45 protein-coding genes, 2 pseudogenes and 1 riboswitch (1 of these 48 cut by a window edge) are annotated in these 41,076 nt (G+C 38.7%); of the genes and pseudogenes, 35 read left to right on the top strand and 12 right to left on the bottom strand.

Annotated elements, in window-relative coordinates; translation table 11 throughout:
• The 7 genes and pseudogenes from D1B33_RS18520 to D1B33_RS15020 form a co-directional block, all read left to right on the top strand.
• Positions 1–1,036, top strand: a pseudogene (locus D1B33_RS18520) (hypothetical protein); the annotation flags it as partial.
• Between the two features lie 381 nt (positions 1,037–1,417).
• Entirely contained in the window at positions 1,418–2,632 is a 1,215-nt protein-coding gene (locus tag D1B33_RS15045) for a carboxylate--amine ligase (RefSeq protein WP_118877220.1), read from the top strand.
• Positions 2,633–3,075: 443 nt separating this feature from the next.
• Positions 3,076–3,498, top strand: a complete 423-nt coding sequence (locus D1B33_RS15040; RefSeq protein ID WP_118877219.1) for a VOC family protein — start codon at positions 3,076–3,078, stop codon at positions 3,496–3,498.
• 170 nt (positions 3,499–3,668) lie between these two features.
• Positions 3,669–4,070, top strand: coding sequence for a hypothetical protein (locus D1B33_RS15035; RefSeq protein WP_118877218.1), 402 nt, complete (start codon positions 3,669–3,671; stop codon positions 4,068–4,070).
• 94 nt (positions 4,071–4,164) lie between these two features.
• Entirely contained in the window at positions 4,165–4,635 is a 471-nt protein-coding gene (locus D1B33_RS15030; RefSeq protein WP_118877217.1) for a peptide-methionine (S)-S-oxide reductase, read from the top strand.
• 245 nt (positions 4,636–4,880) lie between these two features.
• Positions 4,881–6,158, top strand: a complete 1,278-nt coding sequence (locus D1B33_RS15025) for a M20 family metallopeptidase (RefSeq protein WP_158583001.1) — start codon at positions 4,881–4,883, stop codon at positions 6,156–6,158.
• Positions 6,159–6,361: 203 nt separating this feature from the next.
• Positions 6,362–7,978: a thiamine pyrophosphate-binding protein gene (locus D1B33_RS15020; RefSeq protein ID WP_118877215.1), complete on the top strand. Its 1,617-nt coding sequence runs from the start codon at positions 6,362–6,364 to the stop codon at positions 7,976–7,978.
• A 766-nt stretch (positions 7,979–8,744) separates the two neighbouring features.
• On the opposite strand, the gene D1B33_RS15015 is transcribed toward D1B33_RS15020, so the two are convergent.
• Positions 8,745–9,158, bottom strand: a complete 414-nt coding sequence (locus D1B33_RS15015; protein ID WP_118877214.1) for a DUF3888 domain-containing protein — start codon at positions 9,156–9,158, stop codon at positions 8,745–8,747.
• Positions 9,159–9,413: 255 nt separating this feature from the next.
• Here D1B33_RS15015 and D1B33_RS15010 point away from each other — a divergent pair, with 255 nt between their 5' ends.
• From D1B33_RS15010 to D1B33_RS14995, 4 genes are all read left to right on the top strand, one after another.
• Positions 9,414–9,731 carry a hypothetical protein gene (locus D1B33_RS15010; protein WP_118877213.1) on the top strand — a complete coding sequence of 106 codons (318 nt, stop codon included), beginning with the start codon at positions 9,414–9,416 and terminating at the stop codon, positions 9,729–9,731.
• A gap of 129 nt (positions 9,732–9,860) precedes the next feature.
• Positions 9,861–10,238 carry a hotdog family protein gene (locus tag D1B33_RS15005; RefSeq protein ID WP_118877212.1) on the top strand — a complete coding sequence of 126 codons (378 nt, stop codon included), beginning with the start codon at positions 9,861–9,863 and terminating at the stop codon, positions 10,236–10,238.
• Between the two features lie 108 nt (positions 10,239–10,346).
• Positions 10,347–11,195: a hypothetical protein gene (locus tag D1B33_RS15000; RefSeq protein ID WP_118877211.1), complete on the top strand. Its 849-nt coding sequence runs from the start codon at positions 10,347–10,349 to the stop codon at positions 11,193–11,195.
• Positions 11,196–11,354: 159 nt separating this feature from the next.
• Positions 11,355–11,537: a hypothetical protein gene (locus D1B33_RS14995; protein ID WP_118877210.1), complete on the top strand. Its 183-nt coding sequence runs from the start codon at positions 11,355–11,357 to the stop codon at positions 11,535–11,537.
• 246 nt (positions 11,538–11,783) lie between these two features.
• Here D1B33_RS14995 and D1B33_RS14990 read toward each other — a convergent pair whose 3' ends face one another.
• Positions 11,784–12,038: a GlsB/YeaQ/YmgE family stress response membrane protein gene (locus D1B33_RS14990; protein ID WP_118877209.1), complete on the bottom strand. Its 255-nt coding sequence runs from the start codon at positions 12,036–12,038 to the stop codon at positions 11,784–11,786.
• A gap of 388 nt (positions 12,039–12,426) precedes the next feature.
• On the opposite strand from D1B33_RS14990, the gene D1B33_RS14985 reads away from it, so the two are divergent.
• Positions 12,427–12,672, top strand: coding sequence for a hypothetical protein (locus D1B33_RS14985; protein WP_118877208.1), 246 nt, complete (start codon positions 12,427–12,429; stop codon positions 12,670–12,672).
• Between the two features lie 59 nt (positions 12,673–12,731).
• Entirely contained in the window at positions 12,732–13,307 is a 576-nt protein-coding gene (locus tag D1B33_RS14980) for a DEAD/DEAH box helicase family protein (protein WP_118877207.1), read from the top strand.
• A gap of 337 nt (positions 13,308–13,644) precedes the next feature.
• Here the strand turns inward: D1B33_RS14980 and D1B33_RS14975 are convergent, their stop codons facing one another.
• Positions 13,645–14,046 (bottom strand): YidH family protein, encoded by a 402-nt coding sequence (locus D1B33_RS14975; protein WP_118877206.1) that lies wholly within the window; start codon positions 14,044–14,046, stop codon positions 13,645–13,647.
• A gap of 822 nt (positions 14,047–14,868) precedes the next feature.
• Between D1B33_RS14975 and D1B33_RS14970 the strand changes: the two genes are divergently transcribed.
• The 4 genes from D1B33_RS14970 to D1B33_RS14950 all read left to right on the top strand — a co-directional run bounded on the left by D1B33_RS14970 (position 14,869) and on the right by D1B33_RS14950 (position 20,096).
• Positions 14,869–15,315 (top strand): YkvA family protein, encoded by a 447-nt coding sequence (locus D1B33_RS14970; RefSeq protein ID WP_118877205.1) that lies wholly within the window; start codon positions 14,869–14,871, stop codon positions 15,313–15,315.
• A gap of 1,381 nt (positions 15,316–16,696) precedes the next feature.
• Positions 16,697–16,948 (top strand): hypothetical protein, encoded by a 252-nt coding sequence (locus tag D1B33_RS14960; protein ID WP_118877203.1) that lies wholly within the window; start codon positions 16,697–16,699, stop codon positions 16,946–16,948.
• 555 nt (positions 16,949–17,503) lie between these two features.
• Positions 17,504–17,605, top strand: a riboswitch (purine riboswitch).
• A 248-nt stretch (positions 17,606–17,853) separates the two neighbouring features.
• Positions 17,854–18,789 (top strand): nucleoside hydrolase, encoded by a 936-nt coding sequence (locus tag D1B33_RS14955; protein ID WP_118877228.1) that lies wholly within the window; start codon positions 17,854–17,856, stop codon positions 18,787–18,789.
• Between the two features lie 50 nt (positions 18,790–18,839).
• Positions 18,840–20,096: a nucleoside permease gene (locus tag D1B33_RS14950; protein ID WP_118877202.1), complete on the top strand. Its 1,257-nt coding sequence runs from the start codon at positions 18,840–18,842 to the stop codon at positions 20,094–20,096.
• A 489-nt stretch (positions 20,097–20,585) separates the two neighbouring features.
• On the opposite strand, the gene D1B33_RS14945 is transcribed toward D1B33_RS14950, so the two are convergent.
• A complete protein-coding gene (locus tag D1B33_RS14945) occupies positions 20,586–21,059 on the bottom strand; it encodes a DUF2975 domain-containing protein (protein WP_118877201.1) in 474 nt (157 codons plus the stop codon).
• A gap of 335 nt (positions 21,060–21,394) precedes the next feature.
• Here D1B33_RS14945 and D1B33_RS14940 point away from each other — a divergent pair, with 335 nt between their 5' ends.
• Entirely contained in the window at positions 21,395–22,384 is a 990-nt protein-coding gene (locus D1B33_RS14940; protein WP_325049480.1) for an alpha/beta fold hydrolase, read from the top strand.
• Positions 22,377–22,571, top strand: a pseudogene (locus tag D1B33_RS14935) (lipid II flippase family protein); the annotation flags it as partial. The gene D1B33_RS14940 and the pseudogene D1B33_RS14935, both read left to right, overlap by 8 nt.
• 126 nt (positions 22,572–22,697) lie before the next feature.
• Here the strand turns inward: D1B33_RS14935 and D1B33_RS14930 are convergent.
• Entirely contained in the window at positions 22,698–23,018 is a 321-nt protein-coding gene (locus D1B33_RS14930) for a YflT domain-containing protein (RefSeq protein WP_118877199.1), read from the bottom strand.
• Positions 23,019–23,422: 404 nt separating this feature from the next.
• Here D1B33_RS14930 and D1B33_RS14925 point away from each other — a divergent pair, with 404 nt between their 5' ends.
• The 3 genes from D1B33_RS14925 to D1B33_RS14915 all read left to right on the top strand — a co-directional run bounded on the left by D1B33_RS14925 (position 23,423) and on the right by D1B33_RS14915 (position 24,521).
• Complete coding sequence (locus D1B33_RS14925; RefSeq protein WP_147370420.1) at positions 23,423–23,659, top strand: hypothetical protein; 237 nt, start codon at positions 23,423–23,425, stop codon at positions 23,657–23,659.
• A gap of 169 nt (positions 23,660–23,828) precedes the next feature.
• Positions 23,829–24,062 (top strand): DUF3243 family protein, encoded by a 234-nt coding sequence (locus D1B33_RS14920; RefSeq protein ID WP_233549499.1) that lies wholly within the window; start codon positions 23,829–23,831, stop codon positions 24,060–24,062.
• A gap of 75 nt (positions 24,063–24,137) precedes the next feature.
• On the top strand, positions 24,138–24,521 hold the full coding sequence (locus D1B33_RS14915) for a YidH family protein (protein WP_233549498.1): 384 nt from the start codon (positions 24,138–24,140) through the stop codon (positions 24,519–24,521).
• 81 nt (positions 24,522–24,602) lie between these two features.
• Here the strand turns inward: D1B33_RS14915 and D1B33_RS18900 are convergent, their stop codons facing one another.
• Genes D1B33_RS18900 through D1B33_RS14900 form a run of 5 tightly spaced genes read right to left on the bottom strand, consistent with a single transcriptional unit; the run spans position 24,603 to position 27,479 of the window.
• Entirely contained in the window at positions 24,603–25,271 is a 669-nt protein-coding gene (locus D1B33_RS18900) for an oxidoreductase (RefSeq protein ID WP_407656747.1), read from the bottom strand.
• 23 nt (positions 25,272–25,294) lie between these two features.
• Positions 25,295–25,732 carry an oxidoreductase gene (locus tag D1B33_RS18895; protein WP_407656744.1) on the bottom strand — a complete coding sequence of 146 codons (438 nt, stop codon included), beginning with the start codon at positions 25,730–25,732 and terminating at the stop codon, positions 25,295–25,297.
• Positions 25,733–25,745: 13 nt separating this feature from the next.
• Positions 25,746–26,108: a ketopantoate reductase family protein gene (locus tag D1B33_RS18680; RefSeq protein ID WP_233549497.1), complete on the bottom strand. Its 363-nt coding sequence runs from the start codon at positions 26,106–26,108 to the stop codon at positions 25,746–25,748.
• A complete protein-coding gene (locus D1B33_RS18675) occupies positions 26,102–26,665 on the bottom strand; it encodes a ketopantoate reductase family protein (protein ID WP_233549496.1) in 564 nt (187 codons plus the stop codon). The genes D1B33_RS18680 and D1B33_RS18675 overlap by 7 nt, the downstream gene beginning before the upstream one ends.
• A 58-nt stretch (positions 26,666–26,723) precedes the next feature.
• Positions 26,724–27,479: an IclR family transcriptional regulator gene (locus D1B33_RS14900; RefSeq protein ID WP_158583000.1), complete on the bottom strand. Its 756-nt coding sequence runs from the start codon at positions 27,477–27,479 to the stop codon at positions 26,724–26,726.
• A gap of 213 nt (positions 27,480–27,692) precedes the next feature.
• Between D1B33_RS14900 and D1B33_RS14895 the strand changes: the two genes are divergently transcribed.
• Positions 27,693–28,634 (top strand): aldo/keto reductase, encoded by a 942-nt coding sequence (locus D1B33_RS14895; RefSeq protein WP_118877195.1) that lies wholly within the window; start codon positions 27,693–27,695, stop codon positions 28,632–28,634.
• Positions 28,635–28,875: 241 nt separating this feature from the next.
• On the opposite strand, the gene D1B33_RS14890 is transcribed toward D1B33_RS14895, so the two are convergent.
• Entirely contained in the window at positions 28,876–30,126 is a 1,251-nt protein-coding gene (locus D1B33_RS14890) for an MFS transporter (protein WP_118877194.1), read from the bottom strand.
• 222 nt (positions 30,127–30,348) lie between these two features.
• Here D1B33_RS14890 and D1B33_RS14885 point away from each other — a divergent pair, with 222 nt between their 5' ends.
• The 5 genes from D1B33_RS14885 (at position 30,349) to D1B33_RS14870 (ending at position 33,797) form a co-directional block, all read left to right on the top strand.
• The gene (locus tag D1B33_RS14885; protein ID WP_118877193.1) at positions 30,349–31,041 is read left to right on the top strand and encodes a Crp/Fnr family transcriptional regulator; all 693 of its coding nucleotides are present in this window, start codon (positions 30,349–30,351) and stop codon (positions 31,039–31,041) included.
• Positions 31,042–31,052: 11 nt separating this feature from the next.
• On the top strand, positions 31,053–31,718 hold the full coding sequence (locus tag D1B33_RS14880; RefSeq protein ID WP_118877192.1) for an HAD family hydrolase: 666 nt from the start codon (positions 31,053–31,055) through the stop codon (positions 31,716–31,718).
• Between the two features lie 139 nt (positions 31,719–31,857).
• A complete protein-coding gene (locus D1B33_RS18600; protein ID WP_199677429.1) occupies positions 31,858–32,019 on the top strand; it encodes a hypothetical protein in 162 nt (53 codons plus the stop codon).
• Between the two features lie 80 nt (positions 32,020–32,099).
• Positions 32,100–32,291: a hypothetical protein gene (locus tag D1B33_RS14875; RefSeq protein ID WP_118877191.1), complete on the top strand. Its 192-nt coding sequence runs from the start codon at positions 32,100–32,102 to the stop codon at positions 32,289–32,291.
• 207 nt (positions 32,292–32,498) lie between these two features.
• Positions 32,499–33,797, top strand: a complete 1,299-nt coding sequence (locus D1B33_RS14870; RefSeq protein ID WP_118877190.1) for an MFS transporter — start codon at positions 32,499–32,501, stop codon at positions 33,795–33,797.
• Between the two features lie 36 nt (positions 33,798–33,833).
• Here the strand turns inward: D1B33_RS14870 and D1B33_RS14865 are convergent, their stop codons facing one another.
• The gene (locus tag D1B33_RS14865; RefSeq protein WP_118877189.1) at positions 33,834–34,703 is read right to left on the bottom strand and encodes a LysR family transcriptional regulator; all 870 of its coding nucleotides are present in this window, start codon (positions 34,701–34,703) and stop codon (positions 33,834–33,836) included.
• 193 nt (positions 34,704–34,896) lie between these two features.
• Between D1B33_RS14865 and D1B33_RS14860 the strand changes: the two genes are divergently transcribed.
• The 7 genes from D1B33_RS14860 to D1B33_RS14830 all read left to right on the top strand — a co-directional run.
• Positions 34,897–35,796, top strand: a complete 900-nt coding sequence (locus tag D1B33_RS14860) for a DMT family transporter (protein ID WP_118877188.1) — start codon at positions 34,897–34,899, stop codon at positions 35,794–35,796.
• Between the two features lie 226 nt (positions 35,797–36,022).
• On the top strand, positions 36,023–36,391 hold the full coding sequence (locus D1B33_RS14855) for an ArsR/SmtB family transcription factor (protein ID WP_118877187.1): 369 nt from the start codon (positions 36,023–36,025) through the stop codon (positions 36,389–36,391).
• Entirely contained in the window at positions 36,384–38,513 is a 2,130-nt protein-coding gene (locus tag D1B33_RS14850) for a heavy metal translocating P-type ATPase (protein ID WP_118877186.1), read from the top strand. The genes D1B33_RS14855 and D1B33_RS14850 overlap by 8 nt, the downstream gene beginning before the upstream one ends.
• Before the next feature lie 86 nt (positions 38,514–38,599).
• Complete coding sequence (locus D1B33_RS14845; protein WP_118877185.1) at positions 38,600–38,884, top strand: DUF3219 family protein; 285 nt, start codon at positions 38,600–38,602, stop codon at positions 38,882–38,884.
• Between the two features lie 6 nt (positions 38,885–38,890).
• Entirely contained in the window at positions 38,891–39,907 is a 1,017-nt protein-coding gene (locus D1B33_RS14840; RefSeq protein WP_118877184.1) for an LLM class flavin-dependent oxidoreductase, read from the top strand.
• 84 nt (positions 39,908–39,991) lie between these two features.
• Positions 39,992–40,255: a hypothetical protein gene (locus D1B33_RS14835; RefSeq protein ID WP_118877183.1), complete on the top strand. Its 264-nt coding sequence runs from the start codon at positions 39,992–39,994 to the stop codon at positions 40,253–40,255.
• Positions 40,256–40,439: 184 nt separating this feature from the next.
• Positions 40,440–41,076, top strand: partial view of an MFS transporter gene (locus tag D1B33_RS14830; RefSeq protein ID WP_118877182.1) — the 5' portion only. The gene runs 545 nt beyond the window's last position; only the first 637 of its 1,182 coding nucleotides appear in the window; it begins with the start codon at positions 40,440–40,442; the stop codon falls past the right edge of the window.

Raw genomic sequence — 41,076 nt, 5'->3', positions numbered from 1 at the left:
AACACCAGTAGCTGAAGAAGAAGCAGAAGCACCAACAGTTGAAGAAGATGCAACAGAAGGTACGGAAGCACCAGAAGGCACAGCAGTAATGCCATCTGAAGATGCTTTTAACTTATGGGTAGCTGATAGTTATCAATTTATTGGTGATACGTATCAAAGTGTAACTGCATACTATCAATCTATCATTGAAAAGTATTTAAGTTTAGATACTGCTGAAACAAGTGAAGAATCTGAAAGCCTTCCAGTACTTGATGCAGTAACTGAGGTATCAGCTGAAGCTGGTGAAGCAGATACACCAAATTTAGAAGCGGATACATCTCTAGATACTTCTGTTGATAATGGAAGTGCAGATCTAACAAATGATACTAACGTAAATGTTGAAAATCCGGTTGATGCAGAAACACCAGTACAAGAAACAGTTGATACAGTGGAAAATACAGTATCTGATCTTGAAGATGCAGCAGAAGACACAGTGACACCGATTGCTGAAGAAGGTACAGAAACGGTTGAAGGTGTAACAGAAGAAGCACCACTAACAGAAGAAGGCCTAGTTGAAGAAGGAACAGAAGCAGTTGAAGGTGTAACGGACGAAGTAGTAGCACCAATCGCTGAAGAAGGAACAGAAGCAGTTGAAGGTGTAACGGACGAAGTAGTAGCACCAATCGTTGAAGAAGGTACAGAAGCAGTAGAAGGTGTAACGGACGAAGTAGCACCAATCGCTGAAGAAGGAACAGAAGCAGTAGAAGGTGTAACGGACGAAGTAGCACCAATCGCTGAAGAAGGAACAGAAGCAGCTGAAGATGCAACAGACGAAGTAGCAGCACCAATTGTTGAAGAAGGTACAGAAGCAGTAGAAGGTGCAACAGACGAAGTAGCAGCACCAATCGCTGAAGAAGGTACAGAAGCAGTTGAAGAAGCAACAGAAGAAACAGCAGCACCAGTTGCTCAAGATAATATTGCTGTAAGAGATAAAGTGATTGGATACTATCAAAGTCTGGTAGCTTCACTTTCTAACATTCTTAACTTCTTAAAATAAGAAGGACTCTCCAGCATACTCAATGGTGGTTTGGGAGTTTGAATGGCTTTTAACTGAATAAAATGAGCAAGGGGAATGAATAACTGAGATTATTCATTCCCCTTTTTGAATGTAGATTTGCAAAAGAATCTTAGGTTGCAATAAGGCAGCTTAAGTTTAGTTGCAGAAGGAACTTCCATCTACAAACAAATAGTGAACAAAGCTAATAAGTAGTTGAGATGAATAATTGTGAAGATAGAAGAAATACATAGTAGGAAACGATTCTATTATTAAATCAGATTGTCAATAGAGGATCATTGAATTTGTTTGAAAATTAGCATAAGGGGAACAACATTGGAATGATTAAAATCTATTTCTATTAAAAAGGAGAGGCTGGAAATTATGAATAGAGAACAGTTTATACCAATCATTGTTGGAACAGATATCAATGCCTACAATATGGCAAGATCTTTTCATGAGGAATATAATATAAAGCCGATTTTGGTAGGTAAAGAACGCATGCCTTTTACTAATTTAAGTACAATCATAGAACATATCGAAATTAATCCAGGTCTGTGGGAGCAAAATATTTTTATGGAGGTACTAAAAGCTGTCGCAGTTAAGTATAAGCAAACGGGAAAAAAGTTAATGCTTGTTGGAACCAATGATTTTTATGTTCGGCTAATTATTGAAAATGCAGAAGAATTAAAGCCATTCTATACTTTTAACTATCCGACAGAAGAGTTAATGAACAACTTGCTGGTTAAATCAAATTTCTATAAATTATGCCAAGCGCACGGAATCGATACACCTAAAACATATTTCTATTCTTGTTACAAAAAAGAACCCTTCACAGAAGAGTTGAATTTTCCTGTCATTATAAAACCAAGCAACGGTGTTGAGTATTATAAGAATGCGTTCCCTGGCCAGCAAAAGGTGTATAAAGTTAATAATAGGGAAGGGCTGATGGATGTAATCAATCAAATTAATGCAAGTGGATATGAAGATGATTTAATCATTCAAGACTATATTCCTGGCGATGACACAAAACTATGGGATTCTGTATTTTATGTAAGCAGTAAAGGGAAGTCTCAGTTGATCACATTGGCACAGGTAGTATTGCAAGAGCATACCGGAACTGCAATCGGCAATTACACAGCCCTTATTACCGGGTATAACGAAGAGATAATGAAGAAACTGCAAAACTTTTTAGAAGCAATAGGCTATGTAGGGTTTGCCAACTTCGATTTAAAGTTCGATGAGAGAGACGGGAAATTTAAAGTGTTTGAAGTAAATATCAGGCAAGGCCGTTCTAGTTATTACACTACGGCCAGTGGCCATAATATGGCGCGTTATTTAGTGGATGATTTGATTTATGCCAAAGAGAAACCGCTTACTCTTCTTGATGATCATTTTCTTTTTACACTTGTTCCTAAAATTGTTCTCAAAAATTTTGTATCGAATAAACCGATACGAGAAGAGATGCGGCAACTAATAAAAAGTGGAAAATTCGGGAATCCACTATTCAATAGTAAAGATCTACATGTCAAACGGGCATTCTATTTGTTCTTGAGACAAATTAATTATTATAAAAAATACAAGACCAATGAATGGTAATTAGATCAAATAGTACGACAAAGGAAACAATAATAAGATGATGGATTTGGAAAGTGCTAGTCAAATAAAAAGAGCATGTTTTTGTAAAAATAAAATCAAAACATGCTCTTTTTTTATATCCAATTTAGATCTCGTTTATAAAAGGTTAGTCTCTCTAAAGGGACATTACCAAGAATAACGACTTAATAAGAAAAATTGGTTATTTATGTTAATGTATTATTGTGAATAAATGTACTTATAATCGGATCAGATGCTTCTGAAAAACCACTTTTGCCGGAAGTAGAGATTAAAGACATTCTTTAACAATCGGAATTGTGCCTTATTTGACAATTGAATCAAATCGTTCAAGAAGGATATTTTCTGTTTATAGAATTAGAATAACAAACAAACTAATTAAGAATATAGGATATATTGCAGAATAACAGGAACAAGGAGGTATGGATATGAAGATTCATAGAATCGATCATGTAGGTATAATCGTGAATGACCTCTCTGCTGCTAAAGAGTTTTTTCTCGATTTTGGGCTAGAAATGCTAGGGGAAGGAGAAGGAGATGGGAAGTGGGCAGAACGGATGATTGGGTTTAATGACGTTAAAGCGACTGTCGTTTGGCTAGGGACGCTAGATGGCCAAGCAACTTTGGAGTTGGTTAAATTCCATACGTCGTCAGATATAAAGGGAATCCAGCAAACTTTTGCAAATCATATTGCATTTGCAGTTGACGATATAGAATCCGTTGTTGCCAAATTGAAAAAGAAAGGCACGGAAATTTTTAGTGAAATACAAAACTACGAAAACGCTTATAAGTTATGCTTCGTTCGTGGGCCAGAAGGGATTGTATTAGAGTTGGCTGAGAAAATTGGATAAATTTTGATTGGGACTTGAATTGACTTTAATCTCCAACTTGGTATTGATTGTAAAGATTGCCTCTTAAATTAACGGATGCTTTAGCAATAACTAAGGTGTCATTTTTAAAGAGGCTGTTTGTTCAAACTTTTTTTAAAAGCAAGCTCATGTGTGAAAGGGGCTTCAGATAAATGAGTTTAGCTAGTTATATTGGTTGTAATATACAAATTCCCCTTAGTGATGATGATGATTTAATGTATATTAGCGATTGTTTTTCTAACGATTACAACAAACGGGACGTAAAAAAACATCAATTTACTACACCTTTTGTTTATGAAGTATCTAGTCACTGGGGAATTGAGATTTCAAAAAATATGAATCAAAGAAGATGTGCTGAATCGAAAAAGAAACTAATTGCATTATGTGAGATTATGAATCGTTATCTTGAAAAAGGTGATTATTTTGAGCTTTTTAGCTGTTGGGTTGGTGAGGAAAAAGACAAGCGAGTCGGTGAAATAACTTTAAAAATGGATGACCTTGATGTTGATTTGATTGAGATGCCTGAAAAAACATTAGTGCGGATTGAGAAATAAATCCTGTTCAACAATCGGGCGTGTACTCCAATAAGAACTGGACTCCATTGCTAGGATTGTTGGGGTAATTTGCTGCATAAGGGGGGAGATCAATATGGAAATAGTATATTTCGCAGGTGGATGTTTATGGGGAGTACAAGCTTTTGTAAAAACGTTGCCTGGAGTTAAGTTTACAGAAGCAGGAAGAGCTAATGGAACAAGCCGCACACTTGGGGGTGATTATGATGGCTACGTCGAATGTGTAAAAACAGGATTTGATCCAACGGTGGTAACCATCAGGGAATTAATGGGATACTTTTTTGAAATAATTGATCCATACAGTTTGAATAAACAAGGGCAGGATGTTGGTGAGAAATACAGAACCGGAGTATATAGCGAAAAGCAAGAACACTTAAAAGAAGCGAAGGCATTTCTTCGTGAGAGAGATGATAATGAACTTATAGTTGTTGAAGTATTGCCTCTTACGAACTATGTGAGAAGTGCAGAAGAACATCAAGATAGGTTAGCTAGATGTCCAAACGATTATTGTCATATTCCAGAAGAAATTTTAAATAGATATAAGTGATGAAAGATATTTGTGAATAGTGCTCAATGTCAAAATTGAGGATAATTGTACAAAGTTCGGAAAGAATATACCCTAAAAGGGATCGAGAAATCTTCAACAATCTGGCGCTTTTCAAATAAAGAAAAGCGTCTTTCTTTATGTCGAAAAATTAAAGAGACATCGGTTAGCTTCTATTCCCAGAATATATTAAATTCTCGGTACATAAGATGACAAAGGAAATATTTGTAGCATCGGGGAGGGGTTATTTGAGTAACAGAATGATTCGGGAGTTGATCAGGTCAAGGCAACGGGAGTTGGTCGAACTTGCAGCTTCATTTATTCGAATTCCATCTGAAAATCCATCGCCCCAGTTTAAGAAACGGTCAGCAGAAATGGGACACCATATTAGCCGATACTTAGCAGCAAAAGGCTTCTCGATTACGGAGCACCGCCGCAGCGAAAATGCGTTGGTTACCGTGGTTTGTGATGCTCCCTTAACCAAGGTATCTGGTCCAAGACTCCTATTTTGCGGACATACAGATGTCGTACCTGCAGGCAATCGGTCACGCTGGACCTTTGATCCTTTCTCAGGAGAAGTCAGAGCAGGTATGCTTTTGGGTCGGGGAGCCTCCGATATGAAGGGGGGGTTGGCATCCCTTGTTTTTGTGGCCGGACTGCTTCAGGAGTTCGCTCCTTCACTTAATTTGAAAGGCAGCCTTGGCGTTATCGCCTCTCCGGATGAAGAGAATGGTGGCATGGAGGTAGCCTCACTTCTAGCACAAGGATTAATTAAGGGTGATGCTTGCCTGATTGGGGAACCAACGCATCCTCGCCATCCGAATGTTGGTGAAAAGACCATGGCGTTTATGCGTGTGACCATACCAGGTTTACCGGGGCATGGCAGTACACATCCCATTACCGGAACCTCTGCTATTCGAAAGGGAGCCATCGCAGTTGATGCATTAGCTAAGCTATTGGAGTTCAAGGCGACGCCCCCAGCAGACCTTGGTCAACTTTTGTACAACACCGAGTGGTTCCTATACGAGCAAGGAGATCCTTCACTGTCGCAGTTGCTGTATCGCCCCTCTTACAATCCAGGGATCATTCAGGGCGGAAAAAAGGTGAACGTGATTGCAGACGAATGTATTATTGAAGTGGATTCCCGGGTTCCATTTGGTATGAAGCCGGAGTTTGTTCTCGATGTTGCCAGGAGTCTTGTTGGAACCGTAGCTCCAGGTGCGGTCGTAGAGCCAATGGTCCCCTTTGTTAACCCCAACTGGACCTTACAGAATCGTCCGATTGTACAGGCAACCGAACTAGGAATCAAGCGTGTCCTGGGAATGGAGAAACCCATCTTCAGCATACTGTTGCTTGGTTCAAGTGATGCCAGCCACTTCCGGAGCCACGGAATTGATACCGTCCTTTACGGTCCTGGGATGCAACACACTGTCCATGGGTATGATGAGCGGGTTTCAGTGAAGAGCTTAGTAGAATCTGCCGAGATTTATGCCGAGACGGCAATCAATTATCTTGGATCATCTTAAATCTTGCGAAATACGTATTTTGAGGGCGTTGATCCAACAAGGATTTACGCTTTTTTTTATTATCTAGTATGGCTCACTTAATCCTCCTTTTGGGAAAATGAGGGTTAACCGCCGCTATTTCGGGAAAATATAATATGAACGAAAATTAGAAGATGCGTTATGTGTGGCAGGTCAGAAAAATCTATTAAGGAGGTACGTATGTAATGGAAAAAACAGAGCGAACGGTTGGTGAATTGATGCTGGATCAATTATCATTGTTCGGCGTCAAAAGGATATATGGGGTAGTAGGCGATGCAACCTTTGGGCTCATCGATGCACTGGCTAAGCAGGATAAAATTAAATACATTGCGGTAAAGCATGAGTCGACGGCTGCTTTTATGGCCTCTGCGGAAGCTAAACTGACAGGTGGGCTTGGAGTGTGTACGGCGACGATGGGGCCTGGTGCAACTAATCTGTTAAATGGGCTCGGTGATGCATATTCAGACAAAGCGCCTGTACTCGCAATCACTGGACAGGCACCCAGTGATAAAATTGGCACGGAATTTCCGCAATATATTGACCAGCAGGAGCTTATGAAGCCTTTTGCTGCCTACTCTGCTAATCTAGCCAGCCCGGATGCAACGATTGAAGTTCTTCAAAAAGCAGTGCGAACATCACTCGGGCAGCGGGTTGTAACACATTTGTCCGTTCCGAAGGATATTTTTATGATGCCGGCTACAGGAGAACCGCGTCCTTTGCCGGATGTGATAGAGGGCGCTTCCAACTTCACTAAAGAAAGCTTGGAACAGGCTGCAGGAATTATGAAAACAGCCAAGCGGCCAATGATTCTTGCAGGAGCCGGAGCCGCTTCCGCTTCAGAGGAGATAGAGAAACTTGCTGATTTGTGGGGGGCCGGCATCCTTGCAAGTTTGGGTGGGAAAGGATTGTTCGATGATTCTTCCCCGCATAATTTGCAAGGCATTGGTGAAGGCGGCAATCCGTATGCCTCTGATTTATTCAAGGAGGCAGATGTGGTACTTCTTGCCGGTACGACTTGGTGGCCGGAAGGGTATGTGCCAACGGATGCGCGGATTATCCAGATTGACCGCCATTTCGATAAATTTGTCAAAGAAATTCCAACAGACCTTGGAATTATCGGCAAAACAGAAGAAGTTCTTCCATTCTTAGTGGAGAGCCTACAAGGATTCTCCCGCTCTGAAGATTGGGTGGCTCGCTGCCAGGAAATAAAAGAAAAATGGGCTGTGCAAAATGAGAAGGAAGGCAGTACCGAGGGTTATCCTGCTCATCCGGCACGGATTATGCGCGCCCTGGACCGAACAGTGGCACCGGATGCTATTCTTGCATTGGATACAGGGGATAATACAGTATGGACGAATCGCAACTTCCGGCAAAAAGATCAATCAGTTTTAGTCTCCGGCTACTGGCGGACAATGGGCTTTGGTCTTCCGGCTGCGATGGCGGCCAAGCTTATAGAACCTGAAAAACAAGTAGTGGCAATAGTGGGGGATGGAGGACTTCAAATGGTGCTTGCTGATTTATTGACAGCTACCCGCTATGAACTCAATATTACCGTTGTTGTCTTAAATAATGAGAGCCTGCAAATGGAGAGAGACAAACTCAAAGTTGCAAAGAAGAAAGAGGTAGGGGTAGATTTAACGAACCCTGATTTTGTAAAATTGGCAGAAGCCTGCGGATGGAAAGGATTGCGCGCCGACTCAGATATCGAGCTGGAATCGGTGTTGGAGGAAGCACTTAACACGAATGCTCCCACGCTGGTGGACATCAGCACGGCCCAGGTATTCTTCCCGGAAACAGAATAAAAATACGATGATTGTTTACGCAAGAATTTTGAATCCCATTGAAAATATTAAGATATTACAGAAAATCGCTTGGATTACCAGGCGATTTTTTTGTGCCGTTCTAACATTAGAGCAGAGGTTTTTTTGCTATCTTGCTATTGGGATATTATTGATAAAATACAAAATTGGTATAAAATTACGCTAAAGTGGTTGATTGAAAACGAATTGAAAAGGTGAGGAAGAGAGCAAAATGAGGCGAGCCCAATATCGGTGATTGTAAGCAAAATTTGGTTCGTACGAATAAGACTTTGCATACTATTTGATCAGCACAAAGATATTCCAGGGCTTTATTTTACAGTACCTACTTGGTTGGGAGACGTACCATTAACACGTACTATTTATTCATCGCTAATAGCCATGCGGATAATAATTCATAGTTGTTGTATTTAAAAGACGCTTTTTCCTTAGTCATCCTTAAAAGTCGCATTAAGGCGAGGTGTATTCGCCCGTTTTTCAAAGGGGGATCCTTAAAACGANNATCCTTAAAACGGTAGTTAAGGGGGGCTCTATTCGCCCGTTTTTCAAGGGGCACCCTTAAAACGGTAGTTAAGGCGGATTCTATTCGCCCGTTTTTCAGGGGTCATCCTTAAAACGGTAGTTAAGGCGGATTCTATTCACCCGTTCTTCACGGGTTACCTTTAAAACGGTCATTAAAACAAGTTATATTTACCGTTTTGCCTTGCCCATACAAGGAATTGTGCCTTTTTTGGTTATCTTTTCAAAGATGCTATCTTGCAAATTCGGATAATTTAACAAATTCCTCAGGCGTGATGTCTGTTGCCTTATATGAAATCACATCCAACTCATTTTTATAATCCTTGCCAGGTACACGGAAAGTAATTCGAATTAGTTTATAAGGTGGATTGATCGCGCCTTCGTAACCGGCAACTCTCACTGATATATCGTAGTAGTCGTTCTCAATATTCCGTTCAATTTTTTCTATTCGTTCAGAGGTGAATAATTGGAGCTGCCCATGCGTACTCATTGCCTTCAGAATAGATGGACCCAATTCACGTAAAAATGCTAATTCCATTACACTCGGCGGTCGATTTTGAGGTGGAATTTCAATCGTTGCTTTTCCCAATACAGAGTTTATCGTAAGTAGATTGATTAATAAGAAGAGTATTAGTATTTTTTTCATCACGTTTGTCTCCGTTTTTTATTTTTATAGCTTTTTGCAGAAACAGGAATTTTATGTACCAATGAAGTAGTTATTTTTTAAAACAAATTTATGTATTTATCTAGTAGAATACTTCTTTGCAATTTAAATTTATTCTTTTACAGACGTCAGGTTCACATACTGCATTTATGTAAAATTGGAAACTTCTGATAAAATTCACCGTCTCCTATTATTAGACAAGAATGAAGAAGTAAAAAATACAAAGGAGATTACACAATGATTGGTTTACTAAACCTTGGCAGTCTCGTACTTGGGCTGATGGCTTGGATACTTCCTGTAATTAATCTTATGAGTTATAAAAAGCACGAATATAAGAATTGGACAATTCTTTTAGTTTTGAGTCTCAGTGCCTGTGCTATTTCACTTATGTTTCAGATTTTCTATCATTATCATTTAGTCAAGAGTGAGGATTGGTCTGCATTAATGGACATAACAGGTGTTGTAGTGTTAGCTGCAGCAGTTCTTCTCGGTTTTACAATCATATTAAATGCACTAACTTTGATTGTATATCGTAACAAAACGGCAAATTACTAAAAATACCGAGAATATGTTTTAGTGATTGCCATAATTGGCCGGCTTCTAAAGTGGAAAGTACGCAGTATATAGAATGGATTAGAACGGTAATGAATATTGTAATTACAATACCTTAAGAGGGAGAGTTAAATGTCATTAAAAGTAGGAGATATCATATCGTTTCATCGCACTTTTTCAACAAGGGATGTTGAATTATTTACGGAAATTTCAGGTGACGAAGGGATTCATCATCGAACACCGGACGAGCAAGGGAGACTTGTGATTCAAGGACTGTTAACGGCAACTTTGCCAACAAAAATAGGGGGAGAGCATAACGTGCTGGCTCGTACGATGAATTTTGTGTTTGTCAGACCTGTGTTTACAGGGGATACCATCACTTGTTCGGTGAAAATTGAAAAGTATGAAAAAGATGAAAAAAATAGATTCGCTATAATTGCATCCTTTTTATGTGTAAACCAGCATGAAAAAGAAGTATTAAAAGGAGAATTTTCGGGAGTAATTCTTTGATTTGTACTGCAGCCTAACGTCACAGATTAAATAATTCTTAATATCTTTAGATAGAACATGAAACGAAAAGTCGCTGAGCCCGACTCATTCAGTATGGAGGCGATTTCGTTGAAAAAGATAGTATTGTTTACTTTAGTTGCATTGATTTTATCTGCCTGTGGACAAGGAGAAAAAAACATAATATCCAAGGACGAGCAAGGTAGGGAACAGTCGGCACACGTAGAAGTGGAAATGACGATTGCAGCAGCAACGGATGAGGAAGCTGTTGAACTGATACGTGGTTATGTTGCTGAGAAGCTCGATAAAAATGCCTATTCAGGGCTCTATATGGAACATGAACCATTTAAACATTTTGTGATCTTAATTCAAGAGTTATACCCGCTTCAAGAAGTGGCAGAAGGCCTTAAAGATTATTCGAAGCAAATGGGCAAAAACGAAGGGGAATATCGTGTCAAACTAAAGACTGCAACGTACTCTTACCAAACGTTAGAAAAGATAGCGGAACAATTAAGTGCAGCTCATGAAGAGTTAATCGTTACAGACCGCCGAGTATCTTCATTTGGAACGAACGAAAAGGAAAACCGAATTGATCTTTATGTGTCGGCACGCGAAGATCTCAATGAGGAGTTGCTTGCTGAGATTACCGCTGGACATGAGGAGATTGTTAGAATCGAAGAGGGCGTCATGGCTACAGTCGATGAGCACGGGCTTCCAACAGCAGAACCTTATATTGTTGGGACAATCATGGAGAAAAGGGAAGGCGAGAGCCTGGTATTCTTGATTGAGAATCAAATCTATGCCTCGGTAAACAGTGCCACCGTGATTCGAGATCGAAATGGCAACAAGATTGGAGCAGAACAACTAAATATAGGCGATAACGTGGCGGTTTGGACAGATGGAATGATTGAGGAATCACTGCCGGCCTCAGGTTATGCTGTTGCCATACAGCTTCAGTAAAATTGTATTATAAAGCTTGCCGTTGAACGAAAGGACGTGATTCTTGTAAGGGAATCACGTCTTTTTTAACTTGAGATCCCCATTATGTTGAACAACGGTCCTCGAACTTGGTTGGCTTCGTAGTCGCTGCTAGGATAATTTTAATTAGGAGGGAATGAAATGGATTTCTTGTTTTACATTACAATCATTGTGGGGCTTTATCTTATCTGTTATGGATATGTTAAGAAACAGGAAAATGAGGTTAAAAAGAAGGAGATAGAGCTGGAAGAAAAAAAGATAGAGTTAGAAATGAAAAAATTGGAAGTGAGCAAAAACTATTATAAAGAAAGTGAAAGGCAATAAAAAATCAGACGAGTGAATTTATATTGGGCGCAACTCCAAATATGGATATGTGCCTAAAATACGTGGTCCTGTACTATTTCCGACAAGCCAACTATTAGCCAAGGAATGCTAAATATAAGAACAAAGAAAAAGCGGTCCTCCACAGATTAGATTGTGGAAGGCCGCTTTTTAATTAAAGTCACCATTTATTGCTGCTTACATATGATTCACTTAACCGTTAGTAATAAACTAAAAGTTTATCTAGCGTTACGAAGCTTTACGCAATGATTTCATAATTAAGCTCACAATGAATACAAGTATAATTGCTCCAATGATAGCAGGGAAGATGTAGAAATCAGAAACTTTAGGTCCCCAATCTCCTAGAAGCATACCACCAATCCATGCACCGATAATACCTGCGATTATATTACCAATAATTCCACCTGGGACATCTTTTCCCAAAATCATACCTGCAAGCCAACCGAGAATCCCGCCAATTATTAAAAACCAAATGAAACTCATACTATTCATCTCCTATTTTATAGTTTAATTATTTAGCTATAGTGTTTTATAACCTTTATTTAATACTTTCAAACACTAAGGGAAAAATTATCGGGAATTTCAAGTAGTTACGGATATTGTTATACCTAACGTGTTTTTAGACAAAGTGCAAATTCATGAGCTGTTGAGAAATAATGATCGAAAACCTTAGACAGCACTTATGGATGTTTTTTATGAATTCTAGATTGGTTAAGTTTAAAGAAGAACTTGTGTTCAAAATCGGAATGGAATAAAACTCTGCCAGCAAATTGGATATTAATGTTAAAATAAAGATAAGATTGAGTTAAATATACCTGAGTTAACGAGGCGGATTTATAAGCCTAAGAGTAAATTGAGGGGATAATAATAGATGGATTATATAGCAATTGGTATTGTAGCACTTTTAATAGGGATCGTTTTAATTCCAATAGGTTACTTTGAATTTAAAGAAGAAACACAGTGCATTAGAGGGCAACCTTTCTATAAAAAAATCTTCATTTATCCGATCGCGTTTATTAGCTTTATAAATTTTGAAAGTATCATAGGATGGGCGTTTAGTTTAGGAATATTGTTAGTACTTAGTGGTACAGCTATTATTTTTTTATCAGTGTTTTAAATGTATAGAGGGTCTAATTAAAAATTGTTGTAGATGTTGTCTTTAGGAGGCAGTTAGAATTGAAAGTATTCTTTATAAGTGGACCGCAGGCCGTAGGAAAAATGACAATCGGTGAAGAAATATCAAAAAAACTAGATTTACCATTGTTGCATAATCACATGACATTGGAGCTGATTCAACCATTTTTAGGTTGGGTGCCAGCTACTTTTCAACTTTCCACTCAATTTAGAACAGCTATATTCAATGAAATGGTTAAGCAGTCGGAAGTGAAAGGACTAATTTTTACATTCGTAATGGCTTTTGATATACCGCAAGATGTTGAAGAAATTAATGGATATAAAGAAATATTTTTATCTAAGGGGATCGATATTTTTTTCGTTGAACTATCGGCAGATTTGGAAGAAAGGCTACGTAGAAATAAAACTGAAAATCGATTAGCGAAAAAACCCTCGAAACGGAATCTGGAACATTCCGAAAATGAATTACTTGAATCTTTTAGAACACATCGATTAAATTCATTGCCTGGAGAAATAAAAGATAAACATTATTTTCAACTAGATGTAACAAATCTAACAGCTGAACAAGCAGCTGATAAAATAATTGAATACTTTAATACGAAACCGGATGAGGAATAGGTTTGAACAAGGGATATAAAATCAGTGTTCTTTCTCTTCTCCATAGCTGATCTTCCTCTCAATGGCGCTTGCGTTTTAAACTACAGTATCCGTTTTTAGTGATACACTATTAAAGCCAAAAAGGGAGCGAAGATGCCAATAAAGTACTTCTTCGCTCCTTCAAAATCGGTCGAATAGAGATCAATTTATTAAATTTTAGAATTTAGGAGCCCTTTGTTTGTTTGCTTTTCGAATTTAGGGAAATCAAGAAGAAGGTACCGGTAATAATGTAAGATCTTCCAAGTACAGCGTTTCCATACAGGCCTTATCAATAAGGCTTCTCCTTCATTAAGATCCATTAAATGCTCTCCTCAACATGCATAAATTGGATTAAAATATAGACAGTAGCGACGAGAACCACGGTAAGCAAAACCAGTGACGCCACTATGATAGACACATGGGAAGAATGAAAGCGTTGTGCCTGAATTTGTTTTCGCTTTCTGAAATATTGGACAGCTGAATTTATAATGAGACAAAAACCAGCCACGCTGGATAGGATAGTAAGCAGCACAGCCAGAAAGTCTACTACTCGATGGCTTTGCCCAATGGATAAATGGAAAGAAACAATTACAAAACCAATTCCTGTGACGTTTATTGCGGTCCGTAGCCAAGCTAAATACGTGCGTTCATTGGCCAAATGCTGCTGAGCAAATTCCAGTTGATTTTCTTCTTGTTCTTTATTCTGATTTTCAAATTTCATACATATCAAACCACCTAACTTAGCAATTGTTTCATATTTTGCTGCCTATAACCTTTAATTCTCTTCAGTTATTTATCAGCAGTCGACTGTACGCACCATGGTCTCTCTATGATTTACTGCCTCCCATTCTTTACCCATCAATTTTTCTGATTAACGAAAACAATGATATCTTTTAAGTTAGTATCCAATGAGCTTTTTGTTGAATTGCTTATAGTACTAGAGAGGCAGTAAAGTTGAAAAACAGTGGAAGCTTTTGGTCACTCTGAATCTGGATAGGATAACGTACAGCTGGAAGTCAGTGGGGGATATTGAACAAATTAAACAAATGGAGCGCATTTCTATAATAGAATTGCGCTCTCAGAATGGGAGTACTTATGACATAGATCTAGTTAACCCCCAAATTGGTCTAATAGTGAATTAGATGGAGATTGGATAGCCTTTTAAATGTTAGCGATTTAAGTGGTCATCCATCATCTCATGTACTAGATCTTCTATGGATTCAACATGATTTTCCTCAAAAGTACGCTCAGGGTGTGGGTGAAACCACTGAATCTCTCTTTTGTGGAAAATGCCTTTAAAATCAATACAATTCCTCTACCCTTAATATTTAAAAGAAACGAGACAGTTTTATGTTGATAGGAACTTACTTCCATTGATAGCATTAAATTTATTGATTCTCAACTATGGTTTGTTCGATAGAGTTGTGCTTCGTAAAAATAAACTCGGTAAAATCGGGATAATATCTGTAGCCTAGGAACAAGATTAGAATAAAAACGTTTATACAAGGGTAAGGAAATTCAGGAATATTAGGGAGAAGATAACGTGTCTGAAGAAAAAGATTATGACAAAGAATTGGAAAAATTTGATTCTACTGAAGCAATTAAAGGGAAGGAAAAACATTTTTCCGAAAATAAATATGTTAAAAAACTTCTCAAATATGCTAAGAAAATGGGAGTTAAAATTTCCTATTATAGCCTACTTTTATTCTATGCATTTAAAAGCCCCAATACCCCTAATTCAACTAAGTTGACTATAGCAGGTGCGCTGGGTTACCTAATTCTACCTCTAGATGTTATACCAGACTTCATTCCGTTGGCTGGATATGCAGATGATACAATGGTAATCATTTATGCATTAAATAAAATTAAAGCCCACATTGATGATTCAATAAAACAAGAAGCGCATGAACGAATGAAGAAGATTTTTGGTGAAAATTATGATGGGAATAATGAAATAGAGGATAATTTCAGACCCAAAAAAGAAATCTAGCTCAGAATATGGTTTTTAATTTATGGTGTACGAGGAAAATGGATGAGAGTGAGCATCCGTTTATTTACTATTGAAAAAGAATATAATCGAGTCAGGGACTTAACGTTCTGGCTCGATTATTGCTGTTATCAGTTAAGGGCGCGTTTCTGAAATTGGAAATGCGTCTTTCTTCATGGAAAGGGAGGAGTGATTTATAATCCATTATACTGACAGAGTTTATCACTTATCGATTAATGAAAATGGATCACTAATGGTTGAAGGTGAATCTTATAAAGTGCAAGATGAAGGATTCATTTCAAGAACTTCTTAAATTATTAAATAAGAAAAATGATTTTTCATAATCCGGCGCTTTTTTCTGGGCGTTTTTTTTTTTATTTTTCCGAATGTATGAAATTAGATAAAAGCTTACATAAATCCAAAAAATCCACCGGTCATACGACTGGTGGATTTAAAATTTTTGAGGGGTTTTTATAGGGGGATTCGACATGGGTCAATCCCAATTTATGTTCAACAATCGGGCCAGTTTGTTAAGGAAAGTAAAAGCATATTTTTATAATGCAATTGAGGTTGTGAAGGATTAAACTTATGTTCTTTTGGCATTGAGTCTAATTTCAATATAAAAAACGCTAACCGAAATGATTAACGTTTTATAGATGATGGAGGGAACACGCAGTTGGCGGATATCTGGTGTTTACTGTGTATTAGGTTTTAAAAAAGAACTTTAATTATGAAAGCACGGACGTTTCTAAAGTTTAACTGAATGATAAGAATAAAAAGTCAGGAGCTGTTTTCTAATATGGAGTTGGAGTCGGAGGGGAACAATGGTAGGCGTCAATGTTTCTTAAAGCAATTGAATATTGATTCCATCTTCCACCGAAAAACCTGTAGCCATAAGCTCTTTCGTGGCCAACAGCAGTCAGAAAGAACCAAAAGTTATCACCGTTTCTAAGCCACATATACGTGAAACGAAATATACAATTGTCTAGACCTCTTAGATTTTGGCCATAGAAAGGCATTTCTTCCATATATCGCATAAGTCAAGATTCACTCCTTTTTGAAATTAGACATATAACCAGTTTATGCTTAATATCAAAGCTTGGGTTGGATGTATGCCCTAAATAGTTTATGTAAGAGGGTAGCAGGCACCGCTAAATGGACAAGCTGCAATTCCTTGTTAAGTGACGGGTGTGAAAGATGAGGATAGGATTGTTTAGGCTAGCTTATTTTCTTATTCAAGTAATGGGAGACGAAAATCATGATGCTTGATTAAATCGTATAATTCTTGTTCCATTCCTAGATACTCTCAAATCACAGTTTTTGGGAGAAGAAATAATATCAATTAAAGTACAATTAAGTAATTAAAACAATTAGAGGGGTTATTATGAAAATTCAAAATACATATTCTACTGAAGAATTTGCCGATCAAGTGGGCGAAAAAGTAGCCATTATTCGTACGTTTCAAATAATTGCCTGGGAACTTAACTTAATTCAAAGCGATCAACTACTGACTGAAAGCTTTTTACCAGCTTGGGATACGGCTCAACAATTACATTCTTTAGAAGGTGTAGAGTGGGAAGATGCGATTAGATTTGCTCTTGGTAAAGTGTTCGGAATATCTGTAAATCCAAGTTAATTTGAAAAAAAATCAGTTATTAAGCTCTAACGAGGGGCTATATGAATAACGATAATTCACAATCGGGCGCAATTCTGCAGTATGAATTGGGCTCTTTCTTCATGAAAAGGGCCAGATTGTTGAGGAGCCAGGAGGAATAAGATACTCATAAAAGATTGTTTGTTTAGCATTTATTGAGGCAACGGTTGCAAGAGTTGAAGAATTGTGGGTTGTTTTGACAAACTCATTTTTTATTGAAGAATTGAGCAGGGGTTTCTTTTTTTATAAATCAATAGAGTAGAACTTCACTTTCTGAAATATTAATGGATGTCCACCTTGGTTCGAATCATGGGTTAAATCAAAATCTTCGCGACGGATCTGATCTGACAATTTCAATTTTAATTGTGCTGAATATAGCATTTGAGGGATTTGGTCAGTACCTCAATTGCAAAAGTGTGAAACGGTAAAGGGAGAATAATATTGTGAATATTATGAAACACGAATGACACTCTGGGAATTAACGAAAATGTTCGTTATTTAGTTGACGGAACCCTAAACTATTGCTATTATGAGTGCGAATTGAATGTCGAATTATGTCGTATAATATTGGGGATATGGCCCAAAAGTTTCTACCAAGCCGCCGTAAAGGGTTTGACTACGAGGTAAGTGTTAAATGGAAGAAGGATTAATTCTTCCTTTTGTATTTACAATGCCCTAGTCAACGCTCCGGTAGTTATCGGAGCGTTTTTTATATTTTAAGATGCTTTTTTAAAGCCATCATGTGAAGCGGCACATCAGGCAAATTTCGATGGCTCGATGGCTCTTAGTGCGGAACAAAGTGCAACGTTATACGAGTATTCCAACAAGAAAACAGTTGGATGAACCCCAAGCAATTTATAAAAATTCACCATGAAGGGATCGAGAAAATGAAAAAGAAAATTTACTTTAATCATGATGGCGGAGTTGATGATCTTGTTTCGCTATTTTTATTACTAAAAATGGACACGGTTGAACTCACAGGTGTTTCAGTCATACCAGCAGATTGTTATTTAGAACCAGCAATGTTTGCGAGTCGAAAAATTATTGATCGCTTTGGTTATGGTGGTCTAGACGTAGCAGCGTCAAATTCTCGTGGAAAAAATCCTTTTCCAAAAGACTGGCGTATGCATGCATTTTATGTTGATGCCCTACCGATTTTAAATGAATCTGGAAAAGTTGTAACACCAGTGGCAGATAAACCAGCACATCTCCATTTAATAGATACGGTTTTAGCAACTGAAGAAAAAACAACTTTATTATTTACAGGCCCACTAACTGATCTTGCTCGCGCATTAGATGAAGCTCCTGAAATTGAAGCGAAAATTGAAAGACTTGTTTGGATGGGTGGTACATTCCGTGAAGAAGGAAACGTACATGAACCTGAACATGATGGAACAGCGGAATGGAACGTTTTTTGGGATCCTGAAGCAGCAGCTCGTGTATGGGAAACTGGCATAGCAATTGATTTAGTAGCGCTTGAAAGTACAAACCAAGTACCGTTAACTTTAGATGTACGTGAGCGTTGGGCAAAAGAACGACAAAATATTGGTGTGGATTTTATTGGCCAATGTTATGCGATGGTACCACCACTTGTTCACTTTTCAACGAACTCAACATACTATTTGTGGGATGTGTTAACAACTGCATTTGTCGGCAATCCTGATTTTGTGAAAGTACAAACTATTAACAGCATTGTACACACAGACGGTCCAAGCCAAGGCCGTACAGTTGAAACAGCTGATGGACGTCCAGTGAATGTAGTCTACGATGTAAATCGCGATGCATTCTTCGATTATATGACTGAATTAGCTAAAAAAGCTTGATGACTACAAAAGTACAGCTTAGACAATAACAACTTAGAAAGAGGAAAACAATGACAATTAAATCTCGACTTAAAATTATGATTTTTCTCCAGTTTTTCATTTGGGGATGTTGGCTAATTACTCTTGGCTCGTATATGATTAATACATTACATTTTTCTGGCTCACAAGTTGGAGCGGTTTATGGCGCATCTGGACTTGCTTCTCTTATAATGCCAAGCCTTATAGGGATTATCGCTGACCGATGGATGAAAGCGAATAGATTGTATGGAATTCTTCATTTTGTTGGTGCGATTTGCTTATTTATAGCAGCACAAGCTTCAGACCCAACCGTTATGTTTTGGGTAATGTTTTTTAACGCTATGGTTTTCATACCGACAATTTCATTATCTTATACCATTTCCTATGTTGGTTTAGAAAAGGAAGGACTCGATACGACGAAAGAATTCCCGTCCGTTCGTGTATATGGAACCGTTAGTTTTATTCTTGCTATGTGGCTCATTAGTATTGGTGGATTTGAGTTAAGCAATATTCAGTTATACATTGCATCAGGGGCTGCCATCTTACTGGCACTCTTTTCAGTTGTGCTGCCTGATTGTCCAACAGCAACTGTTAAGAAGGAGAAGTCGTGGGTAAGCCACTTAGGACTCGACGCTTTTGTCCTATTTAAACAAAAGAAAATGGCCATCTTTTTCATATTTGCAATGCTGATCGGTGCTGCACTGCAAATTAATTTGGCATTTGCAGACCCATTCCTTCATGATTTTGCGCTAAATCCTGATTATAAAGAAAGTCTTGCTGTGAAATACCCAGCGATTTTATTATCAATTGGACAATTTTCAGAAGTAGTCTTTATTCTTGCCATACCATTTTTCTTACGTAAATTTGGGATCAAAACGGTCATGCTATTGAGTATGGCGGCTTGGACGTTGCGATTCGGTTTATTAGCTTTTGGAGATCCAACCGGATTAGGGTTCATCTTATTACTATTATCCATGGTAGCGTACGGTGCAGCGTTTGATTTCTTTAATATTTCTGGATCAATGTTTGTAGATAAAGAAGTGGATCACCGAATTCGTGGGAGTGCACAGGGCTTATTTATGACAATGGTGAACGGACTGGGAGCTTATTTAGGAGCTATGATTAGTGGAAGAATAGTGGATTATTTAACGGTTGACGGCATAAAAGACTGGCAAAATATCTGGTTGGTTTTTGCTGCCTATACCATCGTTCTTGGGATCGTTTTTGCGATAACTTTTAAATACAAACACAGCCAGGATACAACGAACGATGTAAATAAAGCTGCTTAATCTGTATGATTTAAAGTCAAGTTAGAATGAAAGCTAAAATCAGCAGCCAATTCCCTCTCTTTGGGGGAATGCTGCTTTTTTGAATTTTAGTAGCGTGGGAAGAGGTCTTGTATAAACACAGGACAAGCTTATGAAAGGAGGCGGTGATTAGACTCCATTATACGTCAATTTTTTTCTGAATTTAGCGGATAAACATTGACGTACAACGGATAAGCACCAATTCAATTAAACTTTCGTTTAGGGTAGCAGCTTAAAGATTTTGTTCAATGATGATAAATTAGTCACAATGAAATGGATTTGTCCAATTAAAATTTGTATGTATTTAAGACAAAGATGGAACTTTTATAAAAGTTTAATCAAAAATTTATAAATTTTTTGTTCAGCAATCGGGCGCCACTCTTGAGGAAATGGCGCCCATTTTACATTTTAGGGCCATTAATTTGGAATAGGGAAAAATGTTAGATACTTGCAAATTAAACACCTACATTTTTATTTCATTTTTTCTAGGATATTTTTTAATGGCTTTTGAAGTACGTCCACAATGGCAGCAATGATAGCTGTTGCAAAAATCCCCATTAGACCTAGTGCTATCGGACCTGCTGCGTCATCACTCGTGAACATGGCATACACCCTTAAGTAAACTATTACTAACAAAATGAAGAAGATAATTGTAAAAGCGCATTTTTTTATAACCTTCAAGGATTTAAGGGATAACTCGGAAAAAGCGTTATTTCTATCGATATAACTCAATAGTTTATATGCTTGATACAACCCAACAGAAAACGAAATGCATACTCCATACGCACATATTAACAATGGATATATCGAGTAATCTCCTGGACGCACTATCGAATCTCTTCGGGCTGCTTCAGGCAACAAAAATATACACACGGCAAGTACCGCAATTCCAATAAGAAAAGCAACGACTTTTAAGAAAAAAGTTGAACCTAGTTTAACGTTCATTTGAAGCACCTCACTGATTTAATGATAATGAGATTTTAGTATATTTTTTATCGTTTATCAATAAATTTATTTTGTTTTTCATTATATTATTATTGTTATTTGTTTATTCATTTAATTATTATGTATGTGGGAATCGTACTTCAGTTATTGGAAGTTTTATGTGCCTTCTTTAGCTAATGGGCGCGCTTTTGTAGTAAGAATTTGCTTGTTTTTATTAAAGGCATTTAATGAAATAACACTTTAATGAAGATTGGATACATATGCTACAATTAGGATGATTCTGTAAAATTTTTACCAAAGTAAGGTGACAGAAGTTAATCATGGCTTAGGAAGAAGTGAAAATCATAAAAACTAAAAAGAAACTTAGATTTTGGGTTTTTTTAAGGAATATGTTAATAGCAATAGTAGCCCTGCTGGTTGTCTGGGTCATTTTCAGTAATATAATGACTTTTTATGAAAAAGGGAAGTATCCAGCAATTGGTCAATTAGTTGAAGTAGATGGGAATAATATGCACGTCTACACAAAAGGAAATGGGGATCATACAATCGTTTTATTAAGTGGTCATGGAACCGCAGCGCCAGCATTGGATTTTGAACCTTTGATTAATGAAATGGCAAAGAATAATAAGGTAGTAGTGATTGAGCCTTTTGGATATGGATGGAGTGACATAACCAACAAGGATCGGACAGTGGAAAACATAGTGGCGGAAATAAGAACTGCTCTTAAAAAATTAAACATACAAGGTCCATACATATTGATGCCACACTCCATATCTGGAATCTATAGCATGTATTATGCCAATACTTACCCAGAAGAAGTGAAAGCGATTATAGGTATTGATCCTACATTGCCAAAGGCGTTGAAGTATTTTGGTGAAACTGCTCCTACAATGCCACAATATTTCGGTTATGTTGCACCAACAGGAATTGCAAGATTGGCATTGTATTTGACTCCGGACAATTTCCTTCCGATAGCTGAGGAAGGTACTTATTCTGAAGAAAATCTGGATAGAACAAAAGCAATCTCTGCCTGGAAAGGCAACAACAGAAATGTGGTTAGTGAGGCTAATGAAATAAGAAGTAATATCAACAAAACTGTTGATATGAAATTTCCTTCCAATATGCCAGTTTTAATCTTCACTACGAAAAAAGATAGGGTTACAGAGGAGGATAAAAATCTTGTAACTTTTTATGAAGCGCAGTTAACGAATTACCCAGCTAGTAAAATTGTTACTTTAGAGGGACATCATTACCTCCATTGGACTCGTTATAAGGAAATGAGCAAAGAAATCAGTGAGTTTACAGAATCAATCTCTCTTAATTAATAAACTTAATGGGACAATCTTGCTTATTGTCTTTATTGACCCTAAAATATCAATCCTTGCAGACGATGATGTAATCAACCAAAAGGGCAGTTATGTTACATTAAAAAGTACTTCGATAATGATAGTAACATTAAGATTATTAGTAACACTTCCAGCACAATTATTATTTCCTCGAGCAGAACATTGACAATAAAGAAGGATGGGTTTTTATGCTGATTTGCTTGGAAGGCTATCTGGAATACAGAGTCCAAGGAATACGAGGAGGACTTGTAAAATGAAAAACAAACCCGGGATTGGATTCCCGGGTTTGTTTTTACTTATTGGCAACTATGACCAATTTACCTGTATCCAGTTCCTTTTCGAATTGAGCAGCTTCCGTTTCACTTAATCCGACAGATGCTAACTCATTGCGGAGTTCATCTCCACGGGAATTCACCAGGTTTTTCATAGAAGTCAGGAACCCTTGCTCGCCAATACCAGCTTCCTCTGTCCCCAGTGCATCGTTAATATCATCTTCACGTTCTTCATAGTGCGCAAAGATGTAAATGTTATCTCGAAGATATCCTTGCGCTTCTAAATTCTCCACTTCTTGTTTCGCCTGTACTACGTTTTCTACTGTCAATTTGACTGTCATTATTTATCCCTCCTATATATAATCACATTCATTCTATTCCACGAAATTGAATGAATAAAACGTATGGAGGAAGTCACTTTCTCTATGTGGTGAGGTTTTATGCTTTTAAAAAACTAATCGATAGTAAACTCTCTAAAATTGGTAGTAACTAAAAGCGCTGCCTTTATGTTTAGGCTCGCGCTTTTTTTTTCTGTCTATATTACTTTTGGAAATCACGAATATTGATAGCGTGCGGGCCGGTCAAACGCTTCGTCTGCCTCAACGGCGAATAAAATTTTAATATGCGAGGGTAAAGTCATTACTAGTGGGGTAATAAAAGAAAAAACAACAGAGACAGAATGAATGGTAACTATTGTTTTTTATTACAAAAAATTGAATGGAGACGATGAAGGATGGTATTGGTAATGAATTACACGAATGAAGGCGTAAAAATTAAAGGTGACGAATACTTAGCGGAAAAATTGCCGGAAGACTTTGACGTAAAAGAAATTGACTTAACAGGCAAGCGGATAGACGCACATTCCTTAGCAATAGCATATAACGACGCAGAAAGTGAAGGTGTTGACGCAATTAAGTTTTATTTCGCTCTAAAGGAAAAGTTTATCGAGCAACAAGAGCTAGCGAAAGCTCGCAATGCTTAATTAACGCAAGCGTCTACGGATTAGTTTCCGGGGTGCTTTTTTTGTGCCTAATTAGGATTCCTTTTTAGTGCTAAAATCAGCGGGTAGCTGGCGCTGGTGTGGGTGCTCTCTCGAAACTCAACAATCTGGCTAGATTGTGGGGGATTCTAAAATATTTAGGGTATATGAGGTGTTCTATCATTTAGATAGTTTTACTAACTTTAAAAACTATTTAAGTGAACAAGGATCAAAAGGCGAAAAATTAGGCTTAAATGAAGAAGTGCTCGCAAAAGCAGCTACAAAAGTTGCGGACTATCTTACGGAATCAGAAAAACCTCGTAACAGGGAAGAAAAAGTACTGAAGGAACTGGGGAAAGTAGCAGCAGATGGTCAAGAAAAAGAAGCAATTTCGTTTAATTTCTAAGGTAACCGGCTATATAATTAAAATTGTATATATTCTTTTAAACGTGTAAAAAAATATTGATGGGGAGAAGTGTAAATGATGGATAAGAAGTCCCTCGATAACCAATTAAAATACGCCCAGCAGCATTTAGCGAATGAACGAACGTATTTGGCATGGATTCGGACAGCGATTTCGATTGTGGGAATCGGCTTTTTGGCAACCAGTTTACATTTTACGATAGGGAATATACGCAATTCATACATTGATATCCTTTCAATTATACTGGGTGTATTTTCTTGTATACTGGGCATTACCGTCATCCTGATTACAACAGGAACTTATAAAAGAAAACGCAAAGAAATTCTGGAGGAAAAGTTTGTTCCCTCCAACTCGGATATTTCTTTGCTTTCACTATTGATGGTCATTTTCATTCTTTTGATCCTAAGTTACTTCTTTTTAATTCTATGGGGACGGGGCTAAAGGGGAATTTCGCCAATGAGAAATTGGGCGGGAAAGACTTTAATGAATTAAAAAGCAGCTCAATTGAGCCGCTTTCTGAATTTAACGTTCAACAGGAAACCAGCCTTCCACTTCTAAAATCAAATTCCATAAAGGAGTTGGGATCACGGCTTCATGTTGTTGGTCTTGTTTTAACTGTTGGGATATCGTTTCTTCTTTATGATTCTGCACTTTTTCAACCCACTTCGGATCCACAATGATTGCCCGTCCAATCGCCACAAAATCTGTTTTCCCTATTTCCAATAGGTGAGCGGCATCATCAGGTGTATGGATACTGCCTACACCAATTAACGGTACGCGTCGATCAATATACTCGGCGATTAATTCTGTGCGTGATTTTTCGCTCACAATGCCTAGACGCGGTTTTGCCCACGCATTTGTTGTGGCAATATGAAGATAATCAAGATCTGCGCCGACTAACTCGTCAATTAAAGCAAATGTTTCTTGCATGGTGATTCCCGGTGTCTCCGGTTCTTCCGGAGAAAAACGATAACCGATTAAAAACGGTTTTTTAGCATGTTCACTAATTACCCTTTTTACTTCTTCAATAAGTTTTATTGGGAAGAGGAGGGGATTTTCAAATTCATCTTTTCTTTTGTTTGAATGGGGCGACACGAATTGCTGAATTAAGTAGCCGCTTGCTCCATGCAATTCAACGCCATCAAATCCAGCTTCGATTACCCGACGTGTTGCATCGCCAAAATCAGTAATAATTTCGTATACTTCGTCGGTCGTTAATGCTCTTGGAGCTTGTGTAATGCTATAAAATCCCCGTCTTCGAGTGGGGCAACAGCACTCGCGCTTATAGTTTCCTGATTTGGAATAAGTCTTGGCACGGCTAACCGGCCTCCATGATAAAGTTGAACAACTCCTTTGGCGCCGCCAGCATGTATCACTTCTGCTAATTTGGAAAGGCCTTCAATGGCATCGTCATGGTCAATGCCCATTTGTCCATCGAATCCTTTTCCGTTTTTCGAAACATAGGCACATGCCGTAACAATTGTACCGACACCATTTGCACGCTCACTATAGTAGTTCAGTTCTTCCTCTGATACATAGTCGTTTTCGTCAGCAGAGAACGTTGTCATCGGTGCCATCATAAGGCGGTTTTTTACATGGACACCACTTTTAAATGTAAAATCTTGAAATAAACTTTGGAAGTTTTCCTTCATTTTAATCTCCTTACTAGTGGGTTTTCATATCCTCCATAATGCGAATGATCTTATATAACTGTTCATTAATCGGTGTTGAAACCCCATATTTTTTGCCTAGCTCGATTACTGTTCCAGCTAGATACTCAACCTCTGTTTTTCTTCCTGCCTCTACATCCTGGAGCATAGAAGTTTTTCCATTGGGTGACATATTGTGCAGGATAGGGCGAAAACTTGCGACGTCTTCCTCTGTTAAATTCGCTCCTATCTTTTGTGAAAGGGCAACAACTTCGCGCATTGTTGCTTCCGCCCATTCATAGGAACTTGGCACTGACTGGAAGACATTATAGGGTGCCCTCAATATGGCGGATGTTTGATTAATGCCGACATTCACCATGAATTTCCACCACATGGTATGTAAAATGTCCTCGGAAATTTTGTAGGGGATTCCTGCTCTTTCAAATAAATTCTGTACTGCCAACACATTCTCTGATTTAGAACTATCCCTTTCGCCAAATTCAATCCAGCCAAGCGTACTGAATTGGTTTCGTTTTGTTGTCTAACCGCATCGATTTCCACACAGACGCTGTAAAGAATATGCTGACTTTCACAGGCGGATTTTATTTTATCTTCACTGGAAATCCCATTCAATAACGACAAAATGATTGTATCTGGTCCTATATGATGTTGAATATCTTGAATTGCTTGAGTTAAATCGTCATTTTTCACGGAAAAAATTACCAAGTCTACTGGATCCATTCTGGTTTCCGGTGTGCTGTAATGAAAGTGATAATTTTGCCCATTCACGCTGATTCCTGAATTTTCATACCTTTGGATCCGATCTTTACTTGCCACAACTTGGAACGAATCTTTCAACAGCTCATGAAGTTTACTTCCATAGGCAGCTCCTACAGCGCCCAGACCAATTAATGAAACGGTTTCAATTTTTTTCACTTTTGTCCCTGCTTTCATTTATTTTTTTGTATGGATGAAAAATTACATTTCATTTAGATTAATGACTGTCTTCCAAAGCTTCGATTTCTTTTGTAATGGCCTCACTGCCTGAACTTAGCTTTTGGGCAAGCTGCTTTATATTGCCTCGTGAAATTTGTTCTGCAGGAGCCGCAATCGCCAATGCAGCAATTACTTTTCTATGGCGAAAAACAGGAACGGCGACGCAACGGATGCCGACGATTCGCTCCTCATCATCAAATGCATAGCCTTCTTGTCGAATGCCCTTTAAATGATACTGGAAAAGGTGGGCGTCCTGAAACGTATTGTCAGTTGCAGGTTCGAGTGACAACTTACTGAACAGCGATTCGAGCACCTCTTCATCCAAATGGGCTAAAATGACTTTTCCTAATGCCGATAGATGTAATTTTGAACGATTTCCGATTTCTTCGTTTGCTGTCTTTTCAAATGGAGCATGCAATACCTGAGTCATGACAAGATCGGAACCATCCACTTTACCTAAATAAGTACTCATTTGTAAATTCCGCGCTGCTTGATAGACGGATTGTAAAGAGGTCCAATCCTTTTCCGGCCGTTTTTCAACAATGACTTCAAACTTTTTAGGATTCATAAAATATCGGGTCTGAATTTTATAGATATAATTCAACTCTTCTAAAGTAGTTAATATCCGAAATGCCGTAGATTTGCTTAGATTGAGATGGTTCATCAGTTCTCTTAACGTAATCCCTTGATATTGCTTCACTAACTCTAAAACAAGAAGGCCTTTTTTCAGTGTGGATACCTCGTTTTTTGCCATTTGCTCACCTCCATCTTCCGATAGTATAGATGCTTGTAGTACTTGACTCAAAATATGCGGGAGAGGTTTCATTATATGAAACCGGGTGGGCAGGTTTTTCGTTTTTCAGCAGGTTTCCATGTGAGTTTCAATAAATGAAACTTCATCTAGATAATTTGAGGTTCTTATTTATAGTGAATATGATTGGGGTAATGAATGGTAGGAGGGAAAATTATGAAATATCAAACGTTAAAAAAAACGGACTTAAGAATATCGGAGATTGGACTTGGCACCAATGCAGTTGGCGGACATAATTTATTCCAAAATTTAAGTGAAGCGGATGGAATCGAATTTGTAAGGGAAGCATTGAACAATGGCGTTAACTTTATTGATACAGCGGATATTTATGGTGTTGGACGTTCCGAAGAATTGGTTGGGGAAGTAGTAAAAGAATTTAAGCGCGATGACTTGGTGATTGCAACAAAAGGAGCACAACAATGGTTGGAGGATGGTTCCGTAAAGACTAACAACCGTCCTGAATATTTAAGGGCAGCTCTAGAAAACAGTCTACAAAGGCTTCAGCTGGATTATGTTGATTTATATTATTTGCACTTCCCGGACAAAGAAACACCTTTTGCGGAATCAATTGGTGCATTGGCCCGTTTAAAAGAAGAAGGGAAAATTCGCGCAATCGGGATTTCGAATGTTTCCCTCGAGCAGCTGAAAGAGGCAAATGCGCACGGTGACATTTCCGCCCTGCAATCACCATACAATATGCTGGATCGCTCTGCTGAAGAAGAATTATTGCCATACTGCGTTGAAAATAATATTTCCTTTATTCCATATGGTCCATTGGCATTTGGGTTGCTTGGTGGTGGATTCACGAAGGATACCAAACTGGATGCACAGGATTGGCGCAATTCGGTTCCATTATTCCAGGGCGAACAATTTGGCAAAACCCTTGAAACGGTAGACAAGTTAAAAGAATTTGCTGCTCAAAAAGAGACAACACTTCCGAATTTGGCACTAGTTTGGCTGCTCGCTCAACAGGGCGTTGATGCAGTCATCCCAGGGGGCAAACGGAAAGAGCGCATCCTTGAAAACATTCAGGCAAGCGATATGAGTTTATCTAAAGAAGAATTAAATTTCATCCATAATATTCTCATTAACAACTGAAGTATCTAGTTGAAGGGCGCCATTTGGTCGGGAATGGTGCTCTTTTTATTTACAGATTATTTTGCTTTAAATCATTAATGAGGATTTCTAAACGCCTGTTTTCCTTGAACTTTACAGTAAACGTTCATATAGAAGTAAATTTACAGCCGTCATAAAAAATTCCCCTCTGTAAGTTGACTTACAAAAGGGGGAATTGGATTAAAGATCGTTTTTTTCTACTTATTAACAACTAAAAATCGGTTCAACCAAGTACTTCTGCCGGTGAATTCTCGGCAGCCACTTTTTTTGCCAATATCGAGCCGGGCAAAGTTGCGCTTACAATAGTGGCCAGCAAACTGCAGCCCATCACAAACATGAAAGCGCCTGTATAGGAACCGCCGGAAGCGGAGATTAGAAAGCCCATAATCAATGGCGCGACAATGCCTGCCGACTGCCCGCCGAAGTTTAGAATGCCCACCGTCGTTCCGACTACTTGTGCTCTCATGATGCGATGTGGTAAGGAAAACACGAAAGCTAGCATAAATGCAATGCCGACTGAAGCACAAGATTGATATAAAATGGCCTCCCATGCGCTGGAGGATCCGATTAACAGGTAAACAAATAAGCCAACGATTAACGTGCTAATGATTACAACCGTTTTTGTATAAGCGCCAAGTCTGTCAATCAACCTGCCGCTTAAAAACGCAACAACCGCGCTGACAAGTGCTGGAATTGCCGTAAGAAATCCGGCAGAAGTCAGGTTAATTTGTTTGGCCTGAACAAGGTAGGTTGGCATCCAAGCGGTTAAACCCCATTGGGCAATACTGATTCCGAACCAGATAATCACCATTTTCCATATCATTGAGTTTCGAAGCAGTTCTTTATATGCTCCCTTTTCCTGTTTGGGAGCGTTTTTATCCATTTCCTCAGCATTGAGCTTGTCTTTCTTAAAGAATTTCCATACAAGTAACACGACAACAATACCAAGAACGGACAGTAGCAGGAACGTAAAACGCCAACCAAGCGCAACAAGCAATGGTGCGCAAATGATTGGTGCGGCCACCATCCCGATCGGATTTGAAGACATCATCGTTGATTGTGCCTTTGTCCTTTCTTTATGAGGAAAATAATCAGAAATTGCCTTTGCAGCAGAAGGAGAATAAGAGCCTTCCCCCAAACCAAACAATACGCGTATCAGAATTAAAGAAGCTAACGACCAAGCCAGTCCAGTCAATGCCGTAAATATGGACCATGCCAGCACGGCCGTAATAATTACCTTACGGGAACCGAACCGGTCTGCAAGAAATCCCCCTGGAATTTGCATAAAGGCGTAACCAATAAAAAAGCTGCTGAGCACCATACCAATATCCGAAGGTGCAAGGGACAAATCTTCGCTCATTTGTACGACAGCAAGGCTGATGACAGTCCGGTCAATAAACAAGACAATCCAGCCAATAAACAAAGTAGCAAGAATCAGCCTTTTGTTTGAACTGCCAGCAAGTTCTCGATTCATAGAAACACTCCTCCCAATTTTTTTAATACTTTTTTTATTTTAAAGAGAAAATTTGGAAAAGTCATCGTGTAATAGTTTGATTTTTCAGATAATTAATTGTTGAATTCAACAATGATTTAAGTACATAAAATATGGGGCAAAAACTGCATACTCATTTTTATGGCCATATGTCCTTTCTGTTAAGATAAAAATGAATTATTTTGAAAAGGGAGTTGGATTTCAATGAAACTCTTGAACGATGCAAATGCAATTGCACAATACAAAAAGAATATTTATAAAAAGTATCCTATCGAAATAGATGTCCTTGAATGGCGTTCCTTTTCTCCTGGAGAGTGTATTTATGCACAAGGATTCCCATTGCCTTTTCTCTCTTTTCTGGTGCGGGGAAAAGTAAAAATATACACGACTTCAGAAGAAGGAAAACGATTGATAGTTACATTCAACAAACCGCTTGAACTGTATGGTGATATAGAGCTTGTACAACAAGTTGATACTATACATACGATCGAAGCAGTGACTGAAGTACATCTCGCTATATTACCATTGGAAATAGCGCGTAGATGGCGAGAGGATACTATTTTTAATGAAGTCTTGCTCCAATCGATCAGTCGAAAATTTTTAACCAAATCAACGAACCTATCTTTTCATTTGCTGCATGAAGCAGATGCAAGGCTGGCAAGCTATCTGGCATCCATTTCCCATGACGAGCAAGGAGCTTTTATTAACCCGTATATACCGAAAAGCGAATTAAAAATGATTGCTGAATTTATAGGAATCACGGTGAGGCACCAAAACCGATGTATCCAATCGTTTGAGAGGGATGGCATTATTAAGCGAATTCCGGGATTTATCGAAATCATAGATTCGAAGCAATTATTAAAGTATGCGAAACAAAATATATATGAAATGCAGTAGGAGTGATTAATATGAAAGCAATTATTTTTGATTTCGATGGTACATTAGCCGATTCAGGTGAATGTGGATTATTGGCTACACAGAAGGGATTTAAAGAATGCAACTTATCCATTCCGACTAAAAAAGAGGTCGATTATTATATGGGCATTCCCATCGAACAATCGTTTCATGAAATGACAAATCATACTCTGGATGAGGGCCAATTTAAGAAGCTATTACAACTTTTTCGCCAAGCTTATAAGACATTCGAGGAACAAACCATTACCGCCTTTCCACATTTAGATGAAGTATTAGATACGTTGCAAAAGCAAGGCTTATTGCTATTTGTTGTATCGAGTAAAAAGACGGATGTATTATATCGAAACTTGCAAAAGCTGCAGTTAGATCGTTTTTTTACAGACTGGATTGGTTCCGATCAAGTGGAGCATTATAAGCCGCATCCAGATGGTATCTTAAAAATTGTAGAGCGCTATTCATTAAAAGCGACAGAATGCGTAATGGTTGGTGATGCGATTTTTGACATCCAAATGGGGAAAGCTGCAGGCTGTGAAACAGTGGCAGTGAATTGGGGAAGTCATTCCAAGGAGCAATTGCTGAAAGAAGAACCGAGCTTTTTTGCACATGAAGTAAAGGATTTATACCATTTAATGAATTTTAAAGTTGCTAACATGTTTTAATGTTTATAAAGTAAAATCACTCAGTTTATATGGATAATTATGTTAAACTGGATTTTGGATATTGTAAAAAGAGATTATCTTCAACAATGAAGAATGCTATTAAAACGCTAAAGCGTAAAGTTGGTGGGAGGAGATTATTTTGACTAGGTTCATTGATGACTTAGCCGGGGCAGTCTATGATTTCTTCAAGTTCATATTAACAAGTTTAAGTTACTTCATTGCCGGCATGCTTCTAGTCGGAGTGCCGCTATTTCTTTTAGCAATGGTGTTTGAAGTGGCTTTACTGGATACTGATTATTAGATGTTTGGCGGTTAACCGCTTAAAATAATCAATCAAGCTTTACGAGAACTAATCAAAAAATAGATCAGGGAGGGATTAGGTTGAGCGGTAATGGTATGTTTGCTGTCATGGCTTTGTTGCCTATTGCTTTTTATGTGGTGCTTATCTTTTTTGGTATTTATTTTGTAATTAAAGCAGTAAAATACATGGATGCAAAAATAAAACTGGACAGAGAAAAAAATGAAAAGATCGACCGATTAATTGAAGCCATTAATAAAGAAAAAAATCATTAATCGCAAGATTGCTTCAAATAATAGTACATATACATAAGCAGAGAGGGGCCACCCCTCTCATCCTTCAGCCAATCGGGCACATTTCAGGATTCGAAGTGTGCTCGTCTTTTTTTATCCTTAAACCACGGAATAATTAGCCATGGGTGCTATTTTTTATGGTCAGAACTAGTTTAATATAGAAGGTAGGTTTCCAGGAAGGCAGGTTAAATGATGACAAACAAAGGCAGGGGAGCATTGTCGGGCGTACCAGCAGCTTCGCTTCAAAGCTACACAGGTTCTACTGAAAACCAAAAGGCGTTATATAAGCGTACATTATTCGTTGTCAGTATTTCGCAAATTTTTGGCGGTGCGGGATTGGCAGCAGGAGTGACGGTGGGTGCCCTCCTTGCACAGAAAATGCTGGGTACGGAAGCGTTTGCTGGACTTCCCACTGCTTTATTCACTTTGGGGTCGGCAGGAGCCGCTTTATCTGTGGGAAGGCTTTCCCAGCGCTATGGACGCCGTATCGGCCTGGCAGCTGGTTTCATGGTTGGTGGGTTGGGGGCAATAGGCGTCATCATTGCAGCAATAATCAATAGCATTTTCTTGTTGTTTATTTCGCTCCTTGTTTATGGGGCAGGAACAGCGACTAATCTGCAGGCTCGATATGCCGGTACGGACCTGGCAAATAGTAAACAGCGAGCGACAGCCATTAGTATGACGATGGTTTTTACAACATTTGGGGCAGTGGCAGGTCCGAATTTGGTGAATGTGATGGGGAATTTCACTCTATCTGTCGGCGTTCCGTCACTTGCAGGTCCTTTTATTTTAGCGGCAGCTGCATATCTTTTGGCTGGTTTGGTTCTTTTTATTATGCTCCGTCCAGATCCACTCATAATAGCTAGAATGATAGAAGCAACCAACCAAGAATCACAGGATAAAGAACATTTGGCACTGGCTGAATCGACACAAAATAAAAGGGGCATCGTCGTTGGTGCAACCATTATGATTCTTACGCAAATGGTCATGGTTGCGATTATGACAATGACGCCGGTTCATATGAGGCATCATGGACATGACCTGGGAGCGGTGGGGCTTGTTATTGGTTTTCATATAGGCGCCATGTATCTCCCCTCACTGGTTACAGGGATCCTTGTTGATAAGTTGGGGCGTACCGCGATGGCTATTGCTTCCGGAACCGTACTGTTGCTGGCCGGTTTAGTAGCGGCATTTGCACCGGGCGATTCTATGATTCTCTTGGTAGTAGCTCTTTCTCTGCTCGGATTGGGATGGAATTTTGGTTTGATCAGCGGGACTGCACTAATTGTCGATTCAACTGACATTTCCACGCGGGCTAAAACGCAAGGTGCGTTGGATGTCTGGGTTGCGTTGTCGGGAGCTGCTGGTGGAGTCTTGTCCGGAATGATTGTGGCCGGTTCAAGTTATCCAGCATTATCATTGATTGGCGGGATGTTGGCTCTATTGTTGATTCCTGTGGTGATCTGGTCCTCTAGAGGCAAAAAGTAAAAGAAGGGCGATTGTTCAATCGAAACAATCGCTTTTTTAATTCCTTTTTCTATGCAATAAATATTCCAAAAACTTCTTGGCTGCAAGGGGAAGTGATTGTTGCTCCCTCATGGCAATTCCAATATGCCGGAAAGCAGGAACTTCCAGCTCTTTGGTTATAATTTGGTAAGGAATGCGCTGCAAAATCAACTCCGGTAAGATACTGATTCCCAGTCCGTTTTCCACCATGGACATTATGGCATAGTCATCCCATGTCGTAAAATCGATTTGTGGCGAGATGTTGTGCTGCTCAAAAATTTCGGAGATTTCCGCTTTTGCTCCCTTTTCCAATAGCATAAAGGGACTATTCGTTAACGCTTTTATTGGAAACTTTTCGCAATTTGCAAGGGGATGATCCTCAGGCAGGACCACCAGCAAACGGTCCTGTTCCACAAAGATTGTTTCCATTTCAGCTTTTGTCGGCAGCCTTAAAAATCCGAAATCCACACGGCCTTCAATAATCCAGTTTTCAATTTCCGTATAATCCCCCAATAGCAATTCAAAATCAATATTTGGATAGTCCTTCTTAAAAATTTTAATCATATTAGGAAGCCAATGAGTTGCCACGCTTGAAAACGTTCCTATACGAATCATGCCGGTTTGCAAATCGTGCAAGTCCTCAACCTTAATCATTAACATTTCATGCTCATTGCAAACTCGTTTTACCTGTGGCAATAGCTTAATGCCATCGGATGTTAAAGTGATGCCGGCACGTCCTCTTTCAAAAAGCAAAACGCCCCAATCCGATTCCAAATCACTAATCATGCGGCTGATGCCGGACTGTGTATAATTTAAAGCCTCGGCAGCTTTTGTAAAGCTTCCATATTCAACAGCTTTCACAAAGGCCATATATTTTTGGATATTCATATTGATTTCTCCATTACATGAGATTTTGTTATGTCTAATATGATAAACATTCAAATTTGTAATACCTATTCATATGCTAAGCTACAAGTATTGGTAAATCAAGTTGAAAAAGAAGGCATACAGCGAGGATTCATTTGGAGCTAAATTTGAATCAACGAAAAATCAGTAATACCGCAAATGTGGGGAGTGGAACATGAAATCTAAAATTCAATTTATATTATCAATGATTATTTTCGGTACAATCGGTTTAGTTGTTCGATACATTGATTTATCGGCGAGCGAAAGAGCTTTGCTAAGCAGTACTCTCGGATGCATATTTTTACTGCTGATTTTCATCATGATGAAGAAAAAAATTGCATGGAATTTAGTGAAATCGAATGCTTTATTTTTGATTCTTTCAAGTATTGCATTGGGAGTAAACTGGATTTTTCTCTATCAATCTTATGATCATACGACACTTGCCAATGCAACGCTGGGGTATTATTTTGCACCGGTGTTTGTAATGATTCTTTCGCCGTATGTACTTAGGGAACAATTATCTTTGAAAAAAATTGTGTGTATTGCCGCAGCAATTATAGGGATGGTGATGATTGTAGGGAATGGTGTGGGTGCATCCAATTCAGAGGATTTGCTTGGGCTGTCCTTTGGATTAATTGCAGCTGCTTTCTATGCTGCGTTACTGCTTTTGAATAAATTTATTAAAGAAGTGGGGAAGTTAGAGCAGACCATCTTTCAACTGGGGACGACCGCTTTACTGCTGACGCCATATGTATTCCTTACCGAAGGATTTGGTATTTTAGAGTTATCAAGTTCCTCCATTCCTTTTATTTTAATTTTAGGGATTATCAATACAGGGATTGGTTTTTTGTTATTTTTCTCAGGTATGGAAAACTTAAAAGGGCAAAGTATCGCGATGCTTAGTTATGTAGATCCATTCGTAGCAATCATGATTTCCGCAATTATCCTGCAAGAACCAATGACAATTATTCAAATGCTTGGCGGTGTATTGCTATTAGGCTCCACATTTATTAGCGAAATTAAAACAATCAACTTTTCCAAACGCCACACATTTAATGACGTTGGGGAAAGATAAGTACTTACTCTTTGAAGAAGTGATGTCTTTTCTTAAAGACGATGATTAAACAAAAACAATTTTGAAAGATGGTGGGAAATTAATTGTCCATACCATCTTTTTTGTATTCGCTAACTATTAAAGCATGATTTCTATTTATTATTATTCAAACAATCATTTGAATATATAAATGGAAAAGAGGTACAATATATTCAAATTGATATTTGAATGAAGGAGAGGGAGCAGATTGAGTACAAAAGATACGTGTGATATTTATTGTTATGATGAAGAAAAAGTCAATCGAATACAAGGAAAGCTGGAAAACGAAGATATAGGCAGTGTTGCCCAATTGTTTAAGGCGCTTGCAGATGAAAATCGGGCAAAAATTGCCTACAGTCTTTGCCAAGACGGGGAGCTTTGTGTATGTGATCTGGCCAATATCATTGGTTCTTCCGTAGCGACAGCTTCCCATCATTTGAGGACCTTGAATAAGCAGGGAATTGTTAAGTTTCGAAAAGAAGGAAAACTCGCATTTTATTCACTGGATGATGATCATATTAAACAATTGATTTTGATTGCTTTGGCACATCAAAAAGAGGTGAAAGTACATGGCTGAACAACAATCAAGATTATCTGAAGAAGAAATAAAGACCTATCGTGTTCAGGGATTCAGTTGTACAAATTGCGCGGGCATCTTTGAAAACAATGTGAAACAGCTGCCTGGAGTGACCGATGCAAAAGTTAATTTCGGAGCCTCCAAAATTTATGTTCAAGGGAACGCGACAATTGAGGAACTTGAAAAAGCAGGGGCTTTCGAAAATTTAAAGATTCGCAATGAAAATGAACAGCGAGTAGAACGTGAACCTTTCTGGAAGCAAAAAGAAAACTTCAAAGTCTACATTTCAGCAATTTTGCTTGTGATTAGCTGGTTTTTAGGGGAGCGATATGGAGAGGAACATATTCTTCCAACGCTTGGATATGGGGCTTCCATTTTAATTGGCGGATATTCGTTGTTTATGAAGGGGCTTAAAAATCTAAGCCGACTCCAATTTGATATGAAAACGCTCATGACGATTGCAATCATAGGCGCTGCAATTATCGGTGAATGGGGTGAAGGAGCCACTGTTGTAATCCTGTTTGCCATCAGTGAGGCGTTGGAGCGTTATTCAATGGATAAAGCCCGCCAATCAATCGAATCATTAATGGACATTGCGCCAAAAGAAGCGTTAATTCGCCGTGGAAATGAAGAAATGATGATTCACGTTCAGGATATTCGAGTTGGGGACATCATGATTGTCAAGCCTGGCCAGAAACTGGCGATGGATGGGATAGTTGTGAAAGGAACGTCTACCATCAATCAGGCAGCCATTACAGGTGAAAGTGTTCCCGTAACAAAAACCGCTGATGATGAGGTGTTCGCAGGAACATTGAATGAAGAAGGCTTGCTTGAAGTAAAAGTAACAAAACGAGTGGAAGATACCACGCTATCAAAGATTATTCACTTGGTAGAAGAAGCGCAAGCAGAACGGGCACCTTCCCAGGCATTTGTCGATAAATTTGCGAAATACTATACACCGGCGATTGTGATGTTGGCCCTCATCATTGCCGTGCTTCCACCGTTGTTTGGCGGTGATTGGAGCGAATGGATTTATCAAGGTTTGGCTGTATTGGTGGTAGGATGCCCTTGTGCTTTAGTGGTTTCTACCCCGGTTGCCGTTGTGACAGCAATCGGAAATGCAGCGAAAAATGGCGTGCTGATCAAAGGCGGAATCCACTTAGAAGAAGCAGGATCCCTTAAAGCCATCGCTTTTGACAAAACAGGAACATTAACTAAAGGTGCTCCGGCTGTAACAGATACCGTAACGTATGGCGGAGATGGAAATGAGCTGTTGACCATTGCTGCAGCCATTGAAAAAGGCTCGCAACACCCTCTAGCTTCATCCATAATACGAAAGGCGCAGGAAAACAAATTAGATTTTAAGGGCTTGTGGGTTGATGAGTTCCACTCGATTACGGGGAAAGGCGTAAAAGCAAAAGTAAACCATAGAATCTATTATGTTGGAAGTCCCGCTCTTTTTGAAGAATTGCACCAAAAAATCGAAAGTGCGATAAAAGAAAAAATAACATCTATGCAAGCAGAAGGAAAAACGGTCATGGTTTTGGGAACGGAAAAAGAAATCCTTTCTTTAATGGCCGTAGAAGATGAAATCAGAGATTCATCGAAAGAAGTCATTGGGCGATTGAACTCTCTGGGGATCGAAACGGTGATGCTGACAGGCGATAATGCAAGAACCGCAGCGGCCATTGGAAAGCGAGTAGGCGTTTCAGAGATTAAAGCAGACTTGCTTCCGGATGATAAGTTGAATCGCATAAAAGAACTTCGTGAAAAACATCGGAAGGTGGCCATGGTCGGAGATGGAGTGAATGATGCACCTGCACTAGCGGCAGCTTCCGTTGGTGTAGCGATGGGTGGTGCCGGCACCGATACAGCATTGGAAACGGCGGATATTGCGTTAATGTCCGATGATTTAAGGAAATTGCCCTATACCATCAAACTAAGCCATAAGACGTTAACTATTATCAAACAAAACATTACTTTCTCTTTGGGCATAAAATTGGCGGCATTATTGTTGGTGGTGCCAGGGTGGCTAACCTTATGGATTGCAATCTTTGCCGATATGGGGGCCACACTCCTTGTCACACTGAACAGTCTGCGTTTATTGAAAGTGAAAGAGTAGAATCATTCATTTATATGAATGTTGAAATAGGTGTCGATAGTGGGTAAATAATGTAGTACCAGTGATTTAACATAAGGAGTGATTTTTTGGTTAGTAAAATAATTTTAAACGACAGAGTCATTCATTTAAGCGGTTATGAAGAAGAAAAAGTTAATGGACTCTATAAAGTTTCAGTTGTTTTTGATGTGACAAGCGAAGACTATCATGACATTGCAACTTTGCTTTACCGCGGAACATTCGATGTTAAGATTCCTGAGAAAGACTCGGCATTTAAAGGCACGATTCATAATTATTCCACTTCCATTACAAATTTATATAATGAAGATCAAGTAGGGCAGTATAAATTGACTTTGTTGGAAGAAAAGGACTGAGGTGCAATGAGGTTAAGCATATTAGATCAATCTCCTATCTCTTCAAATCAAACCCCATACGGCGCATTGAATGAGTCGATGGAATTGGCACAAGCTGGAGAAGCGCTGGGATACACTAGATACTGGATTGCCGAACACCATGACTTGCCAGGACTCGCATGTTCTGCGCCTGAAGTGATGTTAAGCTACATTGGAGCCAACACGAATCGAATTCGTATTGGCTCGGGGGCGGTTTTATTGCCTCATTATAAGCCCTTTAGAGTGGCAGAAATTTTTAATATGCTGGCAACATTATTTCCAAATCGGATTGATTTAGGGATAGGACGAGCGCCCGGTGGATCGGCTGAAGCGACGAATGCTTTGTCGGATAACTTTTTGCAAAATGTTTATAAATTTCCCTCCTTACTAAGAGACCTGCTTCATTTTTTAGATGATGATTTTCCAGCGGATACCGAATACTCGAAATTTACTGCGTCTCCAATACCTGAATATCCGCCTGTGCCATGGCTTCTTGGTACAAGTAAAAAAAGTGCGCTGCTAGCGGCAGAAAATGGGTTGCCGTATGCTTTCGGCCATTTTATGAGCGACGATGATGGAGCTGCTATAATCAGGGAATATATCGACGACTTCCAACCGAGAAAAGTGGGACAAACGCCACAAGTCATCGTGACTGTTTCAGTGATTTGCGGAGAAACAACGGAAAAAGCAGAAGAGATTGCAATAAGCTTTCTTATCTGGTCTCTACAAAAGGAAAAAGGGGAAGGTAGCCAAGGAGTTCCTTCCATTAAAGAAGCCAAGCAATATACGCTTACTGAAAAAGAAAAGGAATCGCTAAAAAAAATTAGACAGAACATGATTATCGGCAATCCTTATGAAGTGAGACAGAAATTATGCGCGCTGCAGACGAAATACCAAGCAGACGAAATTATGATCAATACAATTGCATACTCTTCGAAAGATCGAATTCAATCCTATAAGCTAATCGCAAAAGAAGTATTTCCAAAAGGAAAAACTTTCGAATAGAAATTTCCTATATGAAAGTCATAATGGAATGATTGGATTAAATCAGGCGAATGTTAAAAAAGTGCAGTAGGAAGTGGATATTAAATGAGAAAATATGAACCAGTTGAAAAAGTAGTAAAGGAATACCAGGTAAAATCGGTTAGCTGCAATAAATGCGGAAAAACTAAGGAGCTTGACAGAGATGAATATAAAGGGATGTGGCAACTGGAGGAATTTCAAGCCTTTCATTGCAATTTCGGGTACGGCAGCAAATATGACGAAGAACAATGGAAGTTCGATCTTTGTGAAGCGTGTTTGGAAGAGCTGATCAATACCTTCAAAATAAAACCAGAAGGATATCACAAGTAACATCTGAAGGTCGCTTACAATAATTATGGCGATAACTTATGCTACTATAATATAAGCCCTAATAGTGAATAGGGGTTTATAAACGAAAGTATATAAAGTAACGAAAGAAGTTCTGTATTGATTAATCGATAAAAGATTAGTCATTTAACGGAATAAGGAACAAAGGAGAATAGAATCTAGTTGTATGTTAAAGGAAAAAACAGAAAATCAATTGAACTATAATTTTATGACGTTTATTTTGGCTTGGTCAGGATTCGTTATTTTAATGAGTATGTACATCACGATTCCTTTAACATCCGTTTTTGTAACCGCACTCAACATCAGTACGACAGAAGCGGTTTGGATTGGAAGCGCATTTTCATTATGCTATGCAATTTGTTGTTTATTTTATGGACCGTTATCAGATAAGTGGGGACGTAAAATTTTCATGGTCTACGGCATCGGTTTATTAACCATCATTACTTTTGCCATAGGCTTTGCCGAAAACTATCATATCCTTCTTGCGTTAAGGGCTCTTCAAGGAATTGCGGCTGCCGCCTTTATTCCCATCTCTCTTGTCTACACAGCAGAATTATTTCCTCCCCAAAAAAGACTGACAGCCATTGGGTTTATTACTTCTGGCTTTCTAATCGCAAGTGTTGTATCCCAAGTATTTGGGTTAATCATCAATGCCAGCCTCGGTTGGCAAGCAATCTTTATTAGCCTGGGCATTATTTACTTGGCAACGGCCATACTTGTTATTTTCTTTTTGCCGAAAGATCAAGTTCAATATCCTGATGAAAGTATTTTACGCAAGTATATTCAAATGAAGGACTTATTTA

It is taken from the genome of Ureibacillus yapensis, assembly GCF_003515775.1.
Classification (GTDB): Bacteria; Bacillota; Bacilli; order Bacillales_A; family Planococcaceae; genus Ureibacillus; species Ureibacillus yapensis.
Note: the sequence above shows the minus strand (reverse complement) of the source record. Positions and strands in the feature narration are given on the sequence as shown.

Excerpts from the sequence above, each read along its gene's own strand:
- D1B33_RS15045 (WP_118877220.1), top strand. The coding sequence starts at position 1,418 with ATGAATAGAGAACAGTTTATACCAATCATTGTTGGAACAGATATCAAT.
- D1B33_RS15040 (WP_118877219.1), top strand. The coding sequence starts at position 3,076 with ATGAAGATTCATAGAATCGATCATGTAGGTATAATCGTGAATGACCTC.
- D1B33_RS15035 (WP_118877218.1), top strand. The coding sequence starts at position 3,669 with ATGAGTTTAGCTAGTTATATTGGTTGTAATATACAAATTCCCCTTAGT.
- D1B33_RS15030 (WP_118877217.1), top strand. The coding sequence starts at position 4,165 with ATGGAAATAGTATATTTCGCAGGTGGATGTTTATGGGGAGTACAAGCT.
- D1B33_RS15020 (WP_118877215.1), top strand. The coding sequence starts at position 6,362 with ATGGAAAAAACAGAGCGAACGGTTGGTGAATTGATGCTGGATCAATTA.
- D1B33_RS15015 (WP_118877214.1), bottom strand. The coding sequence starts at position 9,158 with ATGAAAAAAATACTAATACTCTTCTTATTAATCAATCTACTTACGATA.
- D1B33_RS15010 (WP_118877213.1), top strand. The coding sequence starts at position 9,414 with ATGATTGGTTTACTAAACCTTGGCAGTCTCGTACTTGGGCTGATGGCT.
- D1B33_RS15005 (WP_118877212.1), top strand. The coding sequence starts at position 9,861 with ATGTCATTAAAAGTAGGAGATATCATATCGTTTCATCGCACTTTTTCA.
- D1B33_RS14995 (WP_118877210.1), top strand. The coding sequence starts at position 11,355 with ATGGATTTCTTGTTTTACATTACAATCATTGTGGGGCTTTATCTTATC.
- D1B33_RS14990 (WP_118877209.1), bottom strand. The coding sequence starts at position 12,038 with ATGAGTTTCATTTGGTTTTTAATAATTGGCGGGATTCTCGGTTGGCTT.
- D1B33_RS14985 (WP_118877208.1), top strand. The coding sequence starts at position 12,427 with ATGGATTATATAGCAATTGGTATTGTAGCACTTTTAATAGGGATCGTT.
- D1B33_RS14975 (WP_118877206.1), bottom strand. The coding sequence starts at position 14,046 with ATGAAATTTGAAAATCAGAATAAAGAACAAGAAGAAAATCAACTGGAA.
- D1B33_RS14960 (WP_118877203.1), top strand. The coding sequence starts at position 16,697 with ATGAAAATTCAAAATACATATTCTACTGAAGAATTTGCCGATCAAGTG.
- D1B33_RS14955 (WP_118877228.1), top strand. The coding sequence starts at position 17,854 with ATGAAAAAGAAAATTTACTTTAATCATGATGGCGGAGTTGATGATCTT.
- D1B33_RS14950 (WP_118877202.1), top strand. The coding sequence starts at position 18,840 with ATGACAATTAAATCTCGACTTAAAATTATGATTTTTCTCCAGTTTTTC.
- D1B33_RS14945 (WP_118877201.1), bottom strand. The coding sequence starts at position 21,059 with ATGAACGTTAAACTAGGTTCAACTTTTTTCTTAAAAGTCGTTGCTTTT.
- D1B33_RS14930 (WP_118877199.1), bottom strand. The coding sequence starts at position 23,018 with ATGACAGTCAAATTGACAGTAGAAAACGTAGTACAGGCGAAACAAGAA.
- D1B33_RS14925 (WP_147370420.1), top strand. The coding sequence starts at position 23,423 with ATGAATTACACGAATGAAGGCGTAAAAATTAAAGGTGACGAATACTTA.
- D1B33_RS14915 (WP_233549498.1), top strand. The coding sequence starts at position 24,138 with ATGATGGATAAGAAGTCCCTCGATAACCAATTAAAATACGCCCAGCAG.
- D1B33_RS18895 (WP_407656744.1), bottom strand. The coding sequence starts at position 25,732 with ATGAAGGAAAACTTCCAAAGTTTATTTCAAGATTTTACATTTAAAAGT.
- D1B33_RS18680 (WP_233549497.1), bottom strand. The coding sequence starts at position 26,108 with ATGGTGAATGTCGGCATTAATCAAACATCCGCCATATTGAGGGCACCC.
- D1B33_RS14900 (WP_158583000.1), bottom strand. The coding sequence starts at position 27,479 with ATGGCAAAAAACGAGGTATCCACACTGAAAAAAGGCCTTCTTGTTTTA.
- D1B33_RS14895 (WP_118877195.1), top strand. The coding sequence starts at position 27,693 with ATGAAATATCAAACGTTAAAAAAAACGGACTTAAGAATATCGGAGATT.
- D1B33_RS14890 (WP_118877194.1), bottom strand. The coding sequence starts at position 30,126 with ATGAATCGAGAACTTGCTGGCAGTTCAAACAAAAGGCTGATTCTTGCT.
- D1B33_RS14885 (WP_118877193.1), top strand. The coding sequence starts at position 30,349 with ATGAAACTCTTGAACGATGCAAATGCAATTGCACAATACAAAAAGAAT.
- D1B33_RS14880 (WP_118877192.1), top strand. The coding sequence starts at position 31,053 with ATGAAAGCAATTATTTTTGATTTCGATGGTACATTAGCCGATTCAGGT.
- D1B33_RS14870 (WP_118877190.1), top strand. The coding sequence starts at position 32,499 with ATGATGACAAACAAAGGCAGGGGAGCATTGTCGGGCGTACCAGCAGCT.
- D1B33_RS14865 (WP_118877189.1), bottom strand. The coding sequence starts at position 34,703 with ATGAATATCCAAAAATATATGGCCTTTGTGAAAGCTGTTGAATATGGA.
- D1B33_RS14860 (WP_118877188.1), top strand. The coding sequence starts at position 34,897 with ATGAAATCTAAAATTCAATTTATATTATCAATGATTATTTTCGGTACA.
- D1B33_RS14850 (WP_118877186.1), top strand. The coding sequence starts at position 36,384 with ATGGCTGAACAACAATCAAGATTATCTGAAGAAGAAATAAAGACCTAT.
- D1B33_RS14840 (WP_118877184.1), top strand. The coding sequence starts at position 38,891 with ATGAGGTTAAGCATATTAGATCAATCTCCTATCTCTTCAAATCAAACC.
- D1B33_RS14835 (WP_118877183.1), top strand. The coding sequence starts at position 39,992 with ATGAGAAAATATGAACCAGTTGAAAAAGTAGTAAAGGAATACCAGGTA.